Source organism: Amphritea atlantica, assembly GCF_900111095.1.
Classification (GTDB): domain Bacteria; phylum Pseudomonadota; class Gammaproteobacteria; order Pseudomonadales; family Balneatricaceae; genus Amphritea; species Amphritea atlantica.
The window spans coordinates 1-57,671 of record NZ_FOGB01000008.1; the positions used below are offsets into that span (position 1 = coordinate 1).

48 protein-coding genes (1 of these 48 running past the window's edge) are annotated in these 57,671 nt (G+C 51.0%); 27 read left to right on the forward strand and 21 right to left on the reverse strand.

Going from position 1 to position 57,671, the window contains the following annotated elements:
* Positions 1-186: 186 nt before the first annotated feature.
* Positions 187-1,248 (reverse strand): AraC family transcriptional regulator, encoded by a 1,062-nt coding sequence (locus tag BMY09_RS13525; protein WP_091359224.1) that lies wholly within the window; start codon positions 1,246-1,248, stop codon positions 187-189.
* Between the two features lie 327 nt (positions 1,249-1,575).
* Between BMY09_RS13525 and BMY09_RS13530 the strand changes: the two genes are divergently transcribed.
* Positions 1,576-2,349 carry an IclR family transcriptional regulator gene (locus tag BMY09_RS13530; protein ID WP_091359227.1) on the forward strand — a complete coding sequence of 258 codons (774 nt, stop codon included), beginning with the start codon at positions 1,576-1,578 and terminating at the stop codon, positions 2,347-2,349.
* A 109-nt stretch (positions 2,350-2,458) separates the two neighbouring features.
* Here the strand turns inward: BMY09_RS13530 and BMY09_RS13535 are convergent, their stop codons facing one another.
* From BMY09_RS13535 to BMY09_RS13545, 3 genes are all read right to left on the reverse strand, one after another.
* Entirely contained in the window at positions 2,459-3,808 is a 1,350-nt protein-coding gene (locus BMY09_RS13535; RefSeq protein ID WP_091359230.1) for an aminotransferase class III-fold pyridoxal phosphate-dependent enzyme, read from the reverse strand.
* Between the two features lie 16 nt (positions 3,809-3,824).
* Positions 3,825-5,234 (reverse strand): aldehyde dehydrogenase family protein, encoded by a 1,410-nt coding sequence (locus BMY09_RS13540; RefSeq protein WP_091359233.1) that lies wholly within the window; start codon positions 5,232-5,234, stop codon positions 3,825-3,827.
* A gap of 74 nt (positions 5,235-5,308) precedes the next feature.
* Positions 5,309-6,640 carry an alginate export family protein gene (locus BMY09_RS13545; RefSeq protein WP_091359236.1) on the reverse strand — a complete coding sequence of 444 codons (1,332 nt, stop codon included), beginning with the start codon at positions 6,638-6,640 and terminating at the stop codon, positions 5,309-5,311.
* Between the two features lie 257 nt (positions 6,641-6,897).
* Between BMY09_RS13545 and BMY09_RS13550 the strand changes: the two genes are divergently transcribed.
* The 16 genes from BMY09_RS13550 to BMY09_RS13625 all read left to right on the forward strand — a co-directional run bounded on the left by BMY09_RS13550 (position 6,898) and on the right by BMY09_RS13625 (position 23,021).
* The gene (locus tag BMY09_RS13550) at positions 6,898-8,439 is read left to right on the forward strand and encodes an acetolactate synthase large subunit (RefSeq protein WP_091359239.1); all 1,542 of its coding nucleotides are present in this window, start codon (positions 6,898-6,900) and stop codon (positions 8,437-8,439) included.
* Positions 8,440-8,449: 10 nt separating this feature from the next.
* Positions 8,450-9,940, forward strand: a complete 1,491-nt coding sequence (locus tag BMY09_RS13555; RefSeq protein ID WP_091359242.1) for an aldehyde dehydrogenase family protein — start codon at positions 8,450-8,452, stop codon at positions 9,938-9,940.
* A gap of 20 nt (positions 9,941-9,960) precedes the next feature.
* The gene (locus BMY09_RS13560) at positions 9,961-10,755 is read left to right on the forward strand and encodes an SDR family NAD(P)-dependent oxidoreductase (protein ID WP_091359245.1); all 795 of its coding nucleotides are present in this window, start codon (positions 9,961-9,963) and stop codon (positions 10,753-10,755) included.
* 11 nt (positions 10,756-10,766) lie between these two features.
* Complete coding sequence (locus BMY09_RS13565; RefSeq protein WP_091359248.1) at positions 10,767-11,801, forward strand: VPS10 domain-containing protein; 1,035 nt, start codon at positions 10,767-10,769, stop codon at positions 11,799-11,801.
* A gap of 12 nt (positions 11,802-11,813) precedes the next feature.
* Positions 11,814-12,272 (forward strand): VOC family protein, encoded by a 459-nt coding sequence (locus tag BMY09_RS13570; RefSeq protein WP_091359251.1) that lies wholly within the window; start codon positions 11,814-11,816, stop codon positions 12,270-12,272.
* A 45-nt stretch (positions 12,273-12,317) separates the two neighbouring features.
* A complete protein-coding gene (locus BMY09_RS13575; RefSeq protein ID WP_091359254.1) occupies positions 12,318-12,920 on the forward strand; it encodes an amino acid synthesis family protein in 603 nt (200 codons plus the stop codon).
* 50 nt (positions 12,921-12,970) lie between these two features.
* Positions 12,971-13,807, forward strand: coding sequence for an alpha/beta fold hydrolase (locus BMY09_RS13580; protein WP_091359257.1), 837 nt, complete (start codon positions 12,971-12,973; stop codon positions 13,805-13,807).
* A 23-nt stretch (positions 13,808-13,830) separates the two neighbouring features.
* Entirely contained in the window at positions 13,831-15,438 is a 1,608-nt protein-coding gene (locus tag BMY09_RS13585) for a bifunctional 3-(3-hydroxy-phenyl)propionate/3-hydroxycinnamic acid hydroxylase (RefSeq protein WP_091359259.1), read from the forward strand.
* Between the two features lie 102 nt (positions 15,439-15,540).
* Positions 15,541-16,998: an NAD-dependent succinate-semialdehyde dehydrogenase gene (locus tag BMY09_RS13590; RefSeq protein WP_139203188.1), complete on the forward strand. Its 1,458-nt coding sequence runs from the start codon at positions 15,541-15,543 to the stop codon at positions 16,996-16,998.
* Entirely contained in the window at positions 16,998-17,762 is a 765-nt protein-coding gene (locus BMY09_RS13595) for a 2-keto-4-pentenoate hydratase (protein ID WP_091359262.1), read from the forward strand. The genes BMY09_RS13590 and BMY09_RS13595 overlap by 1 nt, the downstream gene beginning before the upstream one ends.
* 28 nt (positions 17,763-17,790) lie before the next feature.
* Positions 17,791-18,186: a 4-carboxymuconolactone decarboxylase gene (gene pcaC / locus BMY09_RS13600; protein WP_217647444.1), complete on the forward strand. Its 396-nt coding sequence runs from the start codon at positions 17,791-17,793 to the stop codon at positions 18,184-18,186.
* Between the two features lie 56 nt (positions 18,187-18,242).
* Positions 18,243-19,181 carry an AEC family transporter gene (locus BMY09_RS13605; RefSeq protein WP_091359268.1) on the forward strand — a complete coding sequence of 313 codons (939 nt, stop codon included), beginning with the start codon at positions 18,243-18,245 and terminating at the stop codon, positions 19,179-19,181.
* 193 nt (positions 19,182-19,374) lie between these two features.
* Positions 19,375-19,866, forward strand: coding sequence for a universal stress protein (locus BMY09_RS13610; protein ID WP_091359271.1), 492 nt, complete (start codon positions 19,375-19,377; stop codon positions 19,864-19,866).
* 42 nt (positions 19,867-19,908) lie between these two features.
* The gene (locus BMY09_RS13615) at positions 19,909-20,856 is read left to right on the forward strand and encodes a tripartite tricarboxylate transporter substrate binding protein (protein ID WP_091359273.1); all 948 of its coding nucleotides are present in this window, start codon (positions 19,909-19,911) and stop codon (positions 20,854-20,856) included.
* A 69-nt stretch (positions 20,857-20,925) separates the two neighbouring features.
* Complete coding sequence (locus BMY09_RS13620; RefSeq protein WP_091359277.1) at positions 20,926-21,516, forward strand: hypothetical protein; 591 nt, start codon at positions 20,926-20,928, stop codon at positions 21,514-21,516.
* A gap of 14 nt (positions 21,517-21,530) precedes the next feature.
* The gene (locus tag BMY09_RS13625) at positions 21,531-23,021 is read left to right on the forward strand and encodes a tripartite tricarboxylate transporter permease (protein WP_091359279.1); all 1,491 of its coding nucleotides are present in this window, start codon (positions 21,531-21,533) and stop codon (positions 23,019-23,021) included.
* 302 nt (positions 23,022-23,323) lie between these two features.
* Here BMY09_RS13625 and BMY09_RS13630 read toward each other — a convergent pair whose 3' ends face one another.
* From BMY09_RS13630 to BMY09_RS13655, 6 genes are all read right to left on the reverse strand, one after another.
* Positions 23,324-24,043, reverse strand: a complete 720-nt coding sequence (locus BMY09_RS13630) for a helix-turn-helix domain-containing protein (protein WP_091359282.1) — start codon at positions 24,041-24,043, stop codon at positions 23,324-23,326.
* Positions 24,044-24,183: 140 nt separating this feature from the next.
* On the reverse strand, positions 24,184-24,672 hold the full coding sequence (locus BMY09_RS13635; RefSeq protein ID WP_091359283.1) for a universal stress protein: 489 nt from the start codon (positions 24,670-24,672) through the stop codon (positions 24,184-24,186).
* Between the two features lie 72 nt (positions 24,673-24,744).
* Positions 24,745-26,061: a TRAP transporter large permease gene (locus BMY09_RS13640; RefSeq protein ID WP_091359286.1), complete on the reverse strand. Its 1,317-nt coding sequence runs from the start codon at positions 26,059-26,061 to the stop codon at positions 24,745-24,747.
* Positions 26,062-26,067: 6 nt separating this feature from the next.
* A complete protein-coding gene (locus tag BMY09_RS13645; RefSeq protein WP_091359288.1) occupies positions 26,068-26,604 on the reverse strand; it encodes a TRAP transporter small permease in 537 nt (178 codons plus the stop codon).
* Between the two features lie 16 nt (positions 26,605-26,620).
* Complete coding sequence (locus tag BMY09_RS13650; RefSeq protein ID WP_091359291.1) at positions 26,621-27,643, reverse strand: TRAP transporter substrate-binding protein; 1,023 nt, start codon at positions 27,641-27,643, stop codon at positions 26,621-26,623.
* A 439-nt stretch (positions 27,644-28,082) separates the two neighbouring features.
* Entirely contained in the window at positions 28,083-28,583 is a 501-nt protein-coding gene (locus BMY09_RS13655) for a GNAT family N-acetyltransferase (RefSeq protein ID WP_091359294.1), read from the reverse strand.
* A gap of 142 nt (positions 28,584-28,725) precedes the next feature.
* Here BMY09_RS13655 and BMY09_RS13660 point away from each other — a divergent pair, with 142 nt between their 5' ends.
* Complete coding sequence (locus tag BMY09_RS13660; protein ID WP_091359298.1) at positions 28,726-29,547, forward strand: 2OG-Fe dioxygenase family protein; 822 nt, start codon at positions 28,726-28,728, stop codon at positions 29,545-29,547.
* 174 nt (positions 29,548-29,721) lie between these two features.
* Here the strand turns inward: BMY09_RS13660 and nosR are convergent, their stop codons facing one another.
* Positions 29,722-31,065, reverse strand: coding sequence for a response regulator c-di-GMP phosphodiesterase, NosR family (nosR, locus tag BMY09_RS13665; RefSeq protein ID WP_175483540.1), 1,344 nt, complete (start codon positions 31,063-31,065; stop codon positions 29,722-29,724).
* Positions 31,066-31,257: 192 nt separating this feature from the next.
* On the opposite strand from nosR, the gene BMY09_RS13670 reads away from it, so the two are divergent.
* The 5 genes from BMY09_RS13670 (at position 31,258) to BMY09_RS22435 (ending at position 37,282) form a co-directional block, all read left to right on the forward strand.
* Positions 31,258-31,818: a response regulator gene (locus tag BMY09_RS13670; protein WP_091359303.1), complete on the forward strand. Its 561-nt coding sequence runs from the start codon at positions 31,258-31,260 to the stop codon at positions 31,816-31,818.
* Between the two features lie 84 nt (positions 31,819-31,902).
* Positions 31,903-33,597 (forward strand): EAL domain-containing response regulator, encoded by a 1,695-nt coding sequence (locus BMY09_RS13675; protein WP_091359306.1) that lies wholly within the window; start codon positions 31,903-31,905, stop codon positions 33,595-33,597.
* 42 nt (positions 33,598-33,639) lie between these two features.
* Complete coding sequence (locus tag BMY09_RS13680; RefSeq protein WP_091359308.1) at positions 33,640-34,806, forward strand: HDOD domain-containing protein; 1,167 nt, start codon at positions 33,640-33,642, stop codon at positions 34,804-34,806.
* A 2-nt stretch (positions 34,807-34,808) separates the two neighbouring features.
* Entirely contained in the window at positions 34,809-35,624 is an 816-nt protein-coding gene (locus BMY09_RS13685) for a phosphate/phosphite/phosphonate ABC transporter substrate-binding protein (RefSeq protein WP_217647447.1), read from the forward strand.
* Between the two features lie 29 nt (positions 35,625-35,653).
* A complete protein-coding gene (locus tag BMY09_RS22435; protein ID WP_091359310.1) occupies positions 35,654-37,282 on the forward strand; it encodes a sensor histidine kinase in 1,629 nt (542 codons plus the stop codon).
* 164 nt (positions 37,283-37,446) lie between these two features.
* Here the strand turns inward: BMY09_RS22435 and BMY09_RS13695 are convergent, their stop codons facing one another.
* Entirely contained in the window at positions 37,447-38,073 is a 627-nt protein-coding gene (locus BMY09_RS13695; protein ID WP_091359312.1) for a trimeric intracellular cation channel family protein, read from the reverse strand.
* A 146-nt stretch (positions 38,074-38,219) separates the two neighbouring features.
* Between BMY09_RS13695 and sbcD the strand changes: the two genes are divergently transcribed.
* The gene (gene sbcD, locus BMY09_RS13700; protein WP_091359314.1) at positions 38,220-39,485 is read left to right on the forward strand and encodes an exonuclease subunit SbcD; all 1,266 of its coding nucleotides are present in this window, start codon (positions 38,220-38,222) and stop codon (positions 39,483-39,485) included.
* Positions 39,482-43,156 carry an AAA family ATPase gene (locus tag BMY09_RS13705; protein ID WP_091359316.1) on the forward strand — a complete coding sequence of 1,225 codons (3,675 nt, stop codon included), beginning with the start codon at positions 39,482-39,484 and terminating at the stop codon, positions 43,154-43,156. Before sbcD ends, BMY09_RS13705 begins: the two co-directional genes overlap by 4 nt.
* A gap of 427 nt (positions 43,157-43,583) precedes the next feature.
* Here the strand turns inward: BMY09_RS13705 and BMY09_RS13710 are convergent, their stop codons facing one another.
* The 4 genes from BMY09_RS13710 to BMY09_RS22050 form a co-directional block, all read right to left on the reverse strand.
* Positions 43,584-43,916 (reverse strand): hypothetical protein, encoded by a 333-nt coding sequence (locus tag BMY09_RS13710; protein WP_091359319.1) that lies wholly within the window; start codon positions 43,914-43,916, stop codon positions 43,584-43,586.
* Positions 43,917-44,525: 609 nt separating this feature from the next.
* On the reverse strand, positions 44,526-44,939 hold the full coding sequence (locus tag BMY09_RS13720) for a hypothetical protein (protein ID WP_139203190.1): 414 nt from the start codon (positions 44,937-44,939) through the stop codon (positions 44,526-44,528).
* A gap of 71 nt (positions 44,940-45,010) precedes the next feature.
* Positions 45,011-45,415, reverse strand: a complete 405-nt coding sequence (locus BMY09_RS13725; protein ID WP_091359326.1) for a hypothetical protein — start codon at positions 45,413-45,415, stop codon at positions 45,011-45,013.
* An 88-nt stretch (positions 45,416-45,503) separates the two neighbouring features.
* The gene (locus BMY09_RS22050) at positions 45,504-45,689 is read right to left on the reverse strand and encodes a hypothetical protein (RefSeq protein WP_139203191.1); all 186 of its coding nucleotides are present in this window, start codon (positions 45,687-45,689) and stop codon (positions 45,504-45,506) included.
* A 753-nt stretch (positions 45,690-46,442) separates the two neighbouring features.
* Here BMY09_RS22050 and BMY09_RS13730 point away from each other — a divergent pair.
* The gene (locus tag BMY09_RS13730) at positions 46,443-47,783 is read left to right on the forward strand and encodes a DUF945 family protein (protein ID WP_091359328.1); all 1,341 of its coding nucleotides are present in this window, start codon (positions 46,443-46,445) and stop codon (positions 47,781-47,783) included.
* Positions 47,784-48,045: 262 nt separating this feature from the next.
* Here BMY09_RS13730 and BMY09_RS13735 read toward each other — a convergent pair whose 3' ends face one another.
* From BMY09_RS13735 to BMY09_RS13745, 3 genes are all read right to left on the reverse strand, one after another.
* Complete coding sequence (locus BMY09_RS13735) at positions 48,046-48,801, reverse strand: SDR family NAD(P)-dependent oxidoreductase (RefSeq protein ID WP_091359330.1); 756 nt, start codon at positions 48,799-48,801, stop codon at positions 48,046-48,048.
* 102 nt (positions 48,802-48,903) lie between these two features.
* A complete protein-coding gene (locus BMY09_RS13740) occupies positions 48,904-49,734 on the reverse strand; it encodes a helix-turn-helix transcriptional regulator (protein WP_091359333.1) in 831 nt (276 codons plus the stop codon).
* A 72-nt stretch (positions 49,735-49,806) separates the two neighbouring features.
* Entirely contained in the window at positions 49,807-51,315 is a 1,509-nt protein-coding gene (locus tag BMY09_RS13745; protein ID WP_091359334.1) for an aldehyde dehydrogenase family protein, read from the reverse strand.
* Between the two features lie 301 nt (positions 51,316-51,616).
* Between BMY09_RS13745 and BMY09_RS13750 the strand changes: the two genes are divergently transcribed.
* The gene (locus BMY09_RS13750; RefSeq protein ID WP_091359337.1) at positions 51,617-53,995 is read left to right on the forward strand and encodes an aminotransferase class III-fold pyridoxal phosphate-dependent enzyme; all 2,379 of its coding nucleotides are present in this window, start codon (positions 51,617-51,619) and stop codon (positions 53,993-53,995) included.
* A gap of 464 nt (positions 53,996-54,459) precedes the next feature.
* Here BMY09_RS13750 and BMY09_RS13755 read toward each other — a convergent pair whose 3' ends face one another.
* Positions 54,460-54,717 (reverse strand): HlyU family transcriptional regulator, encoded by a 258-nt coding sequence (locus BMY09_RS13755; RefSeq protein ID WP_091359340.1) that lies wholly within the window; start codon positions 54,715-54,717, stop codon positions 54,460-54,462.
* Positions 54,718-54,963: 246 nt separating this feature from the next.
* Positions 54,964-57,671, reverse strand: the 3' portion of a protein-coding gene (gcvP, locus tag BMY09_RS13760; protein ID WP_091359343.1) for an aminomethyl-transferring glycine dehydrogenase. It continues 199 nt past the right edge of the window; the window shows 2,708 of its 2,907 coding nt (coding positions 200-2,907); its start codon lies off the right edge, out of view; the stop codon is at positions 54,964-54,966.

A 57,671-nucleotide genomic window follows, 5' to 3' on the forward strand; every position in this document is an offset into this window, starting at 1 on the left:
CGGTTAAGAAGATCTTAAAGATTTATCTCTGTGTCCTCGGTGCCCTCTGTGGTGAACCGTTTTTTAAAGAAGCCTGGTCTGGAACGCGGTTATAGTTTTTACCACGGGCGTACTGAGATAAGCGGTTAAGAAGATCTTAAAGATTTATCTCTGTGTCCTCGGTGTACTCTGTGGTGAACCGTTTTCTTAAAGGTGACGGTTGCGGAAGGCGGTTGGGGTTTCTCCGGTCCAGCGCTTGAAAGCCCGGTTCAGATGGGCGGGGTCGGAGAAACCCAGCGAGTAGGCGATCTGGGTAATACTCTGGCGGGAATACTGCAAATATTTACGCGCCAGCTCTTCACGGATCTGATCCCGCAGTGTCTGGATGGTGGTACCGGATTGGGTGAGTTTGTACTGCAGTGTTCTGGGCACCATGTTCAGCTCGTTTGCCACCGCTTCCAGCGTCGTCAGTCCCAGCGGCATCAGATCGATCAGGGCGATACGCACCCGGCCACAAAGATCGGCCATCTGTAAGCGCTGCAGATAGTCCTCAACCAGTTTATCGTTCTGTTCAGCCAGCAGAGTATTGCCCGTTGGCAGCTCTTTATTCAGGGTGTCTGCACTCAGCACTAAGCGATTTTCAGACGCACCAAACGAGACAGGGCACTGGAAATAGCTTTCCCATAATGCCGGGTTAACCGGCGCCTCACGGGTGAAGCTAACCAATTGGGGGGCGAAACGCTGATCCGACATATCGCGGAACATTTTTACCACTGCGCCGAGAAAATAGTCGACCCCTTCAGCGGCAACCAGCGGCCGGTTGTCAGACTGACGCACCTGCATGCAGAAGTGGAAGCTTAGGGGATCGGCTTTATCCAGCGAGAGGTTGCAGCCATCATTGAGTAATACTTCAAAGCGCACCATGCGCTTGAGTGCATCGAGCAGACTGTGACTGGCCCACAAAGAGAAGCCCAGGGCATGAAAGGTGGTGGGGCAGACATAGCGGGCAACCTGTAAGCCGATATCCTCCTGGCCGGTTTCTGTTAACGCCAGCGCCCAGAGTGCACGGGTATGGTCAGCACTAAAGCGCACATCGGTATCACTCATCCGGGATATATCCACGCCCGCCGCGCGCAGAAGCTCATCGCCATTATAGCCAAGAGAATCCAGGGCGCGACCAACGGCCACAGACCAGCCCCCCACGACAGTGGATGACTGTTTGTTGTTGATCTGCAGATGTTGATGTCGTTGGTCGTTGCTGTTATTCATCAGATTACAAATAGCTCAAAGACGTAAATGGATAATAAGCCAGTCAATCCTAAGGATACCGTCTATCGCCCCGGTGCGGATAGCATTTCTCTCAGAGCGGTTATCAGACAGTCTGATTGTATGATCTACTACCGTGATGTCGCTCTATTTTCTGCACTGTATTATCAAAAAGAAGCTAAAATGGTGTTGTTTTATCTTTAGTTGCTGAAGTTATTCTTCTATTGTGAGAATATTGCGTTTATTGGGCCCTTCATAGGGTAGATAGATTATTACAAAGCTGAGTGTGTTGTTTTACATTTGCAACGCACCATACTGAAAGGAGGCAAGATGACAAGCCTTAGCAAGATGCTGAATGTATTGAATATGTTTGGCCCGGATTCGCTGCTGTTAGATGTGGATTCAATTGCCGATGGCATGGGGCTTTCACGGGCGACGGCCTATCGCTATGTAAAAGAGTTGTGCGAATCAGGGTTGCTGAGCCGGGTGGATGGGCAGTATACCCTGGGTCCCAGAATCATTGAGCTGGACTGGATGATGCGTCGCTATGATCCGTTGCTCTCAAATGGGCGAGAGATCATTTCTGAGCTGTGTAAGACCACCGGCCTTAATGTCTATATCAGTGTCTTTTACGACGGACATATCATTAATACCTATATTAATTCTCCTGATACAGAGTATGGTTTTTCGTTTGGCCGGGGGCAGCCGTTGCCTTTATTTAAAGGGGCTCAGTCTAAAGTGCTGGTGTCCTATCAAAAGGGCCGCAAGCTGAAAAAGTTGTTTTATGAAGCGATAGAGAACAGCGCTGAGTATGACTTTACCTGGAAGAGTTTTTCCCAGGTAACCCGTTCAATTCGTCAGGATGGTTACTGCATTACCCATGATGAACTGAACTCCGGGCTGACCGGTATTGCCGCGCCGATTATCAAGCCGGGGACAGAGGATATTCTGGGCAGTATCGCAGCAGTAGGGGGAACATCCAGTTTTCAGTTACTCCGGCATGAAGCGGTGATTGAGCTGGTAAAAAGTGCGGCGAATCGCATTGCGGCCAGGATTGTTTCGTCAGAGTCTGATAAAGAAACAGCTGCAGAAACGGTTTCTTAAAGGCTTTAATTAGCAGAAGAAAAAAGGCTAACCCGATATCGGGTTAGCCTGAAATTACTGGCGGGTTTGCCAGTAGGAGATCAACCGTTGCGTCGCGTTGGATATGCGTTTAGTTAACGCTACTGAAAGCAGTCTCCAGTGCCGCAGCCATCTTATCGGCTTCCTCAATGGTCAGGGTCAGAGGAGGGGAAAGGATAATCTTCGTGCCCACCGGGCGCACCAGTACGCCGTTCTGTTTGGCCGCTTCAGCGATGCGGTTAGCATAGCCATCCATCGGATTGACCGGCTCACGGGTTGCTTTATCAACCACCAGATCAAGCGCCAGCATCAAACCTTTCCCACGCACTTCACCCAGATGCGCAAACTTTTCAACCAATGGTAGTAAGGCCTCTTTCAGATGCGCACCGACTTTTTTCGCATTACCCGGCAGATCCTCTTTCTCGACAATATCGAGCACGGCCAGTGCTGCCGCACAGGCGGTCGGGTGGCCGGAATAGGTGTAGCCATGCATGATCATGCCGCTGAAGTCCTGGCTGTTTTCGATAGCATCGGTAATCCGCTTATTGAAAACAGTTGCCCCCAATGGGATATAACCGGCAGAGATCCCTTTTGCCAGACAGAGAATATCAGGCACCACACCCCATCCCCGTGACCCCAGCATGCAGCCGGAGCGACCGAAACCGGTGACCACTTCATCGGCGATCAGCAGAATGTTGTACTTGTTCAGCAGCTCGCGTACGGCTGGCCAATAGCTATCGGGCGGCACTATAACACCGCCAGCGCCCTGAACCGGCTCGGCAATAAACGCAGCAAAACTATCGGGACCATGAAACTGGATCTGCTCTTCCAGCTGGCGGATACAGTGTTTAGTCAGCTGTTCAGGGTCTTCACAATCCCAGGGGTTGCGATACAACCAGGGGGTATCCACCTGCACGCAACCCGCCAGCAGCGGGCCGTGGTTCATATGGTAGACATTATTACCGCCAACTGAGGTACCGCCCATGTGCACACCGTGGTACGCATTACGCAGGGAGATAAACTTGGTGCGCTTCGGCTCACCCGCCGCAATCCAGTATTGACGGGATAGTTTCAGAGCCGTCTCAACCGCATCGGAACCACCGCTGCTGAACAGCACCCGGGACATATCCTCTGGCTGAAACATCTCGATCAGTTTATCAGCAAGATCGTATACCCGGGGGTGAGCGATACCATCGAACATCTGGTAATACGCCAGCTCGTCCATCTGCTTGTTAATGGCGGCTTTGACTTCGACACGATTGTGGCCAATATTGACGTTCCACAGGCCGCCAACGCCATCCAGCAGTCGATTGTTATCAACATCTGTGACGTAGTTGCCATCGGAAGAGGTAATAATCAGAGTGTCTCCATTATTACCGGGTGTGGGCGGCCCCATTGGGTGCCAGAAACGCTTCTGAGCGGTTTTATATTTTTCAAACATTGCCAATACCTGCTAATTATTTCTTAATGTGCACGACTTGCATCGCTGTATATTCGAGTAAACCTTCCAGACCAAACTCGACCCCAAAGCCTGACATCTTGCAGCCGCCGAAAGGCACATTGGGCTGAATCTCCGCATGGGTGTTAACAAAGGTGGTGCCACACTCAAGGCGGGAAGCGATGGTGGTTGCCTCGTTGGTATCCGGCCCCCAGACCGAACCATCAAGTCCCATATCAATACCGTTGGCCATCTCGATGGCATTTTCAACGTCGGCGTACTTAATCACCGGCAGTACCGGGCCGAACTGCTCTTCCTGCACCAGAGGCGCTTCATTTGAGATGTCGGCGACAATGGTTGGCGGATAGAAATAGCCGACCTGATCCAGTGGCGCTCCCCCGCAAAGAATGCGTGCGCCCCGGGTTTTAGCGTCTTCGACTAACCCGGTAACCAGATCCAGCTGATCCTTGTTTTGCACCGGGCCGAAGTTCACACCTTCGTCCATACCGTTGCCGACGACCTGCTGTTTAGCAATATCAGCCAGGGCAGCACTCATCTCTTCATAAAGTGACTCATGAACGTAGAGACGCTTCAGCGCGCCACAGGTCTGCCCCATATTGAGGAATGCCGCGCCAAAGATGGCGGGTGCAACGTTGCTAACATCGGTGCCCGGAAGAACGATAGCGGCATCGTTGCCACCCAGTTCCAGCGTCAGACGTTTGAGGTTATCTGCGGCATTACGCATTACCGATTGTCCGGTTGGTGTGGAGCCGGTGAAGACAATCTTATTAATACCCGGGTGAGCGGTGATACCGCTGCCGATACCCCGTTCTCCGGTAATGATATTGATAACACCGGCAGGCAGGTGGTTGTTGATGATTTCGACCAGCTTAATGGTGCTCAGCGGGGTCAGTCCGGAGGGCTTGCTGATCACCGTGTTCCCGGTGCGCAGGGCAGGCATGATATGCCAGATGGCGATCATGAAGGGCCAGTTCCATGGCGTAATTGAGGCCACCACACCCAGCGGTTTACGGTGACCCTCTATCAGTTTATCTTCTGTATCTTCAAAGACTTCAACGGGAATCTCCGTTTCAGCCGTGTAGCGGGTCCAGGCGATACCGCCCTCGACTTCACCAATCGCCAGACCAAACGGTTTTCCCTGTTCAGCAACGATCAGTGCTGCCAGTTCATCACGGTTTGCGGCAATCTCGTCAGCAATACGGTGCAGAATCGCTTTACGCTCTTCATGGGAGACATGCTGCCAGCTCTTGAAAGCGCGTTGCGCTGCCTGTACAGCCAGGTCTAACTGCTCTGTGGTGCCGTTGGCACAGGTCGCCACCGTTTCCAGTGTCGCCGGGTTGATCACTTTGAACGGTTCGCAGGCACCTTCAACCCACTGACCATCGATAAGTAATTTGTAGTTGTTCATCTACTTCCACCTGCTTGTAAAAAGGGCCGGGACGTTAATCCCGGCCAGGGTTGCATTTTCTGATGAAGGGGGTATCAGAAAGGTACAATCGCGATAACCTGCATGTAAGTATTGGTGTTGTCGTTACCCTGAGAGCTGTTGGCGTTATCCGGAGTATAGAAGCCCAGAACCGGGCTGATAATCAGATGATCAGCGGCGACCCATTCCGCCCAGATATTCAGCTCGTTACCTGAGACATCAAAGTTCTGGTTCGCAACATCAACACCATTTTTATCTTCAAAATCAAAGTAGCCCGCACCCACTGTCAACATCTCCGTTGGATGAGCGGTGACACCCAGATAGTTGATATCGGTACCGGTGGCAAACGGGCCAGCATAGTTTGCTGCCACTTCACCCTGAAACCAGGTACCGTAACCACGGTTGAAACCAAAGAACAGCGGGTCATAGCCCTCATCATAACGGGTGAAACGGTAGTTAACACTTGGGGCCCATGGCGCATCAGCAAATGTCCAGCCCGCTTCTACATACCAGGCATTGGCGTCCATTGAGTTATCGCCTTGAGTCTGATCAACATATTCTGTTGACAGGAACAGGTTTTCGACACCGGCATTACCCTGATAACGAACGCTGACTGTTTTCTGGCCATCACGTTTGTCATGACCGAAGAAGGCAGCCTGATCTGCGTCTACGCCCAGGCCTTTGAGATACATTGCACCGAAGGTGCCTTTTTCCGTTACGTATTCAACGTTAGCTCCTGCCAGTTCAGTGCTGGCCTGAGCCTGGTTGTCTGATTCGACCCAAAAGATATCTGAACGCAGACCGGTATCACCGCCGATCCGAACCATCACGGTTTTATCAAACGCTTTGCGCGGTGCCAGCCAGTATGCACCACCCCGGTCAGGCTCTACATCAAATGGTGTTCCGGCAATGACAGGGTCCAGGCCTTTACCCATGTTCAGGGCATCACCATTCATAATAAAGCCGTCACCGATAGTGATATTCTGGCGACCCACAGAAATTTCAAACATCCCGGTACGCAGTCCGGCAAACAGATCTTCAATCTCTGTTTTGCTTTCGTCGCCTGTGGTTACGCCACTGGCATCACCATCACCCCAGGTACCGGATGTCACGGCATTCACTGAACCGAACAGCGTTGCGCCATTATTAAGGTCATGGGAACCACTGAAACCATACTTAATATAGCCTTCCTGCCAGGTAGGATTTGACTCTGAATTGCCGTATGTCTCATCACTGCTGAAGGTGCCAATAGTTGCTTCAACATCCAGGTTCAGCTCAGAACCGTTTTCACTATAAAGAGGGTAAGCCTGGCTGGTGGCCGATGCGCTGGCAAGGGCAATGCTTGCGGCAAGCAGGGAAACTTTCTTGGCGTTGCTGGTAAGGTTCATCAGACCGTTACTCCTTCCTGTATTTTTCGTTTTTATTACATTATTTGTAACTCTGCATATAAAAATACGTTAATATTGCAAATAATCAAGCATAATTCTCATATTGCGATAATATTGCTTATATATTTATATTTATTTGCGTTCGAGCGGTGTCTTTTTAGTTAATTTAAGAAAAATGTTGAATATGAGATTATTATTATGTAGATTTGGTTATCAAAGTCTCATAATATGAGATAGATAATGTTTGGAGTTGATCTATGAATGGTGCGGAACTGCTAATAAAGGCAGCTGTTGAGGCTGATATTGAGTATTGCTTTGCAAACCCGGGTACCACTGAGATGCCACTGGTTGCAGCAATGGAGAGTGAGCCTCGCTTCCGGCCAGTGCTCACGATGTTTGAGGGCGTATGTACGGGCGCCGCTGATGGCTATGGCCGTGTTACCGGGCGTCCGGCGATGACGCTGACACATCTGGGGCCAGGTTTCGCTAACGGTATTGCCAATCTGCATAACGCCCGCCGGGCGAATACCCCGATTGTCAACGTTGTCGGCGATCATGCCTCATGGCATGTGAATTATGATCCACCGCTGGCAAGCGATATTCACTCTCTGGCCAATCCTGTATCGAAGTGGGTTCGCACCTCTAAAACGGCTGAAAGTGTGGCCGCGGATTTTGTTGATGCCGTTAATGCTGCCTGGCAGCCATTCGGTGCCATTTCTACCCTGGTGCTGCCGATGGATCTGCAGGCAAAGCCGATTGAGAATCCGCTGGCTGCAGGTCATGTAAACGCCCCCGTGCGCCGTTTTTTCAGCGATGGCGTTGATGCGGTTGCGAAGAAGATTAAAGCCGGTAAGCGGCTGGTGTTCATCGTCGGTGATAACGGCGTCACCGAAGCGGGCCTCAGAGCCGCTGGCCGTCTGGCACAGCTGCCCAACGTTAAGATGTTCGCTGAAACCTTCCCGCGTATCAGTCATCGCGGCGGTGGCCTGCCGGATCTAGATCGTCTGCCATATTTCCCGGAAGTGGCTATTAAAGAGCTGGATCAGTATGACGAAGTGGTATGCGCCGGAGTGCCTGAACCGATCTCTTACTTTGGTTATGAAGGTTTGCCCTCCCGTCTGGCGGAACAGGACCGGCTGGTGGTGCTGGCTGAGGTGGGTCATGACGTGGTCGGTGCCATGGAAGCGCTGGCGGATGCGGTTTCAGCGCCCGCTTTTGTTGAACTTCAGGGTGAACTGGTCATGCCGGATGCGGATGCAGAACTAACACCGCAGTCCATTGGTCAGGTGGTTTCTGCCGGTCTGCCCCATGACTGTATCGTCTCTGTTGAGGGTGGCACCTGTGGTTATCCCTTTTTTACCGCGTCAGCCCATGCGGTTAAACACCGGGTGATTACTAATACCGGGGGCGCTATCGGTCAGGGTATTCCTGCGGGCTTTGGTGCTGCCCTGGCCGAGCGGGGTAACACCGTTATCTGTCTGCAGTCCGATGGCAGTGCTCAATACACTATCCAGACGCTGTGGAGTATCGCCCGGGAAAATCTGCCGGTGGTTATTCTGATTGCGGCTAACCATCGCTACGGCATTCTGCAAAACGAATTGCGGCGTTACGGTGTCACTGAGTTTGGCCCCCAGTCGCTGTCGCTGACTGAGCTGGATAAGCCAAAAGTGGACTGGCAGTCACTGGCGAAAGCCTATGGTGTTGACTCGACGGCAGTGAAAACCAATGCGGAACTGGCGCGGGCCATGAAGACTGGAACGGGTTCGAAGGCCCCGTTCCTCATTGAGATGTGTCTGTAAGGAGAGAGTTGTGGCTGTTGTAACGATTAATTCGGACGTTGAACGCTTTCTGGCGCAACCAAAAAAACTCTATATCGGTGGCGAGTGGGTTGCGGCCAGTTCCGGGGCAACCTTTGAGATCGAAAACCCGGCGAATAAGCAGGTGTTTGCTCACTGTGCTACCGCGGTGGAAGCGGATATTGATGCGGCGGTGCAGGCCGCGCGCGATGCCTTTAACGGTGAATGGTCAACGGTTCAGCCTGCTCAGCGTTCGATTCTGATGAACCGGCTGGCGGCACTGATGGAAGCGGACAGCGACAATCTGGCGCAGATTCTGACGCTGGATAATGGTAAGACGCTGCTACATGCCAAGGGTGAGATCGCTGCGGCGCTGGCTATTCTGCGCTACTTTGCGGGCTGGCCTTCTAAGATAGAGGGCAGCACGCTGCCGGTTTCACCCCGCAGTGGGGCACCGATGTTTGCCTATACGCGCAAAGAGGCGGTTGGTGTCTGTGCCCTGATTGTTCCCTGGAACTTCCCCCTGTCGATGTGTTTGTGGAAATTGGCACCAGCCCTGGCGACCGGTTGTACTTCGGTGTTGAAGCCTTCGGAAACAACACCGCTGGCGGCGTTGCGACTGGCAGAGTTGTTTGATCAGGCGGGCTTCCCGAAAGGGGTGTTTAACGTTGTTACCGGCTTCGGTGACCGGGCAGGTGCACCGCTGGCGGCGCACAATGATGTCGATAAGATCGCTTTCACCGGTTCGACTCAGGTGGGCAAGATGATTGGTCAGGCGGCTCTGGGGAATATGAAAAAAGTCTCCCTCGAACTGGGCGGTAAGTCACCCAACATCATTATGCCGGATGCGGATATTGTCCGAGCAGCACAGGGGGCAGCAGACGGTATCTTTTACAACCAGGGGCAGGTGTGTACCGCCGCTTCGCGTCTCTATGTCCATGACAGCGTACTGGATCAGACCCTCGAACAGCTGGCTAAACACGGTTCTGGTTATGTGGTGGGTAATGGCCTGGATAGCGACACCACCATCGGCCCGCTGGTGTCTGCGGCTCAGCATGGCATCGTCAGTAATTACATTGCAAAAGCGGTGCAGGAGGGGGCTGAACTGATCTGTGGTGGTCAGGCGCCTGCCGGAATGGACCATGGGCATTATATGCAGCCCACGGTGTTTCTGGATAAAGCGGAGCAGACCTGTATCGCCCGGGAAGAGATTTTTGGACCGGTAGTCACCGTGATGAGCTGGTCGGATACCGATGAACTGATCCATCGGGCCAATAACAGTGACTTTGGTCTCGCAGCCGGTGTCTGGACGAATAATCTGCAGAATGCTCATCGCATTGCGGCCCAGCTGAAAGCCGGGTCGGTTTATGTGAATTGTTGGAATGTGGTCGATCCAGCTGCGCCGTTCGGCGGTTATAAGCAGTCTGGCTGGGGTCGGGAGATGGGGAAAAATGTTATCGATGCTTACACCGAAACAAAGAGTGTTTTCGTGGACCTGTCGTAATAAGAGTTGAGGAATTTAAGATGGATTTAGAACTAAAAGATCGCGTTGCTATTGTCACCGGTGGCGGTATGGGTATCGGTAAAGATGTGGCCCGTTTCCTGGCGGAAGAGGGGTGTGATGTGGTGATCTGTGCCCGGACGATGTCGGTGCTGGAAGCCACTGCTGCGGAAATTTCAGAAGCAACCGGCCGTCGTGTGTTGCCGCTGTTCTGCGATACCAACAGCGATGATGCGGTAAACGCCATGGTGGAGAAAACCATCGAGGCATTTGGCCGGGTTGATATTCTGGTGAATGGCGCGGCGGCACCGTCCGGTGTGGTTCGCAACTCCATTGAGTTTGCCGGTGCCGATGAGCTGCTGGGCGATATGAACACCAAAGTCATCGGTTACTTCCGCTGTGCTAAAGCGGTCACTCCACACATGAAGAAGGCAGGCTTTGGTCGCATCATCAATATTGGGGGGCTGACCGGACGTAGCAGCAAGGTGATGTCGGGTATGCGTAACCTGGCCATCGTACATATGACCAAGAACCTGTCTGACCAGTTGGGGCCTTTCGGGATTACCTGCAACATCATTCACCCGGGTGTTGTGGATACCCCTCACATCCATGAACTGTATGAGCGTGAAGGGGTCTTGCAGGGTAAAACCCCTGCCGAGATTGAACAGGGCTATATCGATGTCACACCGATCAAGCGGACACTGCAGCCGGTAGAAATGGGCTGGCTGATCGCCTTCCTGGCGTCTCCGAAGGCGGGAGCGGTTACCGGCGAGTCAATCGGTATCGATGGTGGTTTAACCCGCGGTATCTTTATCTAGGAGGCATGAACATGAGTGGAACATTATTAGTTGCAACGGCCGGCCAGGGCGTTATTAAAAGTGGTGATAACGGTCAGACCTGGCACCGTCTGAGTCTGGGGCAGGATATCGAATTTGATGCGATAACCCGCTCTCTGGACATGCATCCCGATGAGCCGGAAAAGATCTATATAGGCACCGATACCGGTTTGTGTATCAGTGATGATGCGGGGGCCAATTGGAAGCACGTTGAAACCCCGTTCAATGGTGAGACGGTATGGAAGGTGGCGGTTGATCCGGCTAACCCTCAGCGGGTCTTTGTCGGTACCGGCGCGCCTTCACGTGCAGTGCTGTGGCGCACCACCGATGGCTGCAAAACCTGGGATCGTGCACCGGTTGAGATTCCTGAGTTCTGTGCCGGGGTTAACAAGCCGCGCCTGCTGGCGTTCTCTTATGACCCGACCGACGCCAACAAGCTGTGGTTTGGTCTGGAAGAGGGTGGCCTGTTCAAGAGTGTGGATGGTGGTGACAGCTGGGAACGGATCGATGACCGTCTGCTGTGGGACTATAACTCCGATATCCACAATATCAATGTCCTGCCTAATCATGGCAATAAGGTGGTTGTGGTTGTTTGTGTTAACGCCATTTACACCAGCCACGATGAGGGGATGACCTGGAAGGGTGTCAATCCTAAATCCGCTTTTGGTTTGTATTACGCCCGGGCGACTGCGGTACCTCATGGTTCCGAAGATACTATCTATGTCAGTATCTCCGATGGCACACCGGGAACCACCAGTCAGCTTGTTGTCTCTCGCGATGCGGGCGAGAGCTGGGAAAAACTGCCACTGCCGGTGCAGCCTAACTCCTGTATCTGGGGTATCCATGTGAATCCTGCCAACCCGGAACAGATTGTTATGGGCTGCAAGTATGGGCACCTGTTTACCAGTGATAAAGCCGGTCTCTCCTGGAAGAAAGAGTGGCGTGAATTCAGTGAGATCGCTGATGTTCTCTGGACCCCCGCTCAGGCTGAAATTGCGGTTGCTCACCAATCTGTTATCAACCCGTAAACCGAGGTAGATATGAAAATTAAAGTAAACAGAACCCATATTGCCCTGTTCGTGACTGATCCTGAAACGTCAGCTGCATGGTATGAAGATGTCCTGCAGATGGAACGTATGGCCTGCAATGGTAACGACTGGATCATGATGGGGTTTGGTGAAAAACATCATGATATCGCTCTGATCAAAGCCCCGGCGGGATCTGCCCAGGGCACTCTGGGTCTGCAGCACTACGGCCTGGAGATCGACGGGGATGAAACCATCCTGCGTACTCTGTACGGCATGTTACTGACGAAGAAGGTGAACGTTGTAAAAACCACCGATCATGAGATTGGCCGGGGGGTTTACTTTACCGATCCTGATGGTAACCGGCTGGAGTTCTTTCTGGAAACAGAACACGACGATGAACTGGCCAAACAGCGGTTTAAAGCAGCCAATGCGCCCAGCCGGGAGATTGTTCTTGAGCCAATATTTGAATAATTGTTAGTCACTAATGTTTAGTTGTTAATTGTGAAGGTAATCGTAATGAAAGACGCTAATTTTGGGCCATACCATATCCGTAAGTGGTTCAGTTTCTACGAAGAAACCCTGGCAAATGAAACCGGTATTCTGGCTGATGGTGAGCCGGTTAAGAAATATGTTATTGCTGCTGCCATCCAGAATCCGTTTGCGGGTCAGTTCAGTGAAGATCTGTCTGCGTTGATTGAAAACTCTCCGGAGCTGGGTCACGAGTTTGGTCGACGTATCAAAGAACTGGCCGGCGATAACCCTATTGTCAGCTACGGCAAAGCGATTCTGGTTGGTGCTGATGGTGAGTATGAACACGGTAACGCGTTTCTGACTAACCCCGCTGCAGACCCGGTGCGTGACGCCCTGGGTGGTGGTAAGTCGTGGGTGCCTTCAACGGGCAAGATCGGCGGCCCGGGTGCTACGCTTGATGTGCCGCTGGCGCATAAGGATGCCCTCTATGTGCGTTCACATTATGACTCTATCTCGGTCTCATTTAATGATGCGCCCCGTAACGACGAGGTGTTGATTGTGTGGGCATTTGCAACCCGTGGTCGCCTGCATGCACGTTTGGGTGGGCTGAAAGCGGAAGACGCTAAATGCGAAAACGGTCTGGTGTAAGACGGTTCCACAAACAGAGTTTTTAGTTATAGCGTAAACAGAGGTGTCCGATGGCCCCAAGCAGTCATTTCTTTAACAGTGGCGATCTGAAACTGCACTACCTACAGTGGGGTGATCCGCAGGGAATTCCGGTGGTGATGTTGCATGGTTTAAGGGGGTTTGCAGAAACCTGGCAGGAACTTGTCACTGCACTGGGTGATCAGTATCGCTGTTTTGCGCTGGATCAGCGGGGCCGGGGGGAGAGTGACTGGGGGCCTGTCAGTGGCTATCACACCGATACCTATGTGGAAGACCTGAACGCTTTCATCGGTCACCTGGGGCTTGATCGGTTTATTCTGATCGGCCATTCGTTGGGCGGCACCAATGCCCTCGAATATACCCGGCAATACCCCGACAAGGTGCAACTGCTGGTGATTGAAGATATCGGTCCGGGGTCTTCCAACCGGGGTGACGGTGCTGAGCGTATCCGTCGGGAGATGCGCAATACTCCGTTATCTTTTGCCTCTTGGGAAGAGGCTGAAAGGTTCTGGCGCAGCAGCCGTCCCAATCTGACAGAGGAGGCGCTCGCTGCCCGGCTTAAGTTTTCCCTGCGGGAGCAGGATGGAAGAGTAACCTGGAAGCATGATCAGCAAGGCATTGCTGAAGCGCGTCTGACGATTGAGCCGATCGATCTCTGGCCCGCTGTTAACGCCATACGAATTCCCTCTCTGCTGGTGAAGGGAGGTAATTCAGATTTTCTGCCAGCCGCGACGGTAAAAGAGGTTATTGAAAAGAACCCGTGCTTTAGCGCTGTGACCGTCGATAACGCCAGCCATTACGTTCATGACGATCAGCCTGAGAAGTTTAATGAGGCCGTAGTGCGTTTTGTACAGAGCGCTTCGGTTTAAAAAATAAGAGAGAGACTATTCTGATGGAAACACAAAAAACACAGGTTGTTATTGTTGGTGGTGGGCCTAACGGCATCACGCTGGCGAACTACATGGGCATGTACGGTATTCAGACCGTTGTGCTTGAAGCGTCGGAAGAGATTCTGCCATATCCCCGTGCCGTTGGCATGGATGATGAGGCGATGCGGGTACTGCAGGGAGCTGGACTGGCGGATGAAGCGATCAAGGACATGATCCGCAACGTGCCACTGCGTTACTACAACGCCCGTGGTGTTTGCTTTGCCGAGGTGAAGCCGAAGACTGCGCAATATGGCTGGCCGATGCGCAACATTTTTATGCAGCAACTGACCGAAGCCACGATGCGCGAGGGGCTACAGCGCTTTGATAATGTTGATCTGCGCCTGGGTCACACTATGGAGTCCATCTCTCAGACTGATGATCGGGTGACCCTTGAGGTCACGGATAATACGGGCAAGGCCTACACACTGGAAGCGGACTTTGTGGTGGCATCAGACGGTGCCCGTTCTGAGGTGCGCAAGCAGCTGGAGATCGGTTATACCGGCATCACTCACGAAGCGAAATGGGTTGTGGTGGATGCCGCGAATGATAAGCTCAATGCCCCCTATACGGCGTTGCATGCGGATCCTTCACGCCCGTTTGTCTGTATCTATCTGCCCTATCAGTACCGTCGCTGGGAGTTCATGCTGTTCCCCCATGAGAATGAGGAGGAGATGTGTCAGGAGGAGGTGATCCGCAAACTGATCCGGGGTCATATCGGCGATGACGTGGATGATCTGGATATCGTGCGGATTCGTGCGTATACCCATAACTCCCGGGTGGCGGACACCTTTACCAAAGGGCGGGTAATGCTCTGTGGTGATGCTGCCCACATTACACCGCCCTGGGCGGGTCAGGGGCTGAACTCCGGTCTGCGTGATGTGGTGAACATCGCCTGGAAGGTTGCCGCTGCCGCTAAAGGACGCATCCCTGTCAGTGTGCTTAACACCTATGATCAGGAACGTCGGGGCCATGCCACCGATCTGATCGCCCTGGCTGACAATATGGGCGCGGTGCTGGGGATGACGAACCCGATTCTGGCCGGTATCCGAGACTGGATCTTCAAGGCGTCAGACTCAGTGGATAACCTGCGCGAGCATCTGGTTGAGTTTAAGTTCAAGCCGAAGGCTCATATCACCAAAGGCATTGTTCATCACGAAGCGGATGAGATCTATCCTGACAGTCTGGTGGGCCAGCTGTTTATTCAGCCGGACGTTGAAACGGCTGATGGCAGCCGGGAGAAATTCGATGAGGTGCAGGGCCCCTGGTTCTCGGTAATCGGCTTCCGTACTAACCCGCTGGCCAACGTTTCCGAAGAGAATAAAGCGTTCTGGGCAGGTCTGGACACCCGTTATATTCAGGTGAATCGCTCCAAAAGTGGTTTTAGCTATCATGAGCGCTTGCAGGCCGAGGGCGTGGTCAGTGTTGAAGATGTTGACCATACGCTGGAGGACTGGTTTACCGCCGCGCGGGATAAGATTGTTATCGTCCGACCGGACCGGTTTGTTGCTGCAATCTGCTCGCCTTCCCGGTTGAATGAAGCTCTGGATGCCCTGCGTAAACAGTTGAGCTAATTTTTCGGGGCCGCAGTAAGGCATCTTCGCTGCGGCTTTTCTGACTGTTATTTTTCACTGATGTTTCTCACTGACATGATCCATTAAGAAAGAGTTTATTGCATGCTGTCACTTTCAAATCCTGAGCTACTTAAGAGCTCGTGTTTCATCAATGGCGAATGGGTCGGCGCTGATTCAGGCGACACCATCGATGTCATTAATCCTGCAGATGATTCTGTCATCATTGATGTGCCTGTGATGGGGCAGAAGGAGACCGAAGCCGCCATCGGTTTCGCTGCGACAGCCTGGAAGCCCTGGAAGAAAACAACGGCAAAGCATCGTGCGCAAATTTTACGTCGGTGGTTTGATCTGATTATGGCTAATCAGGACGACCTGGGTAAGATTCTCTCGGCGGAACAGGGTAAACCCATCCCCGAAGCAAAAGGTGAGATCGCCTATGCAGCCTCTTTCATTGAATGGTTTTCTGAAGAAGCGAAGCGGACTTACGGGGATGTGATTCCTGAAGTTGTTCCCGGCACCCGTCTGACCGTGAGAAAAGAGCCGATCGGTGTCTGTGCAGCCGTCACACCTTGGAACTTCCCGGCGGCGATGATTACCCGTAAAGCCGGGCCGGCTCTGGCTGCCGGTTGTCCGATCATTATCAAACCGGCTTCGCAGACGCCTCTGACTGCGTTTGCGCTGGCGTATCTGGCCCACGAGGCGGGGGTGCCAGCAGGTGTATTGCAGGTGATTAATGGCCGCTCTTCTGAGATCGGTACGGCGCTGTGTGAAAACCCTACCGTGCGCAAACTGTCGTTCACCGGGTCAACCGATATTGGCAAGCTGCTGATGCAACAGTGCGCTGCTAATGTGAAAAAAGTCTCTCTGGAGCTGGGCGGCAATGCGCCGTTTATCGTCTTTGATGATGCTGATCTGGATAAATCGGTTGAGGGGGCGCTGATCGCCAAGTTCCGTAACAACGGTCAGACCTGTGTCTGTGCCAACCGCATACTGGTACAGAGCGGTGTGTATGATGCGTTTTCTGCCAAGCTGGCTGCAGCGGTCGATAAGCTGGTGGTGGCTGATGGTGCTACTGCGGGGGCCGAGCTTGGTCCGCTGATTGATCGTAAAGCCTACCGCTCGATTAAAGCGATGATCGATGATGCCACGGCTAAAGGCGCGGTACAGATTACCTCACGAAATGTTGAGTTTGACGAGCAGCAGCGCTTTATGAACCCGGTCGTCCTGGGGGATGCGCAGCGCTCAATGGATTTTTATGCCGATGAGATCTTTGGCCCGGTGGCGGCGCTGTTTAAGTTTGACAGCATCGATGACGCGATCGAGATGGCCAACGATACGGAATATGGTCTGGCGTCGTATATGTATACCCAGAGCATCTCCACCTATATCCACGTCAGCGAAGCGCTGGAGTATGGCATGGTGGGGGTGAACACGGGCCTGATCTCCAATGAAGTTGCGCCGTTTGGGGGGATCAAATCGTCCGGTATCGGTCGTGAAGGTTCGAAGTACGGCATTGAAGATTATCTGGAAATTAAATATGTCTGTCTGGGTGGTCTGTGATGAACGCTGTCTATCAACAAGCGGCTGCAGCGATCCAACATGGCCGCGCTGAGTGCCAAACGCTCAGCGATGTGACGGTGTTTGATGGTTTTACCATTGATGATGGTTATGGCGTTCAGCGGCAACTGATGAAGCAGAATGCGGCGGCAGGTAATCAGGTGTCTGGCTGGAAAGTTGCCATGGCGAATCAGCCTGCACTGGATAGGTTTGGGCTTGATGAGCCGGTGTATGGTGTGCTGTTCAGAGATATGCTGATTGAGGGTGACCGCCTCAGCCCTGACGCCGTGATCGCACCTAAACTGGAAGCGGAGCTGGCGTTTATTCTGGGTCATGATCTTGATGGCGATGACTACACCGATCAGCAGATTATCGAGGCAATTGCTTATATTGCACCGGCGTTTGAAGTGGCCGATTCCCGGCTGGGCTGGAAGTTTGGTATCGGCGGTTTTCTTGCCGATAATGCGGTTGCCTCTTTTTACCAGTTAGGTGAGCCGCAACTTTTTATACCTGGGCAGACCGGAACTGAGGTTGAGTGCAGTCTGACCACGGCAACTGAAACGCTGTCCGGTTCGCCTGCCAGTGTACTGGGCGGTCCGCTGACATCCTTTGTCAGGATGGTGCGTAGCCTGCTGGCACTGCACGGTGGTGTTAAGGCGGGGCAGCACTTTATCAGCGGTTCGCTGACGAAACCGATCGATATGATTCCGGGCACAACCTACCGTTTAACCATGCTGGACACTGAACTGGTTCTGTCCTATCAATAGCTGCACTGTATTTACACAGAGGTGAGTGATGAGTGAGAAATTTGATGCAGGTTTAAAGCTGCGAAAAGAGGTCCTGGGTGACGCCTATGTGGATCGTTCGATCAATAACGCTAACGAGTTTAATAAACCGCTACAGCAGTTAGTGACTGAGTATTGCTGGGGAGATGTCTGGCAACGAGAGGGGCTGGATAAAAAAGAGCGGAGCATGATTAATCTGGCAATGATCTCCGCCCTCAACCGTCCCCATGAGCTGGCGCTGCACGTCCGGGGGGCGTTGAATAACGGCCTGACTCCAATACAGATCCGCGAAGTGCTGATGCAGGTGGCGATCTATTGTGGCGTTCCGGCTGCGATCGACAGTTTCCGTATTGCGATGCAGATTATGGAAGAGGAAGGCATCGATCTGAACAACCTGAAAGGCTGATCAGTCAGGTTCAGCCATCTTTAGTGGCGTGGTAGACCGCGAATTGGAGAGCGTGTTTGGAACTCGTCATTAATATTGTTTTACCGGTGTTTGCAGTTGTTTTTAGCGGCTGGTTTGCCTGCAGATCCGGCGGTATACCGATGAGCGCTGTGCAGGCGCTCAACCATTTTATTATCAATTATGCCGTACCACCGATGCTGTTTCTGGCGATGGCTAAGGTCTCCCTGGACGCTTTAGTAAACCCCTCCTTTATTGCCGCTTATTTTATTGCCACCACGATTACCATGGTGCTGGGGGTGTTTGGCTACCGGGGCCTGAAAAGCCGGGATAGCCTCGATGCAATCGTTATCTCACTCATCTGTGGCTGGGGGAATACCATCTATATGGGGGTACCGCTGGCTTTCTACATGTTTGGTGAGAAGGGCACCGTGCCGGTTGTGATTGCGACGTTATCGACCAACATGGTGTTTATTATCGGTCTGGCGCTGGTGGGCAATAAAAGCTCCGGCGGGACCTACTGGCAGAACGCCTGGAATACGTTCTCCCGGATGTTTCTCAAAAATCCGGTATTGATAGCCCCGATAGCCGGGGGAGTGTTTTCCTATTTTTCTATTCCGCTGCCTGTCCCGGTGAACAATCTGTTTGCGATGCTGGCGCCATCCGCAGCCCCTGTGGCGCTGTTTGCCATGGGCGCATCACTGGTGGGTATTAAAATTCAGGGCGAGACCGGACGGCTGGTTTGGGTGACGCTGGTTAAAGTTGTTTTCAACCCACTGGTTGCCTTGTTGGTCGTTTATCTGATGGGACTGGAGCCGTTCTGGGCTGCGTCTGTTGTCCTGATGTCCTCTTTGCCAACAGGCTCAATGGTGTTTATTTTTGCCCGGCAGTATGAGCGTCGGGTTGAGCTGGCTTCCGGCGCTATTATGTCCACCACTATCCTTTCGCTGCTTTCCTTAGCCGTGATTTTGCCGTTGCTGAAAATCTGGGTCGATTGACTCCGTGACTCGTTTTGGTGCGCCATTTCCGGATAAAAATCTCCGCCGCCCGTCCGTTGTGCAAACAGATTGAAAATCATAGTTGGTTATTATCATTTTTCATTAAATGTGAGAAAAGCGTTATTTTTTTGTATTGATATTTTAAAATTAAGAATGTATTCTCAAATTATGAGAAATTTGGTGGTTTTAAGATATGAAGATAAATACGATCATATACGCTTCTGACTTAGGTCTTGGCAGCCGTCCTGCGTTCAGGGCTGCGATTGAACAGGCAAAAGCTCATAGCGCTCAAATCATTTATCTGCATGTTGTGGAGCCACTTGATGGTGCCACTGAAGAGATAATCAATGATTACCTCCCCGAATCGGTGAGTCGTTCCAGACTGGCTAAAATCTTCACTGAACGGATGCAGCGTATTGAGCAGCGTCTTATCGATTTTCATGATGAGGAACTGTCTGAGGAAGATGCAAAGCTGATCGATGAGCCAACGATTCAGGTTCTTCAGGGGGTGCCGGATAAGTGCATTGTCAAAGCTGCCAGGATGTTTAATGCAGATCTGATCGTGATGGGGGATAGGGAAAGCTCGTCATTGTCACGAATATTTCTCGGCTCAACGGCTCAGAAAGTAATCCATCACAGTGTTTGTCCTGTTCTCATTGTTCCTCTGAAAGGGACAAGTGAATAACGCTTAATCTCAACTCACCAAGTAAAATAACAGAGGTATTTCATGAAGAAAATAACAACGATGATTTCCGGCATTGTCTTAGCGTGTTCAGTGCTTGCTGCGCCATTGGTGGCCGCATCAGAATATCCATCCCGTCCGGTTAAGTTTATTGTGCCATGGCCTCCAGGTGATCTTGAAGATGTGCTGACCCGCATCATTGCTGAAGAGATGACTAAAGAGACGGGCAAGCCAGCAACGGTTGTTAATAAGCCTGGCGGTGGTGCAGTTATCGGTACGTCCGAAGTTGCAGTAGCCCGTCCCGATGGCCTGACGATCGGTTCATTTGTAAATGACCTGCTAACATTCAAAATCCTGGCGGGTAATGTGCCCTGGGATCACAGTACTTTTGAGCCAGTAGGCATCTTCCTGGATTATCCGTTTGTGCTGGCCACCCGTGGCGATGCTCCCTACAGTTCTATGAAAGAGCTGGCAGCATACTCACAGAGCAATGATGTCTCGCTGGGGCATTTTGGTTATCAGGCAGGCCCGACGGCGATGACCTTCAAAGCGGCAGAGGTTCTGGGGGTTAATTTTTCCTCTGATGCCCCTTTTGATGCCACCGACTGTTCCGTTCTGGCAAATGGTGATGCCGATGTTATCAATACCACGACTCAGCTAATCCTGGCGTGCCTGAAGTCGGGTGAAGCCAAAGTTCTGACCTCGTTTACTTCAGAGCGGATCAGTGTTTCACCCGATGCCCCGACCCTGAACGAGATTGCAGGTATCCCGATGACCACCTGGAATGGTCTGTTTGTGCCTGCCGGTACACCTCAGGAGATCAAAGACAAGATCGCTGCAATCGCGAAGAAAGCGCTTGAGTCTGATCGTGTTAAAGAGATCGCCAACACCACCGGTGCCTCAATCTATTGGCAGCCAGCCGCTGAAGCCAGTAAGCGTATTGCTGAAGAGGTCGAGCAAAGCAAAGATCTTCTCAAATATATGAACAAATAGGTTTTCAGTTAGTAAAGCCTCTCTGAAGTCTGGTTGACCTGATGAAAGAGAGGCGCTTTGAGAATTGATATGAAAAATAAAGATAACAATTTAGCCTCGGATAGCGAAGATCAGCTCTGTGATAAGCAGATGATTCTGACAGGTGATGAGAACATACCTTTCTACGTTCTGGTCACCTTAATCAGCTTTGTTTTACTCTGCCTGGTGCCTTCTCAGGCCAGCATTATTGATACTCACAAAGGGTGGTTTCTGCAACCGATGCTGGGTCCCCTTATCGGGCTGAGCATTATGGCTTTTTTTTCATGTGTGATGCTTGCTGGTAAGCTTAAGGCGCTTTTTTCAATCGATCTGAAAACCTGGTCTGAGTATCTGTATGATGCGCTCTCCTATAATCGGGTCGCGGTGATCACCAGCATTCTCTTTCATTTCTATATCCACCTGTTAAATGTAACCGGATTTTTTCTCACGACATTAGTGTTTGTCTCGCTGCTGCTGGCGTTATCGCGCCTGCTTAACCGGAACTGGTTTATAGCGACCTTCTTAGTCTCTGTCGCCATCGTTTTTATCTTCAGATATGTGATTGGCCTGTGGATGGATGATGTGTGGTTGTATCAATTCTTGCCAGCTGACTGGTCAGATTTTGCAAATTCTTATCTTTAATTCTGGAAACGGCAATGGATAGTATACTGCTGGGTTTAAATGAGGTTGCCAACTTAAATGTGATCCTGGCGATCTTGTTAGGTGCATTGATTGGGGTGACTATTGGCTCTATCCCGGGTCTTGAACCTGCCGGAGTGATGGCGATACTGTTGCCCCTGAGTTTTTCGATGGCGCCACTGGCGGGGGTCATGTTGCTGGTGGGGGTTTACGGCGGCGCCTGGTACGGTGGCGCGATTCCCGCGATTCTGATGAACACCCCCGGCACCCCGGTGGCGGTGTTAACCACCTACGATGGTTATCCGATGGCGCAACGGGGGGAAGGCAAACGCGCACTGTCGATTGCGTACACCTCCTCATTTGTGGGGGGAATGATCAGTGTTACCTCTCTGGTGTTACTGGCGCCCGTGCTGGCTAAAGTGGCACAAAAGTTTGGTTCAGCAGAGTTTGCTATGCTGGCGCTGCTGGGGATGGTGTTTGTGGTGCTGGCCCACCGTAAACATGTGCCTGCAGCGGTGATTATGCTGGGCTTTGGGCTGTTTCTCGGTTCGGTAGGCCTCGACCGTTCATTTAACTCTCAGGTATTTACCTTCGGCCAGACCTGGCTGTTAGGTGGCATTCCGCTGGTGCCGGTTGTTATCGGTCTGTTTGCCATGTCTCAGGCGTTTGTATTGCTGTCAAAAAAGGGCAATGATGCCCATGTCACCAGGCTTGAGGGGGAAGGATACTTCAGTGGTATCGTAGAGCTGCTGCGCAATAAGATGACCGTTGCACGCTCCGCATTTCTGGGGGTGATCATGGGATTGCTGCCCGGTGTTGGCGAGTTTGGTTCGCAGTTTTTCTCCTACACCCTGGCACAGAAGTTTTCCAAAGATCCGGACTCCTTCGGCAAAGGCAACCCTGCGGGTCTGATCGCCTCGGAAACATCCAATAATGCCGTGACCGCATCGGTTATGGTGCCTTTGCTGGCGTTTGGCATTCCCGCTGATGCGCTGATGGCCATGTTGCTGGCGGTGTTTATGGTGCATAACTATGTACCGGGGCCGACGCTGTTTGCTGAGCGACCTGAGTTTATATCCGGCCTCTACATCTCTCTCTTTATGATGAATATTTTCTGCTTTGTCTACCTGACATTTGCCACTAAATGGATGGTAAATCTGACCCGTATCAGAGGGCGATTTATTGGTGCCTTTATTCTGGTGCTGGGTTTTATTGGCAGCTACAGCCAGAACTACCAGGTGAGCGATGCACTGATTGCGCTGTTTTTTGCAGGTGTTGGCTATGTGCTGAGAAAGAATGATATCCCTGCTATTCCTATTATTCTGGGCATGGTTCTGGGGCCAGTCTTCCTGACGCGATTCAGACAGTCCATGGGGATATCAGAAGGTGATCTGACTATTTTCATTACCCGGCCGATCAGTCTGGTGTTGCTGAGCATCACCATCCTCTCAATCGTGGTGTATATCAGCAGTAAAGTGAAAGAGCGTAAGAGCGCAACAGCTGCTTAAGCGCAGGAAAGCTGTTTACTGGCTTGCCTCTCTTGTTTATGGCTATTTGAATCTTCTGATTTTTTGCTTGTCAGCTTTAGCCGGTTGTTTAACAGCCGGCTTTTTTTATTTTACAGGCATAGAGTGTTTAATCGTGCTTTTATCTTTCACCGAGATCGCTGCTTTTCTTTAGGTCGGCTAATGTCTGTAACGGAGCTTGCGGTGAGATAAGTCGTGGTGTTCTCAGGGCAGGGCTGAGATTATCCAGAGACGTATTTAAGCCGTTCTCAGCTCAGGCTTGCCTGCGCTATAGAAAACTGTGATTACTGAAAGTTTGTCCGGGTTGTCGAGGGCAGTTCCCCTACTTGCATACGATAAAGCTGGGCGAAGCGTCCCAGGTTTGAAAAACCATAGTCTATGGCAATCTGAGTAATACTCCGGTGTGATGCCTTGCTGCTTATTTCCTGGTATGCATGAGCTACTTTTTGTTGCTGAATATAAGCGAGGGGGGATTTTGATTCGAACTCCTGAAAAAGATAATAGAGTGACCGTTCACTCATATAAAAAACGTTGCTTAAGTTTTTCACTGATATATTAGTTTTTATGTTTTGATCAATATAATTCTTAATATTTTTCATGGTTGTTACTTTGCTGTTCTTATTTGATTTTGAACCTGTGTTAAATAAGATCTCTCTCTGAATATAGTGGAGTATGATGTCAGCATAACTGTCTAATATTCTTTGTGGGATGCTCTTTTGTTGTGTCATTACATGGGTAAGTAAATCTTTGAAAGGAGTGGAGCTTATAGACACGACACTGTCTGATAAATGATTTATCTGGAGGAGATCTTCCAGCCTTTTTTCACTATAAAGAGAGTATGGTTGATTGAGGAAGTGGATTCGGAAGAACGTTCTGGAGTGATTAAATGACAGATAGATATATATCTGTCTATCGTTAACTTTAAAAGGCTTTGTTACTTTTGAACTTGCAAGAGTGATCTTTATGCCTGAAACGTTTTTAGTCAGATCAATATGATCATTCATATTGGCTACCTGGTATCGAGTCTGCTGTTTTTGATTTGGTTGTTTTGTAAACGCTCAGTGCTGTATTCTTGAATTGTTATTAAATGATTTCAGAAAGCGTTTTTAAATGCCCCTGATACCGGGGCTACGCGCTGATAAAATCAATTCTCTACCGGGATAGGGATAATCAAGACGGGGATAGCACTCAGCTGCACCACATTCTGTGCAGTTGAGCCGACAAAGAAACGTTCCAGAGTCGAGTGAGTCCGGCTGCGGCTGCCGACAATAATCAGGTCGGCACCGATCTCATCGGCAACCTCAATGATGGTTTCAGCCGCATGGCCTTCCTCAATGCGGGCTTCTGGCTTTTGCTGTAGCGAAACCGCTGTTGAGTGACTCAGTTTATCGATGCGTTGCTCGATGAGTGCTTTGATTCTTTGTAAGCCTTCCTGACGCATCGTCTGGAAAGCGTTTTTATCACTCAGGTTGCCGAAAATGGTTTCCGCTGAGTGAGAAGGGGGCTCAACGACATTCAGGAAGGTTACTTTTGCGTTATGTTTACTGGCCTCTAATGCCGCAAACTCAAACGCGTATTTGGAGCTGTCGCCCAGATCTGAAGCATATAAAATATTTCTAATCTCAATACTCATCTGTGTTGCCTTTATAATGATATAGGAACAGCCCTGTTTGCGCTGACAGGGCGCGCTGTATATATGCCTGAGTTAGCCGACCATCCCGGGCAGAAACAGGGATACACCTGGGACCAGTGCAATCAGAATCAGGCGGAAGATATCGGCGATCCAGAAGGGGGTGACCCCTTTGAAAATAGTGCTTAGCTTCAGATCGGGAAGCACCGTTCTGAGAACGAAGACATTCAATCCTACCGGTGGGGTGATCAGGCTGATTTCGGTGACCACGACCACCAGAATGCCAAACCAGATCAGATCCATTCCCATCGCGGAGATCAGCGGGTAAAACACCGGCACCGTCAGCAGTATCATCGACATACTTTCCAACACGCAGCCGAGAATGATATAGATACCGATGATCGCCAGAATCACCAGCATCGGGCTGAGATTCATCGCCAGCACACCATCTTTCAGGGCATCCGGCAACCCCGCCAGATTAATGAAGTTGGAAAACAGTACCGCACCGATAACCAGGAAGAACAGCATGGCCGTGGTACGGACAGAGCTTACCAGGGTGTCAATCAGGCTCTTAAACGTCAGCTTACGTCGCAGCAGGGCGATAAAGAATGCTCCCGAAGCACCGATCCCCGCCGCTTCTGTCGGCGTGAAGACGCCGCTGTAAATCCCCCCCATCACGATGAAAAACAGGAAGCATATGCCCCAGACATCCTTCAGTGCGACCAGCCGTTCAGTCCAGCTTGAACGCTCCGCTGCCGGCCCCTGCTCGGGCTTGAGGTGAACGGTGACTGATACCGCCGCCATATAGAAGATGATGCCGATTAAACCGGGCAGTAAACCCGCAATAAACAGTTTGCCGATATCGGTTTCTGTCATCATGCCGTAGATCACCAGGATGGTGCTGGGGGGGATCAGTATCCCCAGGGTTCCGCCGGCGGCGATTGATCCACTGGCTAAACTGTCGGCGTAGTTATACTTGCGCATCTCGGGCATCGCGACTTTCGACATGGTGGCGGCAGTGGCCATTGAACTGCCGCAGACCGCTGAGAAGCCCCCGCAGGACACTACCGTAGACAGTGCCAGGCCACCCCTGAAATGTCCCAGAAAAGCATGGGATGCGCGATAAAGCTGGCTGGAAAGGCCCGCCTCGGTGATAAAGTTACCCATCAGAATAAACAGCGGAACCACCGATAGGCTGTAGGATAATCCGGTCTCAAATGAGACCTGCGATACCATGTTAAGTGCGGCATCCATCCCTCTTGAGTTACCAAACTCAAACAGTTGTACATAGGCAAAGCCCAGTACGCCGGTGGTGCCCATGGCAACACTGAGGGGAACCCTGAAAAAGATCAGGAACATTAAAACGGCAAGGCCTATTAAGCTGGTTTCCATCTTGTATCAATACTCCGGCTTTGTCTTGCTGCGGAAAAGTTTTTTGCCCCTTCTGACAAGTAACATCATCACCAGTGCCGCCGTCGCCAGCGTGCAGCAACTGGCCATCAGTACAACCAGTCCGGTAAAGGGGATCTCGAGGATCGCAGTGGTGTCCTGGTAGTTATAGGTGCGGATGGCCAGTTTCCAGAGCATCCACGACAGCACACCAAAGGCGATGGTATTCACCAGACAGATAATGATTGTCTGCAACGGCTTCAGAAACGCCGGAACCGATGAGTCCAGAAGATCGACATCAACATGTTCATTGGCCGCTGTGACCATTGGCAAACCCAGAAATATCAGCGTTGCTAACAGAAACTCTGTTATTTCAAAACCTCCGGGGAGAGGGAAGGAGAACAGGTCTCGTCCCACAACATCCACCAGAGTGATCAGCATCATCAGGAACATTGCTACCGCAGCGATATACGCCAGTACGCGCTCGTATAAAAACTCCAGCGCGGTTAGCAATCGTTTGCTGATGTTTGTCAGTACCAGTCGCATAATGATTACCTAAACCTTATTCAGGCGTGTAACTGTTGGCAATTGCACGTAGTTCTGCCAGTGCCGCAGCGCCATCAACGCCCCTGGCGCTGGCTTCAGCGACCCATTCATTTTCAATGTGTGCCGTTTTCGCTTTCAGGTCGGCGACGAATGCATCATCCGCATAGGTTATGGTGTTGCCATTGGCCTTAGCGGCATCCAGACCTTCCTGAGCGATACGATCCCAGACTTTACCGCAGCGTTTGGCGAAGGCTTCGCCGGAGATACTTTCAATGGCCGCCTGATCTTTAGGATCGATCTCATTCCAGCGATCCTTATTCATCACCAGAAAGAAGCTGATGTTGTAAAAGCCACCCGGGACGATAGTGGTATTTTTAACCATATCCACGATATTGAAGCCGACCAGAGCATCCGGTGGATTCATGGTGCCGTCAGCGACACCGTGAGACAGAAGTTCGTAAGCTTTTGACGCGGGTTTCAGCAGAGGAACAGCGCCAACGGAGGTTGCCACCTGATTAACAACTCCACCTCCCACACGCAGTTTCAGCCCTTCGAAGTCTGATACTTTTTCAATTGGGTGTTTACTGTTATGCACCGCACCGGGTCCATGGGTAAACAGCCCCAGCAGTTTGACATCTTTATGTTCATTGGCCTTCGCCAGGTATTTGTTATAAACCCTCCAGTAGGCGACGGACTGCGCCTCTGCACTGTTACCGCTGAAGGGGAACTCGGCCACTTTGGTCAGCAGGAAGCGTCCCGGTGTATAGCCGTGAGCACTGTAGGTGATATCTGCCAGACCATCGCGGGCAATATCATAATGAATTTTTGGGTGTCCCAGGGATTTAGCCAGAATATCGACAGTCACCCGTCCTTCGGTAACCTCGGCCACCTCTTTGGCCCATGGGAAGATCATCTCTGCCGCCATAGGGTGCTGACTTGGCATCCAGGAGGAGAGTGTCAGCCGGGTTTCAGCAAATACACTCTGGCTGAAGGCGATCACAGATAATCCGACAAGCATCTTTGCAACTGTGCGTTTCATGTTTTACCTCAGGCTTCTATTTATTTTTTCAATAGGGTTTCAGTGTTTCTGGATGATGACGATGGCTTGGATTCGGTCGTTTTTATCATCCGGGTTATCTATTAAGTAACATAACAGAAGTGGTCAAACAATACATTTTATCAAATTATGATAATAATGTAATTAAAGTTTGGTTTTGCACAATATTAGTACTTATTTAATCTCACTATAAGTGTATGTGCACTATTGTGTGTCACGAGTAGAAATGGCTTGGTGGCCTGGATAAACTGCATAAATCAGCGTTTGGCAGCTGTGTCTTGAAACGTGGGATTGCCAGGCAAAAGCTGATCCGAAAAGCAGTTTTTGCACAGAGAATTTCTGATGTATTGGCAGGGAGGGACAGATCGGTATGATAAAAGTTCGTCAGCGTTCAGCTTGAAAACAGGTTGTGAAAATAAGATCAGAATTGCGCTGCACTCTGCTCCAGCTGCTGTGGGCCTAAGCGATAGATCGTCATCTCATCGACGCTGTTGGCTCCCATCTGTTGATAGAAGTGGATAGCCGGGGTGTTCCAGTCGAGACAGCCCCACTCCAGTCGCTGGCAACCCCGTTCCAGTGCCAGCTTAGAGAGATAGGCGAGCATAATCTTACCTAACCCTTGTGACTGAAACGGCTGATCGATGTAAAAGCCATCGATATAGAGCCCGGTCTGGCCAGTGAACGCCGATGAGTTTTGATAGAAATAGATAAAGCCAACCGTCTCGCCATCGTATTCCCCAAACAGTACTTCCCCTCTTTGTTCACTGAGTAAGCGGTGTATATCAGCTTCGGTGGCGGTGATCTTATCCAGCATCTTCTGGTATTCACCCAGTTTTTTCATATAGGCGATAACCTGTGCTGCGTCATCGGCCGTTCCGGTTCTGAGCGTGAAGCGGGCAACCCGGGTTTGAATTTTATCCATACTGTTTTTCACAAATTGGTGAAGGTTGTTTTTAAACGTATGTTTAAGTTGCTACAAATAGAGACCGAAGGCCCGGTGTATCGGCCTTTGATTTTTTCTGCTGCATTGTGCAGCTGTTTCTGTCTCACAGGAGTGAAATACTATGGAAACAACCGTCTTAAATAACCCCGCCAGGGGTGTGTCTCAACCCTATATTGCACCGCAGCCTGTTCATTCAACAATACCCTGTCCGGGGAGGTACTGGGAGGATCGGGTATATGAAGAGGTCTACACGGGTAACTGGAGCAGAACCGATGTCCATAACCGGATTGATCTGCAAGGCTGGTTGCCTTATCTGCAACAGCTACCCCGGGACCCGTATGTGGATAGCCGCTGGAAGCGGATGTCCTGGTTCTATCTGAACCGGGCTGGTGAGCCGGTGGTGGTGCCGGATTGTCCAATGGCTCAGGCCGGTGCATTTAATGATGCGGATACCATGGCGGATAAGGTGCGCCATTATGCGCCCCTGGAGGATGCGTTTATTCAGCGAACCGATGTCTCCGAGTTTATCAAGGGTTGGGCCGGGCTCTGGGATATTCAGCCCGGTGAGCCGATTCTGATGCAGATAAACGGTGTGCGGGGGAACGCCTTAACCGACCCATTGCAGGGGCAGGGGATTCATAAAGATGGTAGTCAGTTTCTCAGTGTGTTGGTGATTAACCGGGAAAATGTCAGCGGCGGAACCAGTTTATTGTCGTACGATAAACAGGGAGAGCAGGAGATTATCTCCGGTGATCTGGCGCCGGGTGAGATTCTGCATATCCGTGATGATCAGATCTATCACAGTGTCAGTGGTGTTAAGCCGCTTGATGCCGACCAGCCCTATGAACGGTTTATCATCATAATCAATTGTCGTTTTAATGATCAGTTTCAGAACCGCATTCTCCGGGAACATTTCCCCGGGGCGGTGTTGAATGAGAGGTAAGACTGCTGCAGGAATATGAGAGATAAAAGGCGGATCGGGTATCCGCCTTTATTATTGTCTGGTTCTGAAATAGGTCGCCACTTTTATTAAATTAACGCCCGGTGAATCTCATTGGTAGTTAAGAAAGCCTGGTTCATCAACAACCGTTACTGATTTTGCTCTATTAACTATCACCTATTGCTCCAGAACATAGATAGGTAGATGTCGCCGCCCGTCGATCTTTTCCAGTGATTGCAACCGTTCGAGAGTCGAGGCCGTAAAACGATGCCCCGCGGGCAGAAGCAGGATCTCGTTTTGATTATAGATACTTCGTGATAGTTCCATGCCTGCTTCAAGCTGCATACTTGTTACCAGGCGTTCAGATGATTTCAGCGCTTTGTGTTCCAGCTGGGGAATAAGTTCAGGTAGCAACTGAACAATCTGCTTGTCATAAATGGTGCCCGAATCTCTGTTTAGTTGCCTAAGTGTGTCATGGCTGCTTTTGCATATGTCATATCGTTTTCCATTAATTGAATGAACGTAATCGCGTGCTACAGAAAGAATTCTGGCCCCGAGGGGAATCTGATTCTCCAGAAGTCCGTCCGGAGTGCCAGCCCCGCAGACCTGCTCATACTGGTATTTAATTATTTCGGCAACATCATTGAGATTTTCTGCCGGAGCCAGTGCTATATACGCTTTCACTGGGTGTTCAAGAAACAATTTTGTTTCTGTTGAGCTGAGCTTACACAAGGGGAGCGCCAGAATTTTTTCAGGCAGACTCAGTAATCCTAATTCGCTTATTAATCCTGCCAGGTGGATAGTGGTGACTTCAGATGGTGTTAATTCCAGATGTCTGGCAATCAGTTCGCATAATTCACTAATCTGTATAGCCTGTTTGCCTCCGAGGTGGGGATTGAGGCTGATAAGATTATAGAAGACCTTCAGCGTGGCACGATGGTTTGTTTTGATCTGGCTGTTCGCCTGCTCGACTCTGGTCATTGCCTGGCGAATTTGTCGGGTACGCAACTGAACTCTTTCTTCGAGTTCAAGGTTCAGATCATGAAGTGTCTGGTTCTGCTGTTTTATCGTTGTCAGCAACTGTTGCTTTTCCCGCTCAAGACAGAGGCGTTCGGCCGCCTGCGATAGCGTCAGTAAGAGATCTTCATTGTTCCAGGGTTTTTGCAGATAGCGGTGAATCTGCCCATCGTTGACTGCAGAAATAGTGGCATCATTATCGGCATAGCCGGTTAGCAGCATGCGGTAGCTGGAAGGGTATTCCCGGGCAATCTTAGCTAAAAACTCTGCTCCATCAATCTCAGGCATGCGCATATCTGAAATCACGATATCTATCGAGTGTTGCTGCATGAGTTTCATGCCTTCGCGAGCGTTGGAGGCTGGGAAAAACTGAAACTCAGTGTTATTTAGCAGACGCTTAAGCGCCCGTAAAACATTGGTTTCGTCGTCCACACAAAGAACATTCCAGATCGACTGGGTATCAGGGACGGGTTGTTGTATCAGTTCTGGCGTGTGTTGTTGCATGCCGGGCTCCATTTTATCGACAAGAGTGTAACGCGTTCTGTTTCTCTCAATACCTGTAGCAAACAATCCATTATTCGTAATCGGACTTCAGCTTAGCAGTGTGTGTCTCAAATGTCACATTTGACTTAGAATAATGTTTTGTTACTATAGTCACTATCAGGAGCAAGGATAACTCTTTGGGTAGGTATATAGATGAAAACATTGACGACAGGTGAAATAGCAAAGCTTTGTGATGTCAACTTGCGGACTGTTATTCGCTGGATTGATCGTGGTGCTTTAACGGGTTTTAAATTGCCTGGCAGGGGAAATAACCGGGTTCGGGAAGAAGATTTTATCGCCTTTCTGCATGAGCATGGCATGCCTGTGCCACCTGGGCTCCAGCAAACCATCAGCAGACAGATATTGATCGTGGATGATGAGCCAGCGGTTGCAAAATCAATACAACGGGTACTCAGAAGTAATGGCTATGAAACACTGATCGCGACCGACGGATTTCAGGCCGGAAGCATGCTGTCTATAGAAAAGCCTGCGTTAATGACGCTCGATCTGAGTATGCCGGGTCTGGATGGTTACGGCGTAATCGAATGCGTCAGGAGCACTAGCGAACTATCGGGCCTTAAAATTCTGGTCATATCGGCTCTGGGTGAAGCCAGTCTGGAGAAAGCATTAGCGGCTGGTGCTGATGCCGTGTTGCAGAAACCTTTTGAGAATGAACAGCTTTTAAAGAGCATTCAGCAGCTGCTGAAAAAATGAACTGCCGCTATAACCGTGATTGTGTCCGGCGAACAAGTGATTAACTGAATTGATCGATGTCAGAAAGAAAGTGCTGGGGGTACTGTGCATAGAACGTTGTTACTGATTGATGATGAACAGTCTATTCTCAGGGCACTGAGGCGGACACTGCATCATGCCGGATATAAGGTCGTTACTGCGAATAGCGGGGATGAAGCGTTACGTTTGCTTGAGCAAAATAATCATATCAGGGTGGTTATTACCGATTATCATATGCCTAACATGACCGGCGGGGAGTTGCTGGCGAATATCAAACAACGCTTCTCCGATATTGTCGGTGTTATGTTGACCGGCTATGCCGATATTGATTCAGTTATCGCTGCGCTTAACAGCGGCACGGTATACAAGTATCTCACCAAACCATGGGATGAGGGGACATTGCTGGCTGAGATAAAGGGGGCCTTTCAGCATTCCCAGGAACTGGACAAACTACGACGCAGGAGCGGAGCTCTTGGGATTGAGGAGCTGTTATTTCGTCGGGAAGTCATGGCGCGCCTGCGGCAGTGGATGGAGAGTGGTGTCGAGACAACGGCGGTTTATCTGGACGTCAATATGTTCCGTAGCTATAACGATAGTCTGGGGTACGAGGTGGCAGATCAACTGCTGGTTTCGCTGGCAAACACGATGTTGCAGAATACCCCTGAATCCGGTGAGCTTGGGCATATGGGCGGTGATGAGTTTGTGCTGCTGATTCCCGCGGCTTATTCCGCAACGGAAACACAGAATATTGTTGACGCTCTGTTGCAACCATTTGAGCAGTTACAAAGTATTGCCGGGCGAGAATTGCACATCTCCTTCAGTGCTGGATATGCGCTGAGTCCCGATGATGGTGAAACCCCGGAATCGTTAATACGTAATGCTCAGGCCGCTCTCTATAATGATAAGCAATCGGGTGCCCGGCAGTTTCCCCGTTACCAGCCAGCGATGAACGCTAATAGTCGTGGGCTGATGTTGCTGCGTAGCGACCTGTACCAGGCGCTGGATAAAGATCAATTATCGGTGGTGTATCAGCCTAAGATTTCGCTGAGAACCGGGCTTATTGTCGGGGCGGAGTCTCTGTTACGCTGGAAGCATGATTCGTTGGGGATGATCTCTCCTGAAACGTTTATTCCTCTGGCTGAGACCAGTGGCCTGATTGAGCCGATCGGTGAGTGGGTTTTGGCGACCGCCAGTGCGCAACGTAAGTGCTGGCAACGAGAAGGGGTGCCTCCGTTTTTGCTCTCCGTGAATCTGTCCGGCCGTCAACTGCATCAGGCAATGCTGGCTGATAAAATTAAACATATCCTGGATGTATCCGGTATAGAGCCGACCGATCTGGAACTGGAAATTACCGAAACCTTCCTGATACAGGATATTGATAACAGCGTGAAACTGCTTAATGAGTTGAAAGCACTGGGGATTAAACTGTCTATTGATGATTTTGGTACCGGGTACTCATCGCTTAATTATCTGAACCGATTACCAATAGATACTCTGAAGATTGACCGTTCCTTCGTAAAAGAGCTGCCACAGAGCAGAGAACGCCTGGATCTGGTGAGAAATGTTATCCAGTTGTCGCATGACCTGGGTATGTCGGTAGTTGCCGAAGGGGTTGAGACTCAGGCTCAGCTGGATACCCTGAATACTCTCAATTGCGATGAGATTCAGGGATATTTTTATAGTCCGCCGGTATCGGCTGGACAGTTCAGGGCGTTGCTTGAAAATCAGCCGTTAATCGGGAAAGAATACCTGCAGCATTAGTGCGGATAACGATCAAGGAAACTGTCAGGAATTAGAAATTTGATGGATACACCCCGGGTATTATTTGTCGATGATGAAATCAGTGTTCTTAGCTCTCTGCGCAGAGGGTTGAGGCCATATTGCCGCGACTGGGAGCTGAGGTTTTGTCAGTCGCCGACGGAGGCGCTCAGCGTACTTGCGGAGTTTGAACCCTGGGTGATCGTTACCGATAAACGCATGCCTGAAATGGATGGTGCTGATCTGCTGCGGCGGGTTTGTGACGAGTCACCCGAAGTTATTCGGGTAATGCTTTCGGGATATATCTCTGAAGAGGTGATCTTTGAAGTCGCGGATGTCGCGCATATCCTGATACCAAAACCGATTGAAATGGACACATTATCGCAGCTGTTACGCCGGGCCATCTGTCTGCGCAGTCTCCCGGTGTCACAGGATCTGCGGCGACAGCTCGGTGCGCTCGAGAGTATTCCGGTGCTGCCGCAGGTCTATCGGGAGCTGAGTGATTATCTGAAGAGTGACAATGTTAATGTTGATGAGATTGGCAGAATCATCAGCCAGGATCCGGCAATCCTGGCAAAGATCATTCAGCTGGCGAATTCACCCTATCTCGGTTTTACCGGGCCGGCCTCTGATATCCATTCCGCCGTTATGCGGCTGGGTTTTGAAATCATCAAGAATGTAGTGCTTTGTCACGGGGTATTCAGACAGTGTCCGGCAATTGATGAGACACAACGCAATCAGTTATTACAGCGATCAATGATGCTTGCCTTGTTGTCCCGGCAACTGAGCATTGCCTGTGGCTGTAGTAAACAAGAGGTCGAGAAATCATTCACTCTGGGATTGTTGCACAATGTCGGCGCATTGCTGACCTGCACAGGGTCGATCCGCTTTGTCCCGGATCATCGGCAGCGGCAACCAACCGAAGAAGATGTTGCCGGAGCATATTTGCTGGCGCTTTGGGAGTTTGAGAACGACTTTGTTCAAGCCTTGATTTATCAGAATGTTCCTTCAGAGGCCGAGCATATTACACCGCTTATGTGCCGTCTTTATGTGGTGAAGTTAGCCTGTGAGACAAAGGCCCGTGGTGGCAGCTTGCTGGATGAGGCGTCAGGACTGGATCGTTCGATGCTCCAGTCTCAGGGGATACTGGATAAGGTTCTTTTATGGATTGATGAGTTTGACAATTCAGAGCTAAAGAGGGATGAGTCGTGAGAATTATCTATGCGCTAACATTGCTGCTGTCACTGAGTCTGAGTGCTCCTGATGCTGATGCTGATACGCTTACCTTTGGGGTAGTGCCACAACAGTCAGCCAAGCGACTGGCTCAATTGTGGACGCCAATTTTCAACTACCTGAGTGAAAAAACCGGGGAGACTATCCGTTTCAGTACCGCACATGATATCCCGACGTTTGAAAAGCGTCTGTTGGCGGGGGAATATGATATTGCGTATATGAACCCTTACCATTATACGGTTTTTCATCAGGTTCCCGGATATCAGGCACTTGCAAAGCAGAAGGATAAGCGGATTCAAGGCATTGTTGTGGTCAGAAAAGACAGCCCACTGACCGAGCTTGCTGAATTGAATGGACAAACGTTAGCCTTTCCTTCACCGGCAGCATTTGCCGCCAGTATCGTTCCCCGTGCCCAAATGGGGTTAGAAGGCATTCATATTACGCCGAAATATGTCTCTTCCCATGACTCCGTGTATCTGGGAGTCAGTCGTGGTTTTTTTGTTGCCGGTGGTGGGGTTATGCGCACCTTTAATAATATTGCACCTGAGGTGAAAGCACAGTTGCGGGTCTTATGGCGCACGCCGACCTATACCCCTCATGCTATTGCGGTGCACCCTCGGATTAACGCGGAAACTGTCGCGAAGCTTAGAAATGCACTGCTAGCGATGAATGATGATCCGGAAGGGCGTGCGTTACTGAAAGCGATTAATTTTCAGGGTATAGAGACGGCGCAGGATAGTGACTGGGATGATGTACGGGCATTGAAAATTAAACTGTTGGATGATCTGCTGCAGTAGTTTCTTGTTCGGTTAGCGAGGGGGTTCAGGTGTCAATCAGGTTAAAAACCATAATCGGCATCGCTTGTATTGAAGCGTTGCTGTTGTTGCTGCTGGTGTCTATGACACTGAATTATCTGCGTACCACAAACTACGATGCACTGACCAAGCGGGCTTCGACGACCGTTACATTGTTCGCCACTACCACCAAAGATGCCGTGTTGTCCTATGATCTGGCTTCTCTGGATGCATTTGTCCGTGAAGTCTTAAAAAACCCCGATCTGGTTTATGCCAGAGTTCTGGGGCCGGATCACAATGTGGTTGCTCAGGGAGGCGATCCTACTGTTTTGGCGCGGCCATTTATTGCGGATCACAGTGTTGAAACCACAACGGATGGTGTGTTTGATACCGCCGCGGAGATCCGCGAAGGTGGGCAGGTCTACGGCCAGGTTGAAATCGGTCTCGATATTAGCAGTATGAATGCAATCTTCGTCGAAGCTGAACGTCGCAGTGAGTTGATTGCTGTACTTGAGATGGGGCTTGTGGCTCTGTTTTCTTTCCTGTTGGGGAGTTACCTGACAAAGCAACTGAAAGTACTGCATTCGGCCGCTAAAACTATTTCAGATGGAGGGCTTGATCTGCATGTTCCTGTCAAGGGGCATGATGAGATTGCTGATGTAGCTGGCGCTTTTAATACGATGGTGGATAACCTTAGGGAAACGAGCGCCAGCCGGGATCGGTTCGAAAACGACCTTAAAGAACTGAACCGATCACTTGAACAACGGGTGTTGCGGCGTACCGAAGAGCTGAGAAAAAAGAATAGTGAGCTGGAGCAGGCCACACGGGAGATTAAAGAGGCGCATGCCAAACTATTGCACTCTGAGAAAATGGCATCAATTGGTGTGCTGGCGGCGGGTGTGGCCCATGAAATAAATAATCCCATCGCGTTTATCATGAGTAATCTCCAGTCACTGAAGCAGTACACGCAGAGCTATCGTTCTGTGATTCAGGCATATGAAGAGGGCGCAACACTGACCAGTCTGGAGGATCGGGAAGCACAGCAGGAGAAAATTCAAAAGTTGTACGAGGAATATGATCTGGAGTTTATCAATGAAGATCTGGATGACCTGCTGAGCGACTCTATAGAAGGTGCTAAGAGGGTCAGGGATATAGTGAAAGGTCTCAGGGCCTTTTCTCATATAGACACGGTTTCGACCCGCTCACAATGCGATCTGAATGAGTGTATTCAGACCACCCTTAAGGTGGTTAATAATGAACTGAAGTATCATTGTGAAATCAGGACTGAATTGAATGAGTTACCGTTGATATACTGCTGCCCCGGGCAGATTAATCAGGTGCTTCTGAATCTGTTTCTCAATGCCGGTCAGGCGATTAAGGATAAGGGATGCGTGACGGTGCGGTCAGCTCAGAAGGATAATATGTTAACGATTGAGGTGGAGGATACCGGCACGGGTATTGCGGCGGAAAAAATAGAGAAGATTTTTGATCCGTTTTACACTACTAAGCCAGTAGGAAAGGGTACTGGATTAGGATTAGCCATATCCTATGGCATCATCCATGAACACGGAGGGGAGCTTAACGTTACCAGTGAACCGGGTAAGGGGAGTTGTTTTACGATAAGTTTACCATTGGTCACAGATCAGGCTGTCGCTGAATAGCGGCTGGCTGGAGTGATGGTGCCGCAATGGGGTTGACGTGATTCAGGATGATTTTGACAAAAAAACTGAGAGCCTGAATCCTAAACGCTGCACATGCATTTGTGTGACCCAGGCAGATAGATTTGATTACATTAAGCCTATCGACACAGTTTGTAACCCAGAGGTCAGCGGTCGCGATAGATGTTCGGCAGTTTAATATTAAACCGGATCGCCAGCGCCCGAAGTGTAAACGCCACCAGAAAACCGCCCACCAGGTCGTAACTGTAGGGCAGGTTGAATGAATTAAGCGTGAGATAGGTAACAGATCCTGCCATTATGGTGGTGATATACAACTCCTCATTCATCAGCGTCAGGTTGCTGCCACACAGCAGATCCCGGGCGATACCGCCAAAGCTGCCGGTCATCACCCCCATACACACCGCAATCAGAGGGGAGGTGCCAAAATCGAGTCCGATCTTAGTGCCTACCACCGCAAACAGCGCAATACCGATCGCATCCATCCAGATCAATGCCCGCGACAGTGACGCCAGTTTAGGCGCGATAAAGTAGGTGACAGCGGAGGCCACCAGACAGACGATGATCCAGATCGGCTCGCGAATCCAGAGTACCGGCAGATTGCCCAGCACCAGATCGCGAAGAGTGCCGCCGCCCAGCCCCGTTGCCGTGCCGATCAGCATAAAGCCGAGAATATCCATCTTCTGACGGGCGGCATCCAGTGCACCTGACACAGCAAACACGGCAACGGCAGAAAGCCCCATGATGTTGACGACAGCGGTGATATCAAACGGCATTACTTTCGTTTCCCAGGGTTATAGTGTTCCGGTTCCTGGGATTGTAGCATCTAACACCGGATTGTTTTTATTAAAGAAATCGATCTGGTGAGTGCGGCCATTGTGATAGTCTATCTCACCTATTTTGATGGTTAAGGATGCTCTGTATGAAACTCCTGCACACCTCTGACTGGCATCTGGGTCAGAGTTTTTTTACCAAAAGCCGTAAAGCGGAACATCAGGCTTTTCTCAGTTGGTTGCTGGAGCAGATTAAGGCTCATGAGATCGATGCGGTGATTGTTGCCGGGGATATCTTCGATACCGGCACACCGCCGAGCTATGCGCGGGAGATGTACAACCGCTTTATCGTGGCGATCAGTCAACTGAACTGCACGTTAGTGGTGTTAGGCGGCAATCATGATTCCGTCTCGACTCTGAATGAATCGAAGCAGCTGGTGGCCTGCCTGAATACCTATGTGGTGGCTAATGTGACAGCCTCGGACGATAGCGGCGATGATGCGTCGTTCGACAAGCAGATTATTGAGCTAAAAAACAGTGCAGGCACAACCGGTGCGATTCTCTGTGCCATCCCCTTTATCCGCCCCCGTGATGTGATTCAGAGTCGTGCCGGGGAGTCCGGTCTGGAAAAACGCCAGGCCCTGGGCGAGGCAATTAAGCAGCACTATCATCAGCTGTACCGGGCCGCGCTGGCGCTCCGGGAGGAGAAACAGCTGGATCTGCCGATTATCGCCACCGGTCATCTGACCGCGTTGGGTGTGAGTCAGTCGGACTCAGTGCGGGATATCTATATCGGCACCCTGGATGGTTTTGCCGCCGACGGTTTTCCACCCGCTGATTATATCGCCCTGGGACATATCCACAGACCGCAGATCGTCGCTAAGTCAGAGCATATCCGTTACAGCGGCTCACCTATCCCGCTGAGTTTTGATGAACTGAAAACGGCTAAACAGGTGGTAATGGTGTCATTTAATGGCGCTGAAACGGCAGCGATCACCCCGCTTGAGGTGCCGCTGTTTCAGGCTATGGCGGTGATTAAAGGGGATCTGAGCAGTATTCAGACGCAGCTGGAAACATTCGCCATGGCCCCTCAGCCGGTATGGCTCTGCATAGAGGTTGAGACTCAGGACTATCTCTCGGATCTGCCGCAGCGGATTCAGGCGATGATCGAGGACCTACCTGTCGAGGTGTTGCAGCTGCGCCGTTCACGCAATACCGCGCGGCAAACACTCAATCAGATCGCACGTGAAACCCTGGCGGAGTTAACCCCCGAGGATGTGTTTGCCAAACGGCTGGAACTGGAGAACTTCGACAGTGACGCCGAGCAGGCAAGATTAGGACGGATCAAACAGCAGTTTCGTCAGATCGTCTCCGAGGTCGAAAATCCCGAGCAGAACCGGGAGCTGAACCTATGAAGATTCTCAGCCTGCAGTTCAAAAACCTGAACTCCCTGAAAGGGGAGTGGAAGATCGACTTTACCCGCTCCCCCTTTGTCGATAACGGCCTGTTTGCCATTACCGGGCCGACGGGCGCGGGTAAAACCACTTTACTGGATGCGATCTGTCTGGCGCTCTACCACCAAACCCCCCGTTTAGGCCAGATCACCACCTCCACCAATGAGATAATGACCCGGGGCACCGCCGAGTGCTCGGCTGAAGTACAGTTTGAGGTCAAGGGTAAAGCCTACCGTGCCCACTGGAGTATGCGCCGTTCCCGGGGCAAGGCTGATGGCAACCTGCAACAGGCGGATGTCGAACTGGCCGAGGTGGCGACCGGCACTGTGCTGGCGACTCAGATAAAGCAGAAAAGCGAGACCATTGAACAGATCACCGGTCTGGATTTTTCCCGTTTTACCAAATCGATGCTGCTCTCCCAGGGGGAGTTCGCCGCCTTTCTCAATGCCAGAGAAGCGGAACGGGCCGAACTGTTAGAGGAGCTGACCGGCACCGAGATCTATGGACAGATCTCTGAAAGGGTGCATGACCATTTTGTTGAGGCGAAGCGAAAACTGTCAGATCTGAACTCTCAGGCGAAAGGGGTGCAGCTGCTGACAGAGGAGCAGACGCAGTTACTGCAGGACGAGTTAACCCGGTTGCAGCAGCAACAGAGTGAACTGAAAGTCACGCTGGCAACCAGCAGCGCCCATCTGCACTGGTGGCAGCAGTATGAGCGGGCATTACAGGATCAAACGACCAGTACCGAGCGTCTTCAAGTTGTCAGCGAGCAATACAAACAGGCGCAACCCGATCTGCTGCGCTTACAGCAGAGTGAACCGGCACAGCAGTTGCGAGGCTCATATATGCTGCTGCAGGATGCCCGCCAACAGCGGGATAGCAGCCTACAGGCAACCACTGAAAAACAGCAATCTGAGCAGGTGCTGAAAACCCGGGTGGAGAGCGCTGTTGCATCCTACGAGCAGCAAAGTGTTGTGTTGAACACCGCGAAACAGCAGCACGAACAGCAGGAGCAACTGATCAACGAGCAGGTGGTGCCGCTGGATCAGAAGATCAGCGCCGAACAGACTCAGCTCAGCGATAAAGAGAACAGTCTTAAAGAGACTGTATCGAAGCGGGATGCGAGCAAACAACAGCTAAACTCGCTTAACGAGCAGATCAGCACCCAGACTCAGGAACTTGAAACGGTTGAGCAGTATCTGCAACAGCACAAAGCCGACGGGTCACTGAAACAGTATCTGGGTCAGTGGCAGGTGCAGGCGGAACAGATTTTAGCGCAAGAGGATGTTGTCACACAGCTGATCGAAAAACAGACCGGCGTACAGCAACAGCTGACTGAACTGCAGAACACCCATGCCGCAGACGAGAAGCAGTATCAGACTGCGCTGGCGGATACGGCTAAGCTGGAACAGCTGTGGCAGCAGGCCAACAACGCCTCGGTTGCCGCCAGCGGGCAGGGCGACATTGATACCTTAGAACAGCAACGGGAACGGCTCAATACCGACTATGCCCTGTTACTCGAGCTGCAACAGCTCAGCCTCCGTTGGCAGCAGCTGGAGAAAGAACAACAGGAAAAACAGGTAAGCGAAAAGAGTGAACAGGCCGGTCAAACAAAGTTAATGCAGACCCGTGAACAGCTTCTGGCGCAATATACAAAACAGAAGCAACTGGTAAGCGCGTTGAGCAAACTGGTCACTCAGGATGAACAGTTGGCCCAGTTCCGCGCAAACTTGAAATCGGGTGATGCCTGTCCGTTATGTGGTGCACTGGAACATCCAAAACTTGATGGTCAACTAACTGATCTGTCTCAGGCCGTTAAAGACAGGGATGACGCGATACAAGAGCTGACGGCGATAACAGATCAGGGGCAGGAGACCGCCGCGGCACTGGCCTCAGTTGAGCGTCATCTACAGGAGTTAGCCCAGCGGTTAAATGAGATCCAGACAGAACAGTCTGCGCTGGCACAGCAGTGGCAGCAAACTGCCACCCCTCTGACGCTTGATTTTCCGATTACCGATAGTGAGAGTCTGCAACAGTACCAGGCGGCTGAACTGGTCAAACGGCAACAGCTTGCAGATGCGATCCAGCAGCTGAAAAACCTTAACAAGCAGCGCGATGATGCCCGCCAGCAGTGGGATAATGCCCAGCGCGCGACGCAACAGCTGAGCAATAAACTGCAGTTGAGTGAACAGGCGATAGCGAATCTGTCTAAGCGTCTGCTTGATATTCAACAGGATAAAAACACAGGATCTGAGCAACTCACCGCTCAGCGGGACTCCTTTGCTGCACAGTTAACCGAACAGGGCTACCAGCCACCAGAAGCGCAAGCCCTGAAGGCGTGGCTGGAGGCTAAGCGGCTGGATGCTCAGCAATGGGATGAGTTTAGCATCCGGAAAGAGCAGCTCAGCAACCAGTTGAATCGCCTCAGCATTGAGCAGACACACGGCCAGCAGCAGCTGAGCGATATTGAAAAACAGCTGACAGAGTTGCAGCAGCAACGGGATCAACTGAGCCAGTCGTTACAACAACTGCAAGCCCAGCGCCGTGATCTGTTTGGCGACAGGGTGGTTAGCGAGGCGCGCAGAGAGCGTCAGCTTCAGCTGCAGTCAGCCGAGAACAGCTACAAAGCCGCGCAGGAAACCCGTCACCAGTTATCCAGTGAACATAACGCCCTGCTGGCCGAGCTGAAGAGCCAGCAGCAAGCACTTAATGGGTTACAAGACCGACTGGAACAGCTTCAGACCGAGTGGTTAACCGCCTTGTCCGCAAGTCCGTTTAGCACCGAAGCCGACTTCCAGCAGGCGTTACTGTCTGAGCCCGAACGCAAAGCACTGCTTGAAAAGAAACAGCAGCTGGATAAAGAGCTGGAGCGTGCCACTGCGTTATTGGATCACGCCACGCAAGCGCTGCAAGTGATACAGGAAGACCCCCAGGCCGCTGAATACCAGAAAACCCCGAAAGCGGTTCTTGAAGTGCAGATCAGTGAACTCAATCACACGCTTGAACAGTTGGCGAAACGGGATGGTGAGATCGGTAACGAACTGACCTCAGATCAGACCCGGCGCAAAGATCAGCAGGCGCTGTTCGACAAGATCACCACCTACACCGAACACTACGACGATCTTCAATACCTGCACTCACTGATCGGCTCGCAGAAAGGGGACAAGTTCCGTAAATTCGCCCAGGGCCTGACGCTGGATAATCTGGTGCACCTGGCCAACCAGCAGCTGGAGCGACTGCATGGCCGCTACCTGCTGAAACGCAAACAGGATGCCGGGTTAGAGCTCAGCGTACTGGACACCTGGCAGGGGGATATCGAACGGGATACCAAAACCCTCTCCGGCGGCGAAAGCTTTCTGGTGAGTCTGGCTCTGGCGCTGGCACTCTCCGATCTGGTCAGCCACAAAACCAGCATCGACTCCCTGTTCCTCGATGAAGGCTTCGGCACCCTGGACAGCGAAACCCTGGATATCGCCCTCGACGCCCTGGACAACCTCAACGCCTCCGGCAAGATGATCGGCGTTATCAGTCATATCGAAGCGATGAAAGAGCGTATTCCGGCGCAACTTCGAGTGATCAAGAAGAGTGGGTTGGGGATCAGTGAACTGGGGAGTGAGTATCGGGTGGGGTAGGGGTTTACCACACACCCAAGGGGCAAACTAAGTTCACAGAGAGCACTGAGGGCATGAGGTCCCTGTGGGAGCGACGCCCCGTCGCGATGAAACTATCAGCAGGCAAAATGCACGATCAATCGCCGCGAGGGCGCGCCTCCCACCGTCTTCTTCGAGGTGAAATCAATGTCCGATCGCTGCGCTAGTCCGATCATTTCATTTGTCCGAACGCAGCCTTTGGCTGCTTGTCCGCTTTGGCCAGATTTTCTGTGGGAGCGAGGCAGGCATAATCTCTGATACACTGCCCTGAAGATGATTCACCACAGTACCCAAAGGGCATGCTAAGGACACCGAGAGCACAGAGAAGTTATGAGCGGTAAAGGGCTTTGACCCCTTTAGTTGCTGCGCTAAAGGGCTTTGATTCCTTTAGTCGGATCCCTTTAGTGCTTTAGTTTGTGCATTTTCCGTTTATTGACTCTGTAATTTTATCAGCGATTGTTTTTACGCCTTCGCCAATAATAGGGTTACTCTGGATTTCCAAACCATAGGTAGTAAATGGTTCACCTTTACCACCATGATAGAGCTCACCAGAGAATCCATAACCTTTAAATCTAATGGCGTGATTTTCCAACCACGCTTTACTGATACCTTCAGTATTTTCAATTGCTCTATGCGCACAATTAACAGCTATTGGCTTTTCACTATAAAGCTCGAATATGGCTGAATTCGTTGTACAACCAGCTATCACAAGGGCCAGGAGTATTGGAATCGCTCTTTTCATGATTTATGCATAACGCTTTAGGTAAGAGGACGCAGCGAGCGAAGCTTGCGGAGTTCCCGCCCGTAGGGCAGACTTGACCTGTTTGTTATGTAGAAAATGGTTCAAAGATATACTCCCAGGCGAACACTGCCAAGATTAAGGTCGAGAACAAGCCGATTGATTTGAACAGTTTGCGCCGGTGTTCCAAGCCTTGTTGCGTAAGAAGTTTGGGATGTGCGACGATATTGAATGGGCTCCACCGGATTGACCGAAAAGACTCCTTGGGCAGATCTTTACGCCGTTCTGCGGTCATGCGAAAAAGGTTCACGACTGCTTGAACCCAAAGGAACGGCCCAAAGACGATTGCCACAGCGAAGAGGATCAGTTGAACGACAATGCTCAGGAGCTTTACTCCTGCCGTTTGGTTTAAGTCCACACCAAAATATAGGACTGCCCATGCGGTTGATGCCAACCAAACGGCACAAACTAGAATGCATACGATAAGTGCGATGCGCTTTGGTTGAAGGTTCAAATTAGAAGGCCCGGTCTTTTTCTATATAACGCTTAGGGTAAGCGAATAGGAGAACGCGTAGCGTTTGACGAATCCGCTTGACCCTTTTGTTAGGTGTTTTAGCTATGTTGAAGTAAGAACTCACTGATTTCTCTCTTTAGCTCCAAATCTGATGTCAACTTTGCCGCTTCATTAGCCTCTTTTGCAATCATTACCCCTTTTTCAGAATCACCAGCCTCTGCGTACAATTCAGCCATTGCTATTTTTATTGACGCTACATACTTCACCAAATCATACTGTTCTGCGCTGTTAAGTGCTTTCTTATAAATATTTAACGCTGCACTAGCAGCTGTTGTGAAATCTGCAAGAGTTTTCCAATGGAATGGATGGCTTTGACCATTGACCTCAGCAGACTTACATAACAGCTCTAAATCGTGATAAGCAGACCAAATCGACCTTTGATCCTCTGCTGCCGAAGCATTAACAATGTCCAACGCCAGTTGGTGAATTTCATCGTACAGAGGTGGCTTCATAGTCATAACACCTACGCCTTTATAATTTGCCGCCTGGTACGCAGCGTAAAACGGTCAAATTGATAGCCTTGTTAAATGCCGTCTCTTTCGTTGGCATACAGTTCATATTTTTCACCAAATTCTAATTCAAGGGCTATACGTAGAAAACCTGGATATGCAAACCAATATTGCCTACGCATATGATCATTGAATTTTTCGGCTCCCATTTCTTCTGCGTACATTTTCTGGTGATAGGCATTAATTGGGCTGCGATCAATAGTGATAATTTGTTTTCTATGCTTCTTTAGCAAGAGTCTCAACTGCTTGTTGGTATTTATACCAAAATATCGAAGCTCACCTAATTCTTCGCTATAGCCACTATTACTAGGAGCATAATCATTGACCTTCGGAAACAGAGATCGAAGGTTTTTGTACACAAGAGCTTCATCTAGCTCCTTTTGATCAATTTCGGATCTTGCGCTGTGATTCATACGCATTTAACGGTTCAATGTGCGGCGACCGTTAGCGAGTTCAGCCTGTAGGGCGATACTGCCTTTGCTTGTTAAGTGTGGGGCTGCCGGCACGCTAAATTTTGTAATATTTTTTTGCATCTTTCTCTGACAAACCTGATGGATAACTGCCATTGTTGTCTTCCCAGTACGCACCACAAACAGAGCATTGGTTTAACCGAGTTTGGCGATCAAAATTAGTGCCGCCAATTTCTATAAGAACCTTATCTCTATTGATTCCGCTGGCCCATGCATTTCTCACAGCCTGTATCCTCAAACATTGCTCTGGTTTGACACCACAAGACTGAGGATGAGAGAGCTGTATCTATTTGAAGTAAAAGAATAATTCTGAAGCACGCTATTATTCATCTTCTGAAAACACGCCAGCACGATTTGCTGTTTTTAATGGCTCCGCTTTGTCACCTGCCATACTTCCTATCCGGCTGATCATGCACCACTTCTAAAGGTTATTCCAGTGCCAAACCATGCCAATTTTCTGAGCTTGTTTAAATTAACTGCCTGTCTTGATGTTTCACTCGCTCATTACCTTCTCTGTGTTCTCTGTGTTCTCTGTGTTCTTAGCATGCCCTTTGGGTACTGTGGTAAAACGCTCTTATGTTGGATATTGAGCATTGAGGGCGCAAAGTTAAAAACCGCTCTCTGGACATAGATATCACCCCATTCGCATATAGACACAGTTTATTGTCAATCCGGTTTCTATTTGCAGCGTTTTACCCGTAAAATACTCCCGCGCTGGGCACCGGCGCTATACAGGGAGCCACATGAAAAGGACTTTTTCAAAGTGATTTTAACTCAGTCAGTTAGCCAGTTTTTTACTCAGATGCTCTGTTTGTGTGCTTCTGCGCACCGGCACTGTGTTTCAGAGTAGAACGCTGGATAGTCGTTAAGCTGCTCCAGACGAGATAATGTTTACCCATTTCATACAACACTGTCGGTCTTACACTGCTTGTTTATATGGATGTTTACGAAAGCTTATTTATAACCGGGATGAAAAATGAAGAAACCTATTATTGTTGGTCTGGTTGCCGTTGCTGCGGTAGCCGGTGGATTGCCTTATGCATCTGGCTATCTGGCAGAGTCACAAACCAGACAGTCTCTTGTTGATCTGAATTCACGATCCCCCTACGGGAAGATGGAGATTGTGAAGTATGAGCGGGGATATAAGGCAACCTATGCGGAATATAAGTGGGTGACCAATCCCGAGCTGGAACAGGACCTGCCAATCGGTGAGGTAGTGATTGGCTGTGACGGTGTGCACAACATGCTCAGCTTCGATTACTCATGCACCCTGAAAAATATGGGGCTTCAGGATGAGCAGATCCGTGCAGCGTTTAAAGGTAAAGAGCCTGTCACTATCTCAGGTAGTATTGATCTGATGGGGGAAGAAACCTCTCAGATGACTATTAACCCGTTCGATATCACCACTGCAACAAGCGTCAGAATCACATCCGACGGTGGTCGCATGAGTTCAAAGGCGAACGCTTCATTGTCGGAGGTAGAGGTTGATGGAACGTTCTCACCGGTTGCCGTTGTGGATGCTGGCGGCGGCGAGGTGCGTATCAGCGAGTCAACCCTGACGATGGATGGCGCTATGTACGAAAAGAGATTTTTCCTTGGAGACAGTACGTTTAACGTTGATCATATAACGGTTGTCGCCCCAGAGCTGGAGGCCCCCCTGACGGTCAAAGGCGTTTCTATGGTTTCCAGTGGTGATGTTGAAAAGGGTAACTATAGCGGTGATGGCAGCCTTAACATTGGCGAATTTACCCTGCCTGCAGCGTTGAATAAAAGAACTAACAGTGACGTATCGGTAAAAGATGTGAGTATTGGTGTCAGCTTTGCCGATACCCCTTTTGCACCGATTTCGAAACTGTCTGATTACTCTCAGAAGCTGGCAAAACAGATGTCTGAATCAGGCTCGGTTGATCCGGGTATGGTTGGAATGGATGAGCAGTTTCTTAAAGAGCAGGTAGTCGCGTTATTGAAAAAAGACCTGGCGATCAATCTTTGGGTGAACTCAGACGTCAATGATGGCGCCCTGGAATCACACGTTAACACCTTGTTAACCAAAGATATCACCGAGGAATTTATCTCTGAACTGGAAACCGGTGGAGCGTTAGCTGCGATGAAACTGTTGCAGCAGGTGGATCTGGATATTCTGGTGGCCATCCCCAATAGCGTGTCTGAGCTTTCGCCGGAAGTCGCGATGATGGCGGCGATGAGTAACAAATTTGTTGCGGATGATTCTGGATTAACGGCAAAACTGATTCTCAAGGACGGTGCCATTACACTCAATGGTGAGCCCACTTCGATTGAAGCGCTGATGCGTAACTAAGGCGATCAGCCATTGATCGCCTGGCGGCGTTGCAGACCCTGATAGGGGATTGTGGCTGAGATTCATTGGCCAAAGCAATGTCCGAAAGGCATAAAAACGGCCGCTCACTACGAGCGGCCTTTTGCGTTTTAACTTCAATCAATATCAAACTTACGCCGTAGATTTTGATTACCTGGATGAGCGGTTACTTTGGTGTGAACGGCAACTGAGGGAGGAGACATGATGAGTTCACCTTTCATTGGCAAACATCGTGAACATATCCTTACTCCCTCATCAATCTCTCGAACGTATGATCGGCCATACCCGCCGACAGTCCACCATCGACGTTTATCGACTGGCCGGTCAGGTAACTGCAGTCAGGGGCCGCAAGAAAATGACAGAGTGCTGCGACTTCCTCAGGCTGACCAACCCTGGCCATGGGGCTTGTTCGCTCGGTCATCACCACTTCAGGATGGTCCGGGGTCAGCATCTCGGTCCACACCGAGGCCGGGCAGATTGCATTGACCCGGATCTTTCGCGGTACCAGTTCCATCGCTGCGACCCGGGTCAGGCTGCACACGGCTGACTTGGTTGCGGAGTATTGACCGTAACCGGGATAGCCAACTTTTGATACGTCTGACGACGTATTGATAATGGACCCGCCATCGTTCATGTGCAGCGGTGCAAAGCGCAAGCCGTTGTAGACCGCTTTGACATTGATCTCCAGGATACGTTGAAACTCATCGGCACTTTGCTCGGCAATGGTCGGTCCGGAATTTTCAATGCCTGCATTGTTCATAACAATGTCGAGCTTGCCCATGCGCGCTTCCGCTTCCTCAAAACAGGCTCGTAACTGATCTTCATCGGTGACGTCTGCCTGTATAAAGATGCCGTTCATTTCGTCTGCGAGACTTGCCCCATCTCGGCGACCAACGATCGCCACCCTGGCACCGGCAGCGGCAAAACGTCTTGCGCTTGCCAATCCGATACCTGAAGTACCACCTGTAATCAGTGCATTTAATCCTTTAAGCGAAAACATTCATATCTCCAAAATTGTGGTGCCGATAATGTGGGGCCGATGATATATCCAGCCTTTTCCTGACGCTCTGTTGTTGAAACGACATAAACAAGCATCGGGTTATCAGAAAAAACCTTCTAGCGGATCGCCCCCCTCGTATTGTTCAAACCGCATCAAAGCACCCATGAACAGATTATGCAGATCAACCTGAGAGCCGATATCAAGCTTTCGGTAGCTGTTGCGCAAGTGAACCCGCACGGTTCCCGGTGAGATAAATAATTTGTCGGCAATGGAGGCCGGGGAATATCCCTGTAATACCATACGGATAACGGCACACTCCCGCTCCGTCAGTTTTGATGAGCCGAAATTGGCCAACGCCTGATCTAACTGACGATTGAGGGGTTTCGACAGCTGGTCGCCCCAGTGTTGCTGACATAACATATCGATGAGGGGGGTCAGTGTTTCAAGCAGTTGCCGTTCTGAGCGGCTTAAGCGGGCCGTACTACCTACGCCGTGACCAATACTCAGATGCAGAAACTGTCCCCCTGGGAAGATGATCAGGTATCCACACTCATCTTCGAGTCCGATCTTAACCAGATACTGCTTGTAAAACTCGCTCTGACGAAACCCGTCGGGGACCAGTTCACCGTAGGTGAAGAACTGGCTTTGTTTCAGTTCGACACTCGCGCGGTAAAATGGGTCCAGCAGGTAGGCTCCCGCAAGATACATATCAATTGACTGACAACCAATCTGCTCAGTTTTCTCGGAAACCAGAAACTCAGGCTTATCCTCGAATAGAATCAGTGTTATCTCATCGGCAGGAATAAATTGCTTGATAACCTCGATCAGTAACTGAGGAAAATCATCATTACCGATCTGCGGAACGAGCTGAGTCAGACTGTTGGACAACCGGCCGATCATCGTCAAAGCTGTCGGGTGTATTGTTCTGCTCATCAGTACCTCACTTGTCTGTCCTGCCACTATTCGTTGCAGGACATACAAGTTTCCCCGGCAACGAATAACGAATTATAACTGCATGATCACCGTTTTTACCTGTAGGAAGTGCTCCAGTTGCTCAGGCCCCAGATCACGGCCGATACCCGACTGCTTGTAACCACCAAACGGCAGAGAAGAATCCATCGCATCATGGGTGTTAACAAAGACCGTACCGGCCTCCATTTTCTTAACCATTCGATGTGCCCGGCTGACATCCTGAGTAAACACGGAAGCGGTCAGGCCATAATCAGAATCGTTCGCTAAGCGTACGGCTTCCTCTTCTGTATCAAAAGGAATTACGGCAAGCACCGGGCCGAAAATCTCTTCGCGTACAATTTTCATTGAGTTATTACAGTCCGCAAAGACGGTCGCCTGCATGTAGTACCCCGGGCGATCTGCCTGCTCACCGCCACATACGAGTCGCGCGCCTTCGGCTTTACCCGATTCGATATAGTTGAGTATCTTATCCAGCTGACCACGGCTAATCTGTGGCCCCTGGGTAATGCTGGTATCAAGCGGGTCGCCAATCACCATGTCGTTGGCGGCTTTTGCCACCGCCTCAACAGCCTGGTCATATAAGCCACGCTGAACGTACAGGCGCGATCCTGCGGAACAGGTCTGACCCGAGTTGAAGAAGACGGATTGCAGTGTCCCGGTGACGATATCCTCCAGTTTGGCATCATCAAAGGCCACCATCGCGGACTTACCCCCTAGCTCCAGCGTTGCAGGATTCATGTTTTCCAACGCTGCTTTCCCCACCAGCTTACCAACCGGAGTTGATCCGGTGAAGGAAACTTTACTGATCCACGGATGACCTGCCAGTGGGCTGCCAATGCCAACACCTGTACCTATAACGATATTAACCACACCATCCGGTAACCCCGCTTCCTGCCAGATCTTCATCAGATAGATCATGCTCATCGGAGTGATCTCAGCGGGTTTCAGCACAATCGTACAACCTACCGTCAGCGGCGCACACATTTTCCAGATCGCCATATTCAGCGGCCAGTTCCATGGCACAATAGCTCCAACGACACCAATCGGTTCTTTCAGGGTAAAACCAAAGGTTTCGCCAGGACAGGAGACATTGCGGGTATGACCTTCAATCTTTGTCGCCCATCCGGCCATGTAACGCAGAAAGTCTATCGACCCGGCGATATCCACTTCTTTACAACCACTGATCGCTTTTCCTGCGTCAATCGCTTCCAGCTCTGCCAGCGTCTGTGCATGAGCCTCCATCGCATCAGCCATGCGGAACAACAGCGCCTGACGTTCATTCGGTTTCATCTCTGCCCATGGTCCGCTACGGAATGCGCGATTAGCTGCTGCGACGGCCCGGTCCAGATCGCCCAGAGTTGCTTTAGGCACCGTCAGCAAGTGTTCACCGTTGGAAGGGTCTTCAATATTCAGCGTTGTGCCATCCTCGCTATCGACGAACTGACCGTCAATAAACATCTTCTGGTGGCCCGCTTCAATAAAGGCTCGGGTCTGTGGCGTGACATTGTATTTTTCCAGCATCGCTTCAATCGTCGCATTCATAACGGATCTCGTATTGTTTTTGTGGAAACCAAACAAAGGGTGTCTGTTAAACCAACGGCCAGACTAGCGGCTCGCCGAGAAACACAACCTTCCATACACTGCTGAAAGTCTGAATCTCTCTGAGTCAAAGAGGTATACCCTTTGCAGGGTATTTTTCCGGGTTCGCCCTCTGTGAATTACGTCACAGAGGTTATTCTCTTCCTTTCTCTCTCATCTCAGAATAGTCTCACCGGTCTGAGACGGACCAGGCAAACAGCTAATATCTATTCTTGCTAATACCTATTCTTGAAAGGATAACAACATGACGAATCATTCATCTCTGGCTAACCGCAATCCGCCTCAGTTTGAATTGTCCCAGATTAAATCTCTGGTCCGGGAACTGTATGACCTGGAAGGGAACTTCACGGCACTGAACAGCGAACGGGATCTGGCCTGGCTGGTTCGTAATGAAGAGGGGCCGCAGGGGGTTATCAAAATTTCCAACGCTCAGGAGCCTGAAGGCATCGTTGACCTTCAGATCAAAGCGGTCGAGCATATCCTTGAGCAAGACCCTGCACTGGTCGTTCCTCCTGTTATTGCAACCCGCCAGGGTAAGGCATACGAGTGGATAACCTCTGACCTGAGTGGCGATCGCCATATGATCCGCCTGATGGCGTTTATGGATGGACGTGTTGTGGAAGACACACCGGAAGCCTATTGCGATGAGTATTACTATAACATCGGTGTCACCATGGGACGGATTAACGCCACGCTTCAAAGTTTTTACCACCCCTATGCGGGCAGTAATAAGCATCTGTGGGATCTGGGACATTGTCTGCAATTACGCGAAATGCTTCCCGGTCTGCCAGAGGGTGAACTGCGCGATCTGCTGACCTCCACCCTGGATAAAGCTGAGCAGCACACGCTGCCTGCGCTGAAGAAAACCCGCTGCCAACTGGTCCATCAGGACGCTAACGACGCCAATGTGATGGTCAGTCATGACGATCCAACCCAGATCGCTGCGATTCTGGATTTTGGGGACGTCGCCTTTAACAGCATTCTGGCAGAGATCGTCACCATCTCGGAGACGTACGCCGAAGGCGAGGAAGATCCTATCCGCCCCTTGCTGCAGGTTGCCCAGGGATATGACAGCGCCTATCCACTCACCGGGCAGGAGGTCGATCTATTGTTTGATGTCATGCGTCTGCGACTGGCGATGGCCTCCCTCATCATCAACTTCCGCAAACTCAACGACCCGGAGGCTGGCACGCACCTGGAAGACCGCTTCTTTACCAAGATGCTCTTCAAACTCAACGAAATGGGGCAAGAGACTGTCACCCGTCGACTGCGTGATGCCCTGCGTTTTCCTGTTTACAGCCCGATTGAAAATGATGGCCGTCAGTTTTCAGATCATCAGGACGAACTGGTCCGGCACCGGGAACAGCATCTGGGCAAAATCTGGCACTTTTATGATCAGCCGCTGAACATCACCCGGGCTCAGGGCGGCTGGATGTACAGTGCTGATGGCACCGCCTACCTGGATGCTTACAATAACGTCCCTCAAATGGGCCATTGTCATCCCCATATCACCAAAGCGATCGCCCGTCAGGCCGAGGCTTTGAACACTAATACACGCTATATGTGTGATATTGTCGCCGACTATGCGGCACGACTGACCAAAGATCTGCCCGACCATCTGAACACCTGCATTTTTGTCAATTCCGGCAGTGAAGCCAACGACCTTGCCGTACAGATCGCACAGTCACTCAGCGGTCACAAAGGCGGATTAGTGCTCGATAACGCCTATCATGGCTGTACTGAGCTGACGACAAAATATTCGCCGGAATCCTGGCAGCACCTGCCCGAAGCTCTGCATCCGACACAGATCGAGCGCCTGATCGAGCCAGATATGTACAATGGCCCATACGCTGATCATCCTGAAGCCGCTGAGCTTTACTCGGCCGATGCTGACCGCGCCATCGACGCGCTGGCCAGCCGTGGATTTAAGCCCGCGACGCTGATGCTCGATACCGCCATGTGCGCCCATGGAGTGATCACGCCCCCCGACAGTTACTTTGACCGCGTGGCGGATAAAACCCGCGCTGCCGGTGGCTATGTTATCGCCGATGAGGTGCAGGCAGGCCTCGGACGGATGGGCACATTCTGGGGATTCATGGGCGCCGGGCTCAACCCGGAAAAAGTAGATTTCATTACCATGGGCAAGCCCGTCGCTAACGGTCACCCGCTAGGTGTGGTGATTCTCTCCAGCGAGATGATGAAACAGTTTATTGGCGGCACCCACCCACTGCTGTTCAGTACATTTGGAGGCAATACCGTTGCCTGTGCTGCAGGCATGGCAGTGCTTGATGTGATCGAACGTGAACAACTGGTACAGAAATCCAACGACGTGGGGGATCAGCTACGTGCAGGGCTCCGCGAGTTGGCTGAGAAACACTCGCTTATCGGCGATGTCCGTGGGCGCGGTATGTTGGTTGGTCTTGAGCTGGTGACCTGCCGGCAAAAGCGTACTCCGGCAGCAGAAGAGACTGAGCAGTTGATTAAGGAGATGATTAAACGCAACGTTATGATCGGCAAATCCCTACCCGGCACCCTCAAAATTCGCCCTTCACTGGTCTGGGGTAAAGAGGAGGTAGATTTCTTTATCAACGCGATGGACGAGAGTCTGAAGATGCTTGGTTGAATGAGCGACAAGGTATCTTTATATAGGTAAGAACACCGCCTGTAACTAAATAGCCTGGCCAGATTCGCCGGGCTTTTTTTCGCCTATTGCCAATGATTAGAACGCCTGTGATTAAGCACTTCAGCTTGCCAGATAATTCACCCTCTGAATGACTTAAACCCATCGCTCTTATGCAACAAACCAATGGATCCATTGCAGTTGTTGCAGGCGGAAATCAATCATAAAGCCCAGCGGGATCAGGCTGTCATTCCTGATATAAGCTTGTTGCGATGTTGCTGGAGCGGCTCTTTGCTTAACTTCTGGTTTCAGCTCTTGCTAAAAAGGGGCGGAGTACCGATGCTGCTGACAATTGGTGAGAACTTTTTGGTGGTGACTGTAACGCAGCGGCCAGGAAACTTTACAAAGCGCTATCAACTGCTTCACTTAGTTAAAGGACCTTACACTATGAAGGCCCTTTTCTGTTATCAGGTCAGAGGGTTCAGGTTTTTCTGATCAATAAAGTTTTTTGCGTACTGTTGCCAGTGTTTGACACTCAGGCTCCGGTCCGCAACCTGGTCAACCAGGGTAAAGCTTTTCTGGTGATTTTTTCTGGCGATCACACCACTGATCCGGAACACTCCGCCATTTTCCTCAGGTGTGGCCAGGATGGTATAGCCTTTATAACGGATTGCCCCCTCAGGCAGGGGCGTAAACAGTGATTTCAGCGCTGATAGCAGGGACATGGTTCTCTCCTCTTTTTTTTATTTCATGTATAGAGCAGGCGAAGCCCAAGAGGAAGCGTTGAGATACCAAAGTATGTTTAAGGGTGTATGAAAAAGGTACTAAGGTTGGACAAGAGATAGCGGTTTGAGAGGAGATCAGACGTGTAATCAGCCTCGCAACGTGCTCTGCTGCTGATCTTCAGGGTGTCACAAAAAAGGCCGCTCACGGGGCGGCCTTTTGCGTTTTAACGTAAAGCAATATCAAACTTACTCTTGCGAATAGCTCTCAATCGATGGGCAGGCGCAGAACAGGTTGCGGTCGCCATAGACGTTGTCGATGCGGTTAACCGTTGGCCAGAACTTGTTGGCTTTAACGGACGCCAGCGGGAAGGCTCCCAGAACCGGAGAGTAGGGGCGATCCCAGTTAGGATCGATCAGGTCTTCCAGTGTGTGAGGTGCGCCTTTCAGCGGGTTCTTTTCAGCATCAAGAATGCCGGCTTCAACATCGGCTATCTCCTGACGAATGGCGGCCATCGCTTCGATGAAACGGTCCAGTTCGCACAGCGGCTCGGACTCGGTCGGCTCGATCATCAGCGTGCCGGCCACCGGGAAGGACATGGTCGGTGCATGGAAACCGTAATCCATCAGGCGCTTGGCAACATCCTCTTCAGAGATACCGGTGCGCTCTTTCAGCGGGCGCAGGTCGATGATGCATTCGTGGGCGACTTTGTCGTTACGGCCTGTGTAGAGCACCGGGTAGTGTTCACCCAGCTTCTTCGCCATGTAGTTGGCATTGAGAATGGCAACTTCAGTCGCTTTACGCAGACCCGGCTGACCCATCAGGGCGATATACACCCAGGTGATCGGCAGGATGCTGGCGCTGCCCCAGGGGGCTGCTGATACGGCACCGTTGTCCGCGTTCGGACCATCAATTTTCTGTACCGGGTGGTTAGCCACGAACGGTGCCAGGTGCGCTTTGATACCGATAGGGCCCATACCCGGGCCGCCGCCACCGTGAGGGATACAGAAGGTTTTGTGCAGGTTAAGGTGGGACACGTCCGCGCCAATTTCGCCCGGCTGGCTGATCGCCACCTGTGCGTTCATATTGGCACCATCCATATACACCTGCCCGCCGTGCTGGTGGATGATCCCGCAGATCTCGCGGATGCTCTCTTCGTATACACCGTGGGTGGAGGGATAGGTGATCATCAGGCAGGCGAGATTGTCGGCGTGCAGTTCCGCTTTGGCCCGCATGTCCGCCATATCGACGTTGCCTTGGTCATCACAGCCGACGATAACTACTTTCATATCTGCCAGCGCTGCGGAGGCGGGGTTAGTCCCGTGCGCCGAGCTTGGGATCAGACAGATATTGCGGTGATCATCGCCGTTGGCCTGATGGAATTTACGGATCGCCAGCAGACCCGCGTATTCGCCCTGTGCGCCGGAGTTCGGCTGCATGCAGATGGCATCGAAACCGGTGATGGCGATCAGCATCTGTTCCAGTGAGTTGATCATCTCGCTGTAGCCAGCGGCCTGATCAATCGGTGCAAACGGGTGCAGGTTGGCAAATTCAGGCCAGCTGACCGGAATCATCTCGGCGGTGGCGTTCAGCTTCATGGTGCAGGAACCCAGTGCGATCATCGCGTGGGTCAGCGAAATATCTTTGTTTTCCAGCCGCTTGAGGTAGCGCAGCATCTCGGTTTCACTGTGATGGGTGTTGAATACCGGATGGGTCAGAATCGCAGAGGTGCGCACCAGTTCAGCCGGGATGGATGCTGAGCCGTTGGTGACCAACTGGGTATCAATCGCGTCAATATCCAGACCGTGATCAGCCCCCAGAATCGCCTGCCACAGATCGAGAATATCCTGACGCTCGGTTTTTTCGTCGCAGGTGATACCCAACTGATCGCTGCCCACTTTACGCAGGTTGATCCCCAGTGCCAGCGCGGCTTCATAGGCGTTGTCACGTTGTTCTCCCAGATCCAGAGTGAGGGTGTCGAACCAGTGGCTGTTAACCAGTTGAACCCCTTTAGCCTGCAGACCCGCGGCGAGAATATCAGCCATCCGGTGGATGCGGCCAGCGATCGTCTTCAGACCCTCAGGACCATGATAGGTGGCGTAGAAACCTGCCATATTGGCCAGCAGCACCTGTGCAGTACAGATGTTAGAGGTGGCTTTCTCGCGGCGGATATGTTGCTCACGGGTCTGCATCGCCATCCGCAGTGCCTGATTACCGCGGCTATCGACAGACACGCCGATAATACGGCCAGGCACCGAACGCTTGTATTCATCGCGGGTGGCAAAGTAGGCCGCGTGTGGGCCACCAAAACCCATCGGCACACCAAAGCGCTGAGCGGAACCAAACACAACATCGGCCCCCAGCTCGCCTGGTGACTTGAGCATTACCAGACTCATGATATCGGCTGCGGCACAGAACAGCGCTTTTTTGGCGTGGGTCTTTTCAATCAGTTCAGACAGATCTTTCACATGGCCGTAGGTGCCCGGGTATTGAGCGATCACGCCGAACGGTTCGTGCTGCTCGATCAGGCTGTCCAGATCGCCAACGATCACATCATAGCCCAGTGGTTCGGCACGGGTCTGGATCACGCTGATGTTTTGCGGGTGCAGGTTTTCATCCACCAGGAAGGTGTTGGCTTTGCGCGCCTTGGACATCCGTTTACACAGGGTCATCGCTTCGGCTGCGGCGGTGGCTTCATCCAGCAGGGAGGCATTGGCCAGATCCAGACCAGTGAGATCAAGCACCATCTGCTGATAGTTCAGCAGGGCTTCGAGACGTCCCTGAGCGACTTCAGGCTGATAGGGCGTATAGGCGGTGTACCAGCCGGGGTTTTCCAGAACATTACGCAGGATAACATTGGGCACGATGGTATCGGTGTAACCCATACCGATCATGGAGCGGTTGATCACATTTTTCGAGGCGATCTGCTTCAGTTCCGCCAGCACATCATCCTCAG

Excerpts from the sequence above, each read along its gene's own strand:
- BMY09_RS13525 (WP_091359224.1), bottom strand. The coding sequence starts at position 1,248 with ATGAATAACAGCAACGACCAACGACATCAACATCTGCAGATCAACAAC.
- BMY09_RS13530 (WP_091359227.1), top strand. The coding sequence starts at position 1,576 with ATGACAAGCCTTAGCAAGATGCTGAATGTATTGAATATGTTTGGCCCG.
- BMY09_RS13535 (WP_091359230.1), bottom strand. The coding sequence starts at position 3,808 with ATGTTTGAAAAATATAAAACCGCTCAGAAGCGTTTCTGGCACCCAATG.
- BMY09_RS13540 (WP_091359233.1), bottom strand. The coding sequence starts at position 5,234 with ATGAACAACTACAAATTACTTATCGATGGTCAGTGGGTTGAAGGTGCC.
- BMY09_RS13545 (WP_091359236.1), bottom strand. The coding sequence starts at position 6,640 with ATGAACCTTACCAGCAACGCCAAGAAAGTTTCCCTGCTTGCCGCAAGC.
- BMY09_RS13550 (WP_091359239.1), top strand. The coding sequence starts at position 6,898 with ATGAATGGTGCGGAACTGCTAATAAAGGCAGCTGTTGAGGCTGATATT.
- BMY09_RS13560 (WP_091359245.1), top strand. The coding sequence starts at position 9,961 with ATGGATTTAGAACTAAAAGATCGCGTTGCTATTGTCACCGGTGGCGGT.
- BMY09_RS13565 (WP_091359248.1), top strand. The coding sequence starts at position 10,767 with ATGAGTGGAACATTATTAGTTGCAACGGCCGGCCAGGGCGTTATTAAA.
- BMY09_RS13570 (WP_091359251.1), top strand. The coding sequence starts at position 11,814 with ATGAAAATTAAAGTAAACAGAACCCATATTGCCCTGTTCGTGACTGAT.
- BMY09_RS13575 (WP_091359254.1), top strand. The coding sequence starts at position 12,318 with ATGAAAGACGCTAATTTTGGGCCATACCATATCCGTAAGTGGTTCAGT.
- BMY09_RS13580 (WP_091359257.1), top strand. The coding sequence starts at position 12,971 with ATGGCCCCAAGCAGTCATTTCTTTAACAGTGGCGATCTGAAACTGCAC.
- BMY09_RS13585 (WP_091359259.1), top strand. The coding sequence starts at position 13,831 with ATGGAAACACAAAAAACACAGGTTGTTATTGTTGGTGGTGGGCCTAAC.
- BMY09_RS13590 (WP_139203188.1), top strand. The coding sequence starts at position 15,541 with ATGCTGTCACTTTCAAATCCTGAGCTACTTAAGAGCTCGTGTTTCATC.
- BMY09_RS13595 (WP_091359262.1), top strand. The coding sequence starts at position 16,998 with ATGAACGCTGTCTATCAACAAGCGGCTGCAGCGATCCAACATGGCCGC.
- pcaC (WP_217647444.1), top strand. The coding sequence starts at position 17,791 with ATGAGTGAGAAATTTGATGCAGGTTTAAAGCTGCGAAAAGAGGTCCTG.
- BMY09_RS13610 (WP_091359271.1), top strand. The coding sequence starts at position 19,375 with ATGAAGATAAATACGATCATATACGCTTCTGACTTAGGTCTTGGCAGC.
- BMY09_RS13615 (WP_091359273.1), top strand. The coding sequence starts at position 19,909 with ATGAAGAAAATAACAACGATGATTTCCGGCATTGTCTTAGCGTGTTCA.
- BMY09_RS13620 (WP_091359277.1), top strand. The coding sequence starts at position 20,926 with ATGAAAAATAAAGATAACAATTTAGCCTCGGATAGCGAAGATCAGCTC.
- BMY09_RS13625 (WP_091359279.1), top strand. The coding sequence starts at position 21,531 with ATGGATAGTATACTGCTGGGTTTAAATGAGGTTGCCAACTTAAATGTG.
- BMY09_RS13630 (WP_091359282.1), bottom strand. The coding sequence starts at position 24,043 with ATGAATGATCATATTGATCTGACTAAAAACGTTTCAGGCATAAAGATC.
- BMY09_RS13635 (WP_091359283.1), bottom strand. The coding sequence starts at position 24,672 with ATGAGTATTGAGATTAGAAATATTTTATATGCTTCAGATCTGGGCGAC.
- BMY09_RS13640 (WP_091359286.1), bottom strand. The coding sequence starts at position 26,061 with ATGGAAACCAGCTTAATAGGCCTTGCCGTTTTAATGTTCCTGATCTTT.
- BMY09_RS13645 (WP_091359288.1), bottom strand. The coding sequence starts at position 26,604 with ATGCGACTGGTACTGACAAACATCAGCAAACGATTGCTAACCGCGCTG.
- BMY09_RS13650 (WP_091359291.1), bottom strand. The coding sequence starts at position 27,643 with ATGAAACGCACAGTTGCAAAGATGCTTGTCGGATTATCTGTGATCGCC.
- BMY09_RS13655 (WP_091359294.1), bottom strand. The coding sequence starts at position 28,583 with ATGGATAAAATTCAAACCCGGGTTGCCCGCTTCACGCTCAGAACCGGA.
- BMY09_RS13660 (WP_091359298.1), top strand. The coding sequence starts at position 28,726 with ATGGAAACAACCGTCTTAAATAACCCCGCCAGGGGTGTGTCTCAACCC.
- nosR (WP_175483540.1), bottom strand. The coding sequence starts at position 31,065 with ATGCAACAACACACGCCAGAACTGATACAACAACCCGTCCCTGATACC.
- BMY09_RS13670 (WP_091359303.1), top strand. The coding sequence starts at position 31,258 with ATGAAAACATTGACGACAGGTGAAATAGCAAAGCTTTGTGATGTCAAC.
- BMY09_RS13680 (WP_091359308.1), top strand. The coding sequence starts at position 33,640 with ATGGATACACCCCGGGTATTATTTGTCGATGATGAAATCAGTGTTCTT.
- BMY09_RS13695 (WP_091359312.1), bottom strand. The coding sequence starts at position 38,073 with ATGCCGTTTGATATCACCGCTGTCGTCAACATCATGGGGCTTTCTGCC.
- sbcD (WP_091359314.1), top strand. The coding sequence starts at position 38,220 with ATGAAACTCCTGCACACCTCTGACTGGCATCTGGGTCAGAGTTTTTTT.
- BMY09_RS13705 (WP_091359316.1), top strand. The coding sequence starts at position 39,482 with ATGAAGATTCTCAGCCTGCAGTTCAAAAACCTGAACTCCCTGAAAGGG.
- BMY09_RS13710 (WP_091359319.1), bottom strand. The coding sequence starts at position 43,916 with ATGAAAAGAGCGATTCCAATACTCCTGGCCCTTGTGATAGCTGGTTGT.
- BMY09_RS13720 (WP_139203190.1), bottom strand. The coding sequence starts at position 44,939 with ATGAAGCCACCTCTGTACGATGAAATTCACCAACTGGCGTTGGACATT.
- BMY09_RS13725 (WP_091359326.1), bottom strand. The coding sequence starts at position 45,415 with ATGCGTATGAATCACAGCGCAAGATCCGAAATTGATCAAAAGGAGCTA.
- BMY09_RS13730 (WP_091359328.1), top strand. The coding sequence starts at position 46,443 with ATGAAGAAACCTATTATTGTTGGTCTGGTTGCCGTTGCTGCGGTAGCC.
- BMY09_RS13735 (WP_091359330.1), bottom strand. The coding sequence starts at position 48,801 with ATGTTTTCGCTTAAAGGATTAAATGCACTGATTACAGGTGGTACTTCA.
- BMY09_RS13740 (WP_091359333.1), bottom strand. The coding sequence starts at position 49,734 with ATGAGCAGAACAATACACCCGACAGCTTTGACGATGATCGGCCGGTTG.
- BMY09_RS13745 (WP_091359334.1), bottom strand. The coding sequence starts at position 51,315 with ATGAATGCGACGATTGAAGCGATGCTGGAAAAATACAATGTCACGCCA.
- BMY09_RS13750 (WP_091359337.1), top strand. The coding sequence starts at position 51,617 with ATGACGAATCATTCATCTCTGGCTAACCGCAATCCGCCTCAGTTTGAA.
- BMY09_RS13755 (WP_091359340.1), bottom strand. The coding sequence starts at position 54,717 with ATGTCCCTGCTATCAGCGCTGAAATCACTGTTTACGCCCCTGCCTGAG.